Origin of the sequence: Xanthomonas sp. NCPPB 1068 (assembly GCF_041479385.2) — a bacterium.
Taxonomy (GTDB): domain Bacteria; phylum Pseudomonadota; class Gammaproteobacteria; order Xanthomonadales; family Xanthomonadaceae; genus Xanthomonas; species Xanthomonas cannabis.
In genome coordinates, this window is sequence record NZ_CM192986.1 from 454,192 (window position 1) to 511,862 (window position 57,671).

Genomic DNA, 57,671 nt, shown 5'->3' on the forward strand with positions numbered 1-57,671 from the left:
ATCGGCAACGCGCCACCGGCCTGGTCCAGGCCTATTACGAAGCATTCAACCGTGGCGATTGGGACGGCATGTTGGCGTTTTTGGCCGACGATGTCGCGCATGACCTCAACCAGGGCCCACGCGAGATCGGACGTGCGGACTTTGCCGCCTTCCTGCAGCGCATGAACGACAGTTACCGCGAGCAGCTGCGCGATGTCGTGATCACCGCCAGCGACGACGGCACGCGCGTGGGGGCCGAATACGTGGTGCACGGGGTCTACCACACCACCGACGAAGGCCTGCCGGACGCCAACGGGCAGACCTACGTACTGCCGGGCGGGGCCTTTTTCGAGGTGCGCGAGGGCAAGATCACCCGCGTCACCAACTACTACAACCTGCAGGAGTGGATCGCGCAGGTGTCGCGCTGAGTGACGACTAGCGCTGCGTAGGAGCGCGCTTGCGCGCGATGAGGCATTCCCGGTAACGCCTCATCGCGCGCAAGCGCGCTCCTACGCGGTTGGTCCGAGTTACAGCAACACGATCCCGACCACCACCAGGATGAAGATGCCCCACTTGAGCACCTGGTAGAGCGGGTTGTTGCGTTCCTTCAGCGCCTTGGCCTTCAGCCGCGCGGCGTAGAAATACCGGAACACGCGGTTGATGCCGCCGGTCTTGTCGCCTTCCTGATTGGGTGAGGCACCGGCCGAGAGCAGGCTGCGGCCGACGAAGCGGTTCACTGCCGCCGCCCAGCGCCAGCGCATTGGGCGCTCGATGTCGCAGAACAGGATGATGCGGTCCTGGTCTGTGTCGTTGCGCGCGTAGTGGATATAGGTCTCGTCGAACATGGTCCACTCGCCATCGCGCCAGCTGTGGCGCTGGCCGTCGACATCGATGAAGCAACGGTCGTCGTTGGGCGTGGCCAGGCCAAGGTGCAACCGCATGGAACCGGCGAACGGGTCGCGGTGCGGGCGCAGTTCGCTGCCCGGCGGCAGCTCGGCGAACATCGCCGCCTTGACCGTGGGGATGGATTTGAGCAACGCGGTGGTCTGCGGGCACAGCTCGGCTGCAGACGGGTGCGCAGTGCCGTACCACTTCAGATAGAAGCGCTTCCAGCCGCGGCGGAAAAACGAATTGAAGCCGATGTCGGTATAACCGTCGGCGGCGCGGATCTTCTGCATCTGCTGCAGCGCCACCGCTTCATCGCGGATCACCGGCCAGTGGGCGCGCAGCGGCGCCAGCTCGGGAAACTCCTTGCCCGGGTCGATGAACGGCGTGGTCGGCACGCGCGAACACAGATACATCAGCGTGTTGATCGGCGCCATGAAAGTGGAATGGTCCAGCAGCTGCCGGCTGAGCCGGTGCCGCACGCGACCGCGGTAATGGATGTACAGCGCCGATGCGATGAACAGCGCGATGATGAGCCACTTCAACATGGGGAACGCCAATGGGGGCGGGGGGCCGCAACAGAGGGGAAGGCCGCCGGCGGGCAACGCCGGGCAGGGGAAGCCTTTAGCGGATGAATTCTACCGGGTGTGGCGGCTGCGCCCGGCCACTGCACAGCGGCGCCGGCGCAATACTGTGTGTCACCGGAACCGGCGCGCGGGCGCGGCCACTGTGCACCGCCTCAATCGCGGCGGCGGCGGATCGGAATCGAGGCCACCGGCACGCTGGCGACGTCATGCCCCTGTTCGCGGATGGGGGCGCCCGGCGCCGGAGCCCAGGCATGGGCATAGATCACTTCCCAGGAGCTGGGCAGGGTGCCGTCGGGCCGGCGCAGCGGTTCGTAGGCGGCACTGGCGGCGGCAAAGCGGCCGCGTCCGGTGAGCGTGGCGCGGCGATTGCTGAGCGCGTTGGTGGCGCCCATCGCCCGCAGCTCGCGCATCAGGGCGGGCAGGTCGTTGTAGGTGAGCGTGAACAGGTCGCGGTCCAGTACCGGGTCGCGGAAGCCGGACATCAGCAGGGCATCGCCGAACTGCGCGATCGGCGGGAAGCGGCTGACGTGCGGGGCGGGGTCGGCCTGGGCGAATGCATCGCGCAGCTCGATCAGAGTCTCCGGGCCGAAGGTCGAGCACAGCAGCAGGCCGCCCGGCCGCAGGGCGCGGCGGAAGCCGGCAAACACCGCCGGCAGGTCTTCCACCCATTGCAGGCACAGATTGCTGAAGATCACATCCACGCTGCCATCGGCGACGGGGAGTGCGCGCGCATCGGCGCAGACCTGCGCAAACGGCTTCCACCACCCGGCTGCCTTGCGCGCCTGGCGCAGCATCGGCATGGCCTGGTCGAGCGCGATCACCTGCGCCTTGGGCCAGCGTTTCTTGATCGCAGCGCTGGCATGGCCGGGGCCGGCGCCGACATCCAGCACCACCTTGGGCACCTGCTCGCCCAGGTAGTCGAGCGATTCGAGCAGGCGCGTTTCCACTTCGCGCTGCAGCGCGGCGGCGGCGGCATAACTGCTGGCGGCACGCGCAAACGCGCGCCGGACGTGGCGGGGGTCGAAAGTGCTGTTCATTGCGGCGCTATTGTCGCCTCTGGGCGAGGCGGAGGGAATCGATGGATGGGGCCGGGCGCGGCGCTAGAACGTGCCCGGATAACTGCCGCCATCGATGAGCAGGTTCTGCCCGGTGATGTAGCCGGCCTGCGCGGCGCACAGGAATGCGCAGGCCGCGCCGAATTCGTCCGGCTCGCCAAAACGCGCCGCCGGGATACCCGCACGCTTGCGCTCGGCGACTTCTTCGAGCGTGCTGCCCTGCTGCTGCGCGATGGTGGCGAAGTTGCCCCGCAGGCGGTCGGTGGCGAACTGGCCGGGCAGCAGGTTGTTGATGGTGACGTTGTCGGCCACGGTGCTGCGCGCCAGCCCGGCAACGAAGCCGGTGAGGCCGGCACGTGCGCCATTGGACAGGCCCAGGATGTCGATCGGCGCCTTCACCGCACTGGAGGTGATGTTGACGATGCGGCCGAAGCGGCGCGCACGCATGCCATCGACGGTGGCGCGGATCAGTTCGATCGGGGCGAGCATGTTGGCGTCCAGCGCGCGTAGCCAATCTTCGCGTTCCCAGTGGCGGAAATCGCCCGGCGGCGGGCCGCCGGCGTTGTTGATCAGGATGTCCACCTGCGGGCAGGCGGCGAGCGCGGCGCTGCGTCCCTGCGGCGTTGCGATATCGGCGACCACGCTGCGCACCTCGCCAGCGCCGGGAACTGCGCGCAATGCCTCGGCCGCATGCTCCAGCGCGTCGCGGCCGCGCGCGACGATGACCACGTTGACGCCTTCGCCGGCCAGGGCACGTGCACAACCCAGCCCCAGTCCCTTGCTGGCGGCGCAGACCAGGGCCCAGCGGCCAGCGATTCCCAGATCCATGCGGTATGTCCTCGATCAGCGATGCTGCATGATCGGCGATCCGCTCACGGCACGGACGCAACGAAGCGTTGCAGTGCCTCGCTCACTTGATCGGCGTGACCGAGAAAGGGGGCGTGGCCACCGCCGGCAATGGTGAGCGCCTGCGCATGCGGGGTGAGCGCAGCGGCGGCATGCATGCCCGCGGCAGGCACCAGGCGATCGCGCTGGCCGGCGATCCACAGGCTGGGACGTGCGAGCTGCGGCAAGGCGCGGCGCAGGTCGGTGCGTTCGAGCAGGGTGAGCCCCTGCTGCAAGGCCTCGGGCGCCGGTTCGCCGCGTGCGGTGAGCGTTTCGCGCAGGCTGCGCAGTTCGCTGCGTGCATGCGCCGAGCCGAGCGTGTCCAGCGCCAGAAACCGCTCCAATGTGCCGCGGTAATCGCGCGTCAACTCTTTGCCGAATTGCACGAACACGTCGCGCTCGACTGCGTCCGGCCAGTCGCTGCCCCGCACGAAACGCGGCGTGGCCGCGATCATCGCCAGCCCGCGCACCTGCGGTTGGGTGGCGGCGGCATGCAGCGCAAACAGCCCGCCCAGCGACCAGCCCAGCCACACCGCAGGCGGGGTGGCGGCGGCAATGGCCGCAACCACATACGGCAAGGCCAGTGGCGTGCTGTCGTCGCGACTGAAGCCGTGCCCGGGCAGGTCGACCAGATGCAGTTGATAGTGCGGTGACAGGCGCTCGACCAGCGGCGCGAACACTCCGCCGTGCAGTGCCCAGCCGTGCAGGAGAACCAGCGCAGGCCCATGGCCGATGACATCGATATGCATGGGCGCATTGTCGCCGATTGTTGGGTGCCGATACGCGTTGATCGCGGCGCGTTGGTGCTGCGACAGGGCTCAGAAATACCGGATGGTGGCGGCCTTGTCGCCGATTGCAGTTTGCCGATCGGCGCTTGGGTGTTCAGGTACGGCGCTGCTGCTGCGCGTCGGCGTCAGTGCGAGACGGCTGCACGCAGTGCGCCGATCTTCGGGGCCAGCAACGCCCACTGCGCGCGCGCGTAGCCGCGCCAGCACCAACGCGCCGGCCAGCGCCAGCGCCGTGCACGCCGCGCCTGGATCGTGGCCGCCAACCACTCGGGATCGAATCGGTTCCACACGCCGGCCACGCTGCGCAGATTGCCGATCAGGACCGGATGCACCTCGTGCAACAGCATCGTGCGCAACTGCATCAGGGTGAACGGCGAGGCGGCCAGCACGTACGCGATGCCATCGTCGTCGCGACTGTCAGTATCCAGATACAGCAGCGACAAGGCTTCCCATACGCGGCGCTGCGCCGCCGAGGCTGTATGGGGTGTCGCCGGCGGCATGTCAGTGAAAAGAGGCCATCAATGGCGAACACGCAAACGCTGCATCACCGGTGCGATGCATGCTGGGCCGGTTGCAACGGAGAATCGGCGCGCGCTTGCCGCCCGCCGCGCGCGCCTAGTGCGGGCGATGCATTGGTCGGGTAACCGCTGCTGCTTTCAGCACAGGCCATGCAGGAACTGCGGCTCGCCTCAGGCAGAGGCACGCAGCGGTTGCCGGCTGACCACGTCGCGCGCCTGCACGATCGCCTCGATCAGCGCCTGCACCTGCTGCGGGGTATGCAGGGCCGACAGGGTCACCCGCAGGCGTGCCTTGCCCTCGGGCACCGTGGGTGGGCGGATTGCGCCGACCATGAACCCGGCCTGCTCGAGTGCGGCCGACATCGCCATCACCGTGGCTTCTTCGCCGCACAGCAGTGGCTGGATCGGGGTATCGGAGGCCATCAGTTCGAACCCATGCCGGCGCGCGCCATCGCGGAAGCTGCCGATCAGTTCGACCAGGCGCGCACGACGCCAGTCGTCGCGACGCGCCAGGCGCACTGCGGCCAGGGTCGCGGCGACCTGCGCCGGCGGCAGGGCCGTGGTGTAGATGTAGGGGCGCGCGGTTTCGGCCAGGTGACGAATGAGTGCCTCATCGCCGACCACCACGGCGCCATAGCCGCCCAGCGCCTTGCCCAGCGTCACCAGCTGCAGCGGCACTTCGGCCACGCCCAGACCCGCATCGGCCACGCAGCCGCGCCCCTGCGGGCCCAGCACGCCAACTCCGTGCGCGTCGTCGACGTAGAACAGGGCCTCCTGCATGCGTGCCACCAGGCTCAACGCGCGCAGCGGCGCCACATCGCCATCCATGCTGAAGACGCCGTCGCTGGCCAGCATCGCCGCGCCCTCGGGGGCGCCCTTGAGCTGGCGCATCGCGCCTTCCACATCCAGATGCGGATAGCGCCGCAGCCGGCAGCCGGCCAGGCGCGTGGCATCGAGTAGGCTGGCGTGATTGAGCCGGTCCTGCACGCAGACATCGTCTTCTTCGCTGAGCAAGGCCTGCTGCACGGCCAGGTTGGCGATGAAGCCGCTGCCGAACAGCAGCGCCGACGGATACCCCAGCCACTGCGCGATTTCGCGCTCCAGCGTCTCGTGTGCGGTGTGGTGGCCGCAGATCAGATGCGAGGCGGTGGCGCCGGCACCATCGCGCGCGGCCGCGTCCTGCAAGGCGGCCACCACTTCGAACTGCTGCGCCAGGCCCAGATAGTCGTTGGAGCAAAACCCGGTCAGCCAGCGGCCATCGATCTCCAGGCGCACACCATCGCGGCGACCGACCTGGCGGCGTACCCGTACCCGTTCCTGGGCGAGGCGCAACTTGCGCAGCGACGAAATCCGTTCGTGCAGATCGGGGCGAGCCATGGGGAGTCGACATCGAAAAAGGTCCGCTAGCGTAGCGTGCCGCGGTCACCTCGCCCAGCCGACACCGACAGCCGGTGCAGTGTGATGGCCCGTGGCGTCGGGGTGCTGGAAAGCGCGTGCAAGCCCGGCGGCGGTTGCCGGAGGCCTCGCGCGTCAAGGCGGTCTGTGACCGCTCAAGGTCCACGACAGCGGCAACGGCGAACCGGCAGGGCGCAGTGCGATGGGGTGATCGAGTGCGTCGCGCTGTCCGCGGCGCGCTTTTGCCACGGTGCGGATGATCGGGTGATGGTGCTTGTACCCGGCTCCACGCATCCGCTGGTTTGAGGGCCGGTCCTGCGTCCGGCGTCAGTGCGGGATGGCGATGGGCCGATCAGGCGCTGCCGCAGGATCGGCTGCAGGTAGGCGCTGTCTCAGACGCAACGCCTGCCGCAGGCCCCGCCCATCGCCGCGGGACGGCCCAGGCGCGGTGCGGGCTCATCCGACAATGCGCTGCGCGGTCATGCCGCGCGTTCGCAGGCCTGGCCGCAGGTGATGTCCGCATGCACGGTGCCCGGGTGGTCGTGGTCGGCGGCATCGACAGTGATCTGCATCGGGCGCAGGCCCAGGCGCTGGAACAGCGCCTGGTCGCGTTCGGTGTCCGGGTTGCCGGTGGTGAGCAGTTTTTCGCCGTAGAAGATCGAGTTGGCGCCGGCCAGGAAACACAGTGCCTGCAGCTCGTCGCTCATCGCTTCGCGGCCGGCGGACAGGCGCACCATCGATTTAGGCATGGTGATGCGGGCCACGGCGATCATCCGCACGAACTCGAACGGATCCAGTTGCTGGGTGCCATGCAGCGGCGTGCCGGCGACCTGCACCAGCTGGTTGATCGGCACCGAATCCGGGTGCGCCGGCAGCGTGGCCAGTGCCAGCAGCAGGCCGATGCGCTGGTCGCGGGTTTCGCCCATGCCGACGATGCCGCCGCAGCAGGTCTTCAAGCCCACGTCGCGCACATGCTCCAGGGTGTTGAGCCGGTCCTGGTATTGGCGGGTGTGGATGATCGAGTCGTAGTAATCCGGCGCGGTGTCCAGATTGTGGTTGTAGTAGTCCAGCCCGGCGTCTTTCAGCGCGCGCGCCTGGCCGGCGTCGAGCATGCCCAGCGTCGCGCAGGTCTCCAGGCCCATGGCCTTGACCTCGCGGATCATCGCGGCCACCTTGGGGATGTCGCGCTCCTTGGGCGAGCGCCAGGCAGCGCCCATGCAGAAGCGCGAGGCGCCGGCCGCCTTGGCCTGGCGCGCCTTGGCCACGACCTCTTCGGTCTCCATCAGCTTCTGTGCGGTCACGCCGGTGTCGTAGCGCTGCGCCTGCGGGCAGTACGCGCAATCTTCCGGGCAGCCGCCGGTCTTGACCGACAACAGCGTGGAGACCTGCACCTGCGCCGGATCGAAATGCGCGCGGTGCACGCTGGCTGCGTGGTGCAGCAACTCGGGGAACGGCAGATCGAACAGCGCCTGCAGCTCTTTGCGATCCCAGTCATGGCGGACGACAACAGACATCGGAGTTTCCTGACAGTCAGCGGCTTGGAAGCCAGGCAGTCTGGTGAGCATGGAAGAGGCTGTCAACTTCGATGGGGTGGGGTCGGTTTACAGGTGGCCGCAGCGGGTGTTGCGGTTTCTGCTGCCGAGCCTGTGCCTGGTCTGTGCCGAGGCGGGCATGGCCGACTGCGATCTATGCCCGTCCTGCCGCGCCGCGCTGCCCGAGCACGGCCACGCCTGCCTGTGCTGCGCCAGCCCGCTGTTCGCGTCCGATGGTGTGGCGTTGTGCGGGCAGTGCCTGCAGCAACCCCAGCCGCTGCAGCGCGTGCATGCCTGCTTTACCTACCGCTGGCCGGTGGATGGCCTGCTGCGGCGCTTCAAGTTTCACCAGGACCTGGCGGCGGGGCGTCTGCTCAGCGAGCTGATGGCCAGGCGCTGCGCCGGCCTGCCGCGGCCGCAGGCGTTGGTGCCGGTGAGCCTGCACCGCCAGCGCTTGCGTCAACGCGGTTACGACCAGGCGCTTGAGTTGGCCAGGCCGCTGGGCCGCGCGCTGCGCCTGCCGTGTCTGCCGTTGCTGCGGCGGGTGCGTGCAACCGCGCCCCAATCCGAGCTGGACGCAATCGAGCGGCAGCGCAATGTGCGCGACGCATTCGTGGCGCGTGGCGCGCTACCGGCGCACGTGGCGCTGGTGGACGACGTGATGACCACCGGCGCCACGCTGCATGCGGCGGCCAGTGCCTTGCGGCGCGCGGGCGTGCAGCGGGTGGATGCATGGGTGTGCGCGCGGGTGCCGTGATGGGTGTGGAGGCGGTTTCCGTTTGACGTGGCTTTGGAAGGCGCAAAGACACGTCAGTGGGGTGCTGCAGGCGTTGCGTGGTCCCGTACCCTCACCCCAACCCCTCTCCCGCAGGAGAGGGGCTTGCTGCCTGCGGAATGGTGCTCTGCGGCGCAGGCTTCACGTTGGATCGGCCAACGCTTGTCTTGAGCGAAGCACATCATTCAAAGGGCCCTTGTCTGTCGAACGCTGCCGCCTGCCAATCCCAGATTCCAGATTCCAGATTCCAGATTCCAGATTCCAGATTCCAGATTCCAGATCCCCGGACCCCGATTCCCGATTCCCAATTCCCAATTCCCAATTCCCAATTCCCGCTGCTAACGTGCTGCCACCGCGATCGCGATCCCGAGGAAAATCGCCAGGCCCACCCAGTTGTTGTGCAGGAAGGCGCGGAAGCACGGGCCGCGCTCGCGGTGGCGGGCAATGCGGAATTCGTAGACCACCAGCAGCGCCGCCATGCCCAGGCCTGCCCAGTAGGCAGCGCCGAGCGCAGCACGCAGGCCAACCGCCGCCAGGGTGGCGAACATCAGCGCATACAGCACGCCTTGCGCCAGCAGATCGTATTTTCCGAACAGGATGGCGGTGGACTTGCTGCCCATGCGGAGGTCGTCGTCGCGGTCGACCATGGCGTACCACGTGTCGTAGGCGGTGGCCCACAGGATATTGGCCGCATAGAGCAGCCAGCCCAGCAACGGCACGCTGCCCTGGACGGCCGCAAAGCCCATCGGAATGCCCCAGCCGAACGCTATGCCCAGGTAGACCTGCGGCAGGTGGGTATGGCGTTTGAGATAGGGATAGCTCGCAGCCAGAAACACGCCCGGCACGCTCAGCGCCACGGTCAGCCAGTTGAGGCTGAGCACCAGTGCGAACGCCACCAGCATCAGCGCCACGAACACCCACAACGCCTCACGTCCAGACACCGCACCGGTGGCCAGTGGGCGGGTCTTGGTGCGCTCGACATGCGGGTCCAGCCAACGGTCTGCGTAGTCGTTGATGACGCAGCCGGCCGAGCGGGTCAGCCAGACCCCGGCGGTGAACACGAGCAACGTCCACCACGGCGGCAGGCCGTCCGCAGCCAGCCACAGTGCCCACCAGGTGGGCCACAGCAGCAGCAGGCTGCCGATCGGGCGGTCGCCACGCACCAGCTTCCAGTACTGCCCCAACCGTTCGGACCACGTCAGCGCGGGCGCTGCCGCTGCCTGTTCAAACCCATGCTTGCTCATGCCGCAAAGGGTAGCAGCGCACCCCGGCCCCGGCCATGCGGAGATTGGCGCGCCGCGCATTGCGCATGGCAGCGGGCATCAGGTGGGCAGGTGCGTAGGGGGACAGGGGAAATTGGGGAACAGCAGGAATAGCAGGAGCAGCAGGAGCAGCAGGAGCAGCAGGAGCAGGGAAACAGGAGGAGCAGGGAAACAGGAGGAGCAGGGAACCGGACGGGCTTGGGTTGGGTGTGCATGACCTCGGACAAGCACGACAGACGACAGCGTGGCGTGCGGCGCCCAGCGCTGGCGGGTGGAGGCCATCGCGTGGCTGGCCTGGAGCGAGCTGCATCCGCTGCCGAGGCCGGTTCACGTGGTCGCCGGCGTCGGCTCACCCAAGCGCCTTGCCGGGAACTGCCGGACATCGCGCGGCTGGCGCCGGTCTGGCATAATGCCGGGCCAGGCGCTCGTAGCTCAGCCGGATAGAGTAGTGGCTTCCGAAGCCATTGGTCGGGGGTTCGAATCCCTCCGGGCGCACCAGATGAACCCTCCGGGGACATCCAAGAAGGTCCAAAACCCCTGAGAAATCGGGGGTTTTTGTTTCCTGCACGTCCACCCGGCCCACCCGGCCACCCTGATCGCTGACCTCCAGCCTGATCGGGCACGGAGGAGCGTCGGCCCTGCTGCGTAAAGATGCCGTGCGGTCCGGGCCTGCCTAGCGGTGCGGGCGGGCGCTTGCGTTGGCGTAGCGTCGTCGCCCTGATCGGGGTCTGATGCGGTCAGAGCAGGCCGGCCCTTGAGCCGCCGCGTCAGATCCGTCGATGCTCAAGCGAACCGCGTGTTCAAGGTTGCTGCGGATGAACGGCATGGCTGCGCCGCTTCGTGAGATTTCCTTGGCATTGAAGTCGCGCGGGTCTTCAGCGTGCAATCCGATGGAGCAAACATGCACCAGCACCTGTCTCGCTGATCTGGCCAGACCAGTCTGTCGTGCTCAACGCGTCGGTACAGCAGCAGCGCGACGCACAGCGGCAGCACATTAGCGAGCACGTGTCAGCACGATGTCTTTATCGGGTCTGATCAAGAAGGTGTCGACCCGGCCTGGATCAATCAGCTTGAACTGGCCGCGAACTGCTCACGCTATTGCACAGCCACGTGGGACATGTCCTTCGCTTGGTACCCAGGCACGCTGACGCATGACAGAGCGACTGAGCCTGAAACGATCACTTGGCACATGAGTAACGATTTTCTCGCGTCGCAACGCGTTCACATCTTCACGCTGCGCCTGCGGAGCGCGCTGCCGTTGCAATAGGTGTTATCTCTCGGTTCGATTGATGGGAGCACCACCAGACACGGCCCGCACGCCTGCCCGCGAATTGCTTGAGCATCGAATACTGAATCGGTTTCGGGTCGCCGCAGCGGAGCTATGCCTTTTTACCAGGCAAGGTATTCAGCCGCTCAATAGCGAGTCGATATAGACGGAGCACAGGCATTGCGCACGTGGTGCATGCCTGCCTCTTTCCATATTTCTGGTCGAACCTACTGATGAACACGTTCTTGCAGCGCTACAACGTTGGCCGCCGACTGGGGATGGCCTTCGGTATTCTCATTCTGTTGTCGGGCTTGCTGGTGGCCACGGGCCTGAGCACCATGGCCAGCGCCCGTACCGAGATGGACACCATCGTCAAGGTCAACGTGGCCAAGATGCAGCTGAGCAACGCCATGCGCGATGCCAACTCCAATATCTTCATTGCGCTTGGAACGCTGGCGATGGTGACGTCTGACGAGTTGAATGAGCAGGCTGCTCAAACCGTCAAGGAACAACGTCAGCGCTACGCAGACGAGCGAAAGGCGTTGGAGACATATCCTGCGACCGATGCCGGCCTCAAGCTCCGCGCCGAAATCGATGCCGCTCGCGAGGTTTCGCGTGTTTTGAATGATCAGGTCATCGTGCTCGCGTCGGCGAACAAGAACGATGAGGCGCAGCTGTTTCTGAGCGAGAAGGCGCGCCCGGCGATGCTCGTCTGGCAGGCCAAGATCGCCGAGAACGTCAAGCTGCAGGAAAAGCAGACTGCGCAATCCTACGACGATGCAGTTGCCGCGATGAACCGGGGCAAGACCCTGCTCATCATCGGTGGCGTGGCCGTGGTGCTCATCAGCAGCCTGCTCGCCTTCGCCATCACCCGCAGCTTGACGCTGCCCCTGGGCCGGGCCACGCGTGCCGCCGAGGCGATTGCAGGCGGCAATCTGGACAACGATGTGGACACGCAGGCCAGGGACGAAAGCGGACGCCTGCTCAACGCGATGAGCAAGATGCAACTGCAGCTGCAGAACCTGCTTGCTGCGCAGGCCGACATGGCAAAACGTCACGACGACGGGCAGACCAGTTTCCGCATCGACGCCTCGGCGTTTCCGGGCAATTACGGGCGTATGGCGCACGACACCAATGACCTGGTGGCCTCGCACATTGCGGTCACGGCGAAGCTTGCGCAGATCATGGGGCGCTATGCGATCGGCGACCTCAGCCAGGACATGGACAAGCTGCCCGGCGAGAAGGCCGTGCTCACCGAGACCATGGTGCAGGTCAAGCAGAACCTTGGCGCGATGAATACCGAGATCAAGCATCTCGCGCTGGCCGCTGCCGATGGCGATTTCACTGCCCGCGGCGATGCGGACCGTTTTCAATATGACTTCCGCGTCATGGTGGAGAGCCTCAACACCTTGATGTCCACCGCCGACGGCAACCTGCAGTCGCTGTCCGGTCTGTTGCAGTCCATTGCCGCAGGCGACCTCACCGCGCGCATGAGCGGCGAGTTCCGTGGTGTTTTCGCGCAGATGCGCGACGATGCCAACGCCACTGCCACGCAGCTTGCCGAGATCGTCACCGGCATCAAGACCTCTGCCATTTCGATCAAGGGCGCGGCCAGCGAAATCGCTGCGGGCAACCAGGATCTGTCCCAGCGCACCGAGCAGCAGGCGGCCAACCTGGAAGAAACCGCCGCCTCGATGGAAGAGCTCACCTCGACGGTCAGGCAGAATGCCGAGGGCGCGCGCCAGGCCAATCAGCTCGCCATCGGCGCGGCCAGCGTCGCCGCACAGGGTGGGCAGGTGGTGAGCAAGGTGGTCGAGACCATGGCAGGAATCGAGGCTTCGTCCAAGAAGATCGCCGACATCATTTCCGTCATCGATGGCATCGCGTTCCAGACCAATATCCTGGCCTTGAACGCGGCAGTGGAAGCCGCACGTGCAGGCGACCAGGGGCGCGGTTTTGCGGTGGTGGCAAGCGAGGTGCGCACGCTCGCGCAGCGCTCCTCCGGCGCTGCCAAGGAAATCAAGAGTTTGATCGATGACTCGGTACAGCGCGTCGCCGAGGGTTCGGCGCTGGTGCATAGCGCCGGCACGACGATGACCGAAGTGGTTGCCAGCGTGCAGCGCGTCACCGACATCATGGGCGAGATCTCCGCTGCGTCGCAGGAACAGTCGGCAGGGATCGAGCAGGTCAATCAGACGGTCACCCAGATGGACGAAACCACGCAGCAGAACGCCGCGTTGGTGGAGGAGGCAACGGCAGCGGCGCGCTCGCTGGAAGAGCAGGCCGTCCATCTCACCGACGCTGTCGCGGTGTTCAAGACCGATGCAGCCGGTGGTGCGGCCGTCACCGCGCTGCTGTCCAGCCTTTCGGTTGCAAAGACGGCAAAGCCGAAGCCAGCCGTCGTTGGCCGTAGTACCCCTGCGACGCCGCGGCCGGCACTGGCTGCGGTCAGCAACGACACCAGTTGGCAGGAGTTCTGAGACTCACCCGCCCGCGTGCGGCGCCCACCCGGCGCCGCGGCGCAATGCGCGTGGTTGACCGGGCGGGCGATATCGCCAATACGGCAGTCGTCGTCGCCTACCATCGCACTGTGCGTCGTCGGGATGCGTGGGTGCGTCATCACTGCGCGCCCACCATCGCAACCAGGCAGGTTTGCAAACGTTATGGCCATGCCGGCCGGCGCCCACGCAGCGATCGCCATCTTCAACCATGACCTCTGCCATTCCACGCGCTGCCGGTGCCTGGAGATCCATCTCTTCAAAAGAACGTGCCCGATAGCTGAAGCACAACCTGTGACCGCATTGTCACGGGTTGTGCGCCGCAGGCAGCCCACACTGCCCCGCGTCCGCGGCGCATGACCGCGCGACGCCGCTCGGTCATCGCTTTGCACACGTCGCGACGTTGTGGCGTGAGCCCCATTAACCCGCAAGAACCTGCGTCGGGCCGCTGACATCCGGGATGCAGTCGCGCAGACCCGCGCGGTGCACCTTGCGAACTCATCTGCACGGCGCGTGGACGAGCGCCTCGTCACCATGGAGCTCTTGTGACCGAGGTGGTGCATGGCAAAGCCGACGCTGTTTTTTCTGCACGCCCTCGGGGGCAGCCGCCAGGAATGGAATGCTGTCATCCAGCACCTGGGGGAGCGTTTTGAGTGCGTGGCATTGGACATACCCGGCTTCGGCGATGCGGAACCGCTGGACGATGCACGTGTGGGCGCACAGGTGGCCTGGTTCGTGGACCAGGTCATCGAGCGCCAGCCCACGCGCTGGTGTGTCATCGGGCACAGCATGGGCGGGAAGATCGCCACGCTGGCCGCGGCGCAGGCGCGCGACGGCGTTGCCGGTCTTGCCGGACTCGCCGGTGTCGTGCTCGTCGCCGCATCGCCTCCCGCGCCGGAGCCCATGGATGAAGTGCGGCGACAGACCATGCTTGGCTGGTTCGAGAACGGGCGCCCTACGCAGGGCGAGGCGGAGCAGTTCGTCGATGACAACTGCGCGCTGCCGCTTCCGCCAGCACTCAGACAATGCGCGGTCGACGACGTGCTGCGTACCAGCGCCAACGCCTGGTTGGCCTGGCTGACCCATGGCAGCCGGGAAGACTGCCGTGAGCCGGCCGGTTGCATTAACGTTCCGGCGTTGATCGTGGCCGGTGGCGAAGACGGCGACCTCGGCGAACCCGCGCAAAGACGGCTGAACCTGTCGCACTATGCGCATGCCCGTTGTGTGGTTGTCGACGGCGCAGCCCATCAGATCCCGTATGAGCGTCCGCAGGAGCTGGCGCAGCACATCGCTGCCCATGTGGAGCACTGCGTGCAGCAGTGCCTGCCTGAAGAATTTGTGGCCTTGCTCAATGCCAGCCGGGTGGCACCGCGGATGCGCAAGGTGCTGCTCGCGCGCCATGCGGGCCCGCCGGCGGCGGCCACAGGCATCCTGCGCCCGAATCAGCTTGAGATCCTGACCGCGGTGGTCGCGCGCGTGCTGGATGGCGCGCGCGACTCACGGCAGATCGCACGGCGCATCGATGTGCAGCTTGCCCAGGGCCCAGGTGACGGGTGGCGGCACGCCGACCTGCCGGCCGATGCCGCAGCGCTGCCACTGGGCCTGGAGGCGCTCGATGCCCTGGCGAACGGCTTTGTCGGGTTGGCCGCCGAGGACCAGGACCGCTGGCTGCACAGCATTACCGCTTGCGCAGCGGGCGACACGTCGGCCTATGGCCTGGATGCCGCCCAGCTCGCCCACTGGTTCGAGGATGTGCGTGCCGAGGCGATCCGCACCTGGACCAGCCTTCCCGCCACGCTGGCGCTGCTGGGCTACGATGGATTTGCCGTGGGTGGTGCGGGCCTGGACAGCCCGGGCTATGAACTCACCACCGCCAACCGGCACGAGCAGTGGCAGCTTTGCGCACCGGGTGCCCGGTGAGGCTCGACTGCAGCACCGACATCGTCGATGCGGTGGTGATCGGCAGCGGTGCCGGAGGCGGCCCGGTGGCGGCAAGGCTGGCGCAGGCCGGGGTCTCGGTGGTGGTGCTGGAGGCGGGCGCCGCGTTCACCCCTGACGCGCATCTTCCCGACGAGCTCACCACCGGCATCTACTGGATGGACGAGCGGTTGAGCGGCGGGCAGACCCCCACCGCGTTCGGGCCGAACAACTCGGGGTCCGGCCTGGGCGGCTCGACGCTGCACTGGGGCGCGTTCTGTCCGCGGCCGGACGCACGCGATCTCGCGCTGCGCACGCAGACCGGTGAGGGCGCCGATTGGCCGATCGCGTCTCCGGAGCTGCTGTCGTATGTCCGCCGGGTCGAGGAGTTCATCGGCGTTTCCGGGCCCGCGCATTACCCGTGGGACCCGGAGCGCAGCTATCGCTATCAGCCGGCACAACGCAATGCGTCGGCCGAGGCGATGGAGCGCGGCTGCCGCGCGCTGGGTGTGACGGCGACCGATGCGCCTGCGGCGTTGGTGACCACGCCACATCATCAGCCGCACTGGGGCCGGCGAGCGGCCTGCAACAACTGCGGCGCGTGTCACCAGGGGTGCAGCAACGGCGCCAAGGTGAGCGTCGATACCACCTGGCTCCCGTTGGCCGCTGCCCACGGCGCCCAGCTGCGTGCCGACAGTCGGGTGATCGACATCGAGCGCGATGCGCGTGGAACGATCAGTGGGGTGGTCTATCAGCAACATGGGCGGAACCTGCGCCAACGCTGCCGTGCCGTGTTTCTGTGCGCCGGCGGCGTGGAGACGCCCCGCCTGCTGCTGAATCTGGAGCTGGCCAACTCCAGCGGGCAGGTCGGGCGTAATTTCATGGCGCACGTGGCCACGCAGGTGTGGGGGGAGTTCGATGCGCAGATGCGCATGAACCGCGGCTACCCGTCGTCGCTGATCACCGAAGACATGCTGCGTCCGCCCGGTGCCGATTTCATCGGCGGCTACCTGGTGCAGAGCCTGGGCGTCCAGCCGGTGACGCTGGCCAACACGCTGGCGCGCGGCGCAGGAATGTGGGGCAACACCTTGATGACCACCCTGCAGCGCTACAACCACCTGGCCGGCATCGGTATCAACGGCGAGTGCCTGCCGTACGACCGCAACCGGCTGACCTTGTCCGACGAGCGCGATGCCTTCGGCCATCGCAAGGCGCGGATCGACTTCAGCTATGGCCCCAACGAGCAGGCACTGGATGCGCATGCGCGGCGCTTCCTGCAGGCGGTGTGGGAGGCTGCGGGAGCCCGCAGCATCTTCGCCGCAGCCCGCTCCGCGCACACCCTGGGCACCTGCAGGATGGGCCGCGACCGGCAAACGGCCGTGGTCGACCCGGACGGCCGCTCGTTCGACATCCCCAATCTCTACCTCTGTGACAACTCGGTGTTTCCCAGCGCCTTGGCGGCCAACCCGGCCCTGACCCAGATGGCACTGGGCCTGCGCACGGCCGAACGGTTTCTTGCGCGCGAGTGACGCGTAAACCACACCCTCTTTCAACTACCAGGAGCTCACCATGGATCTCGGAATAGCCGGTCGCGTCGCCCTCGTCAGTGGCGGCGATTCGGGAATGGGCAAGGAGACTGCACGCCAACTCCTCGCCGCCGGCGCACGCGTGGCCATCACCGATCTGCCGGGCGGCACGCTGGCGCAGGCGAAGGCGGAGCTGTCGGACCTGGGGCAGATCATCGCCATCGAGGGAGACGTCACCCGCGAGCACGACGTCACCGCGCTCTGGGCACAGGTGCGGGAACAACTGGGCGACCCGGACATCTACGTCAACGCCGCCGGTGTCACCGGTGCAACCGGCGACTTCCTGGAGGTCGACGATGCGGGCTGGCTCGAGACGCTGGACATCAACCTGATGGGCGCGGTGCGCATGTGTCGCCAGGCCATCCCCGCCATGCGGCGCAAGCAGTGGGGGCGGATCGTGTTGTTCGCGTCCGAGGACGCCGTGCAGCCCTATGTGGACGAGCTGCCGTACTGCGCCTCGAAGGCGGCCATTCTCAGCCTGTCCAAGGGGCTGTCCAAGGCCTATGGCGGCGACAATGTGCTGGTCAATACGGTGTCGCCGGCCTTCATCGCAACGCCGATGACCGACAAGATGATGGAAAAACGCGCGAGCGAGAACGGCACCACGTTCGAGCAGGCGGTTGCGTCGTTCCTGGACGAAGAGCGGCCCGGAATGGTGCTCAAGCGCCGCGGCCGCCCCGAAGAAGTGGCATCGGTGGTCGCGTTCCTGTGTTCGGAGCGCGCCAGTTTCATCAACGGCGCCGGCGTGCGCGTGGATTCGGGTTCGGTCTTCACGATTGCCGGGTGAGGTGACCGGCAGCGCGGTGGTGCGTGCAGTTGTGTGGACGTGGGGCATCACGCACTGCCTGCGTGAGCGCAACGGACGGATGTCTCACCGACGCATGCCTGCGTCACGTTGCGGTGCATGTGGATCGATCCGATGGCCGGCACTGGGAGCAGACGAAGATGCATGCAGGCTCACACACGGTTGACTGATGAGCTTCTAGATTCGGCCGATGCTTCCTTCAGTCACCGCGCTTGATCACGCACGTCATGAGAGCCGAAGGCAGCACCGCGGCAGTCTTTCGTCGCGCGTGCTGGACCATGTGCGCGCGGTTCCCGATCTGCCCTGGCCGGGCGCCGGGCAGACCCGTGCGCGCTGGCGCGCATTGAGCACACTGGGAGCCGAGAGCCTGCCATTGGCAAAAGTGCTGGAAGCGCATTACGACGCGCTTGCCATCCTGTCCGAGGCGGGCGAGCCGGCGCCACCGGTCGGCACCCTCTGGGCGGTGTGGGCAGCGGGCGGCCCGGACGATACCGTGACCTACGACCACCGTTTGGGTGCGTTGTCCGGCACCAAGCCGTGGTGCAGTGCGGACGATGTGGTGACTCACGCCCTGGTGACCGTCACGGATGGTGACAAGCGCCCCCTTGCCGCCGTGGATTTGGGTGCGGGCAGTTTCGAGCTGGATGCCGGCCAGTGGCACGGCCCGGGCATGGTGGGTATTCCTACCGGGATCGGCCATTTCGCCAGTGCGCCTGCCCGCCTGGTGGCCGATGCCGACTTCTATCTGCAGCGGCCAGGGTTCTGGCACGGCGGTGCCGGCATCGCGGCTTGCTGGTATGGCGCGGCGACGGCCATCGCCGAGCAGGTGCGGCGTTCTTCCCGGATCGTGGGTAACCCGTTTGCTGCAGTGCATGTGGCGGTCATCGATGAGCAGCTCCATGTCGCCAGGCTTGCGCTGTGCGAGCTGGCCGCGCAGATCGACGATGCGCCGGGCACCGACCATCGTTACGCGGTGACGCGCCTGCGCTGCCTGATGGACCGCGTGTGCCGCGATGTGCTGGAACGCGCGGCCCTGACGCTTGGCCCGGTGTCGCTGTGCTGCGACGCCGAGCATGCACAGCGCTGCGCAGACCTGGCCGCGTTCATCCGCCAGTGTCACGCAGAGAAGGACGAGCAATGGCTGGGAGAACGGCTGCATGCCTGCGAGCACACCCCATGGGCTCTCTGAGGGGCGGGCACATCGAAGGGCAGGGCATCAGCGAAGCACGCTGGCTTGCCTCGCGCACACTGGCGGCATTGCCGCGCATCCGTCTGGACCAACTCATTGGCAGCGCTGCCAGGCTGGTCGTGGTTTCCCCGCATCCCGACGACGAGGTGCTGGGATGCGGCGGGCTGCTGGCCATGGCCGCAGCCGACGGGATGGACATCGTGATCGTTTCGGTGACCGACGGAGAGGCGGCCTATCCTGGCGAGGTGGCGTGGCCGCCGCCACGGCTTGCAGCGGCGCGCCGCCAGGAGCTGCATGAGGCGCTGGCCTGTCTCGGCATCGATCCGGCAAACGTGGTGCGCATCGAGGTTGGCGATGGACAGGTGCGGGCGCATGGCGACGTGCTGGCTGCCCGACTCGCTGCGTTGATCCGGCCAACGGATGCGGTCTTTGTGACCTATGCCGGTGATGGGCATCCGGATCACGAAGCCTGCGCCGATGCGGCGATCAGCGTGGCGGCCGCGTGCGGCGCACGGCTCGTTCAATACCCGGTGTGGGCATGGCACTGGGACGACCCGGAGAACAGCACGATGCTGGCATCGGCCACGCGCCTTGCGCTGACCGACACCGTGCGTGCAGCCAAGGCGCGGGCGCTTGCCGCGTTCAAGACACAGACCGGCGAGGTCGTTCCCCGGTTAGCCGATCCCATCCTCCCGGAGTGGGCACTGGTCCGTTTCCGGCGAGATTTCGAGGTCTATATCGCATGAACGCCCAGACAAACGCGGATTACTTCGACGGCATCTATCAGCGCCCGGACCCATTCGGCTACGGCACGCGCTGGTACGAATCGCGAAAGCGCGACATCCTGCTGTCCACCCTGCCGAGGGCGCAGTTCGCACGCGGCTGGGAGCTGGGCTGCTCCAATGGCGAGGCCACGCGCGGACTTGCGGCGCGCTGCGACAGCCTGCTGGCAACAGACATGTCTGCGGGCGCGGTGGCGCAAGCCAGGCAGCGCGTGGGCGAACGCAGCAACGTGGAGATCCTGCAGGCATGCCACCCGCAGCAGTGGCCCGTGGGCAGTTTCGATCTGATCGTGCTGAGCGAGATCGGCTACTACCTGGAGCCACAGGAACTCGATGACCTGATCACGCGGGCCCAGCGCTCGCTGACTGCGGAAGGGCTGTTCGTTGCCTGCCATTGGAAGCATCCGTTCGATCAGGCCCGCCAGGATGGTGTGTCGGTGCATGCCTGCATCGCGCGTCTGCTCACGCTCCCGCTGGCCTACCGCTACGAGGACAGCGACTTCCTGCTCGAAGCGTGGGCGGTGCAGCCGGTATCGGTTGCCCAGCAGGAAGGCCTGCGATGATCGCCGTGCTCATTCCCGCCCATAACGAGGCCGACGATATCGTTGGATGCCTGACCGCGGTCTTTGTCGCCGCTTCGCATCCGGATCTGCGCGAACCTGTGGATGTCATCGTGGCGGTGGACCGATGCACCGATGCGACCGCGAAGATCGCATCGCTGATGGGGGCCAGGGTGGTCGATGTGGCCAGCCCGTGGGGCGTGGGCGTGGCGCGCGCCGCGGCCGCTGCTGCGGCGATCGACCTTGGTGCCGATTGGCTCGCCATGACCGATGCCGACTCGCGCGTTCCCGCTGACTGGCTGATCGAACAGCGCCGCATAGGTGCCGGGGTCTTCTGCGGGATCGTGGAAGTGGCCGACTGGTCGGGCTATGCGGACGAGGTCCGCAGCGCCTTCGAACAGACCCAGCCCAGGGGCGAAGGCCACGGGCGGATCCATGGCGCCAATCTGGGCGTCAGCGCCGAGCTGTATCGACGCTGTGGTGGCTTCCCCTCGCTGGCTTGCAGTGAGGACGTGGCACTGGTGCGCGCGCTGCAGCGCATCGGTGCCCCAATCCGCTGGTCCCCGCGTGCTGTGGTCATCACCAGCGCGCGTCGGCAGGCGCGTGCGACCGGTGGGTTTTCGGACTTCCTGAAACAGCTGGAGGCGTGCCCGCCAGTGGAAGCGCACGCGGTGGCCGTCCCTACGGTGTGACCAGGTTTGCGTCTCGTCCACTCGCAAGCGCATCGATAGCAGGATTCCTGGCGCAGGTCGCGGCGCTACGGCAAGCGACTAGCGTCCACCCTGAAATCGAAAGCTGAAGCGGGCCGTCGATGCGGACTCTCCAACGATGGGCGCAGGCGTGGCAGTCACCAGGGTCAGCATGCCGTCGGCCACGGGGACCGGGATGCCCAGCGTGAGATCAAGCTGCTTCGACCAGCCGCCGCCCATCACCGTGGCCCTGACGATCAGCCGCCCGGCGTGGATGCACTGAACATCGGCCGGGCAGCGGCTGTCTTCGATCACCCGGTCGGGACGTACCTTGGGTCCATCGACCGCCGCAATGTCGCCCAGACGCACGGGGCCTTCGATCGGCGCATCGGCGGGGGCACCCGTCGCTGCACACCCGGCAAGCGAGACGGCCCAGAGCATGATGGGTACCAGAGTGCGCAGGAGCGGGCCAGTTGTGTGGCGTTGACGCATGATCATCCGGTTCCAGATTCGATCCTGCCGGGTACCGGCCAATTGCCCGGTTGGTGCGATGGCATCTGTTTCGGAACGGGCCACGTGGCTTCCGGGCGTGCGTTGCGAGTTGCTCGGCATCACAACGCAGCTGCGGGCCATGGGCTGCGAAGGGTTGCCCGATCAATTCAGACGCGCGACGCCAGTACAGTGCTCCAGCTGTGCTACAGCGGGCTGTTACCGAAAGGCATCCGTGCCGGCGCGACGTTGCAGCGACGACCAGACACAGCCCCTTCATGCAATCGGTGTGCGTGGGCGACCCTGCCGAGTGGCTCCTGCATCCGTGAAGCGCCCCGACGCCATGCATTCAACGTAGGCGCCGGGGCGGCCAGGCCCTGGACCAAGGCGGCGCGGTGAAGCGCCCGCCGTTACAGCAACTTAGAGTGGCTAACAAAACGTAGCGAGCGGTCGTCAGGTGGGCGTGGACGGCGCACAGGAACCGGAGTGTACGAGGGGTACATGAGGATTCCGAGCACCGGCCGCGCCCGCCTGGCGGCTGCGCAGTAGTTTTGTTAGCCGCTCTTAGAGGCCATCCGGCGCCGGTGCGGTGGCCTTGGCGTGCTGCTTGCCGCGTGCATGCTCGATCGCCGTGCGCAGCTTGCGGGCAGCGCCGGTCACGGCCGAAGCCGTGGTCTCGGCGCTGTTGGTGGCCGCAATCGGCGGCAGGCCGGCGACGTGGGCTTCGATGCTGCAGGTTCGATCCGCTGCGCCGCCGCGCTGGCCGTTCTCGTCGCGCAAATGCACGTCGACGCGGGTGATGTCGTTGGCAAAATGCGCCAGCTGGGCGGTGCAGGTCTTCTCGACATGCTGCACGACAGAGGGGTCATGCGGCACGTGCTTGTCGGTCTGGATCTGAATCTGCATAGATGTCTCCTTCGCGGTCATCCGCTGCGTTCGCCGTAGCGGTAGCTTGATTCTGCGGCAGCGCGGTGTTGCCGCAAGGTGACAAACCGCCGCATGTTCATGCACGGGTTGGCCGTGGCTTGCGGCTGAGGCCGGCTGGTGCAGTGCATGAGGTTCGGAGGCATGGCCAGGTGCACGCGCACGACCCGCTGGCAGGTGAGCCGCTGTTGCGAAGCAGCAGCCCTGTGCTGAAGCACTTGCGTCTGGGTCGTTATGTAGTCGGCAGCCGAGCGGTGCGTTGCATGAATCGTCCCCGCGGTGACGCTCGGCGCGACCGAGGTGGTGGCTTAAGATGCCCGCACCGCGCGGTGCTGCGCCTGTCCGATACCTGCCTGTGTCCGAGCTTCGATCCGCCCTGAGTGCCCGTTCGCGCGTGTTGCGGCATGTGTTGGTGTGCTGTGCGCTGTGGCTGGTCTGCGCCGGCGCGGTGCTCGCGCAGGACGAAGACGCGCTGCTGGAGACGGCACAGAAACAGTTGGACGGCACGCAGAAGGTGCTGGATCAAGCGGATGTCGGATTGGAAAAGGCAGACGACGAACAGCTGCGCACGCTGATCGACCAGGTGACGGCGGCGCAACGACAGGTACAGGATCTGGCGCGTCAGCTGGATCCGCCGCTCAAGCAGGTGAGCTCTCAGCTTGCGGGGCTGGGTGAGGCGCAGAACGGCGAAGCCACCGATCTCAAGAAACAGCGCGCATCATTGAAGAAAGAACAGAGCGCGCTGGATGCGGAATTCAAGCGGGCCAATCTGCTGGAGTCAAAAGCCCGCGACCTCGCTGATCGCCTCGAGCAGAAGCGCGCTCAACTGTTCAGCGTGCAGATGACCACCCGCGTTGCCTCGCCCTTGTCGCCGGCGCTCTGGAACGACATTGCGCAACACTGGCCGGACGACCGCACGCGGCTGCAGCGCCTCTACGACGAGGCCGCCCAGCTGCTGCGTACCGGCATCGCCGCCAACGGCGTCGGCGGCCTGGTGACCGGTGGACTGATTGCACTGCTGCTGGCGTTTCCGCTGCGGATGTTTCTGCGACACCTGGGGCGGCGCTATGCAGCCTCGCGTGCGCCCGGCGGTCGCTTGCGGCGCTCCGGGCTGGCGTTGTGGTTTCTGTTGGTCGGCATGCTGAGCCTGGGCATGGCGGCATGGGTGCTGGCCGAAACCGTGCGTTCGATGGCCCAGGTGCCGGCCGACCTGGACGAGCTGCTCGGTGCATTCGTCATCATCAGCTTCGTTGCGGCCTTCGTGGGGTCGCTCAGCGCCAGCTTGTTGATGAAACATCAGCCGACCTGGCGGCTGTTCCCGCTGGATGACGCCACCGTCGATCGCCTGCGCGTGCATTGCCTGGCCACCGCTGCGGTGATCTGGTTCAGCGGCATGGCGATCAAGCTCAACGAGGTGGTGCAAACCAGCAGCGCGGCCACCACCGCCACCGACGCGGTGGCGGCATTGGTGTACGCCGGGCTGATCCTGTCTGCGCTGGCCGGGCTGAGCCTGTCGCTGCGCGCGCGTGCGGCCAGCGCCGGGGCGGCCAGTGCCGACAGCACCGAGCCACCACCGGTGGTCTCGCGGGGGGGCGGGGTCATCGTGCTGATCCGTCTGCTCGGGCATGTGGCGGTCATCGTGGCCCTGCTGTCAGCGCTGTTCGGCTATCTCAACCTCGGCTTGTTCATCGCGCGACAGATCATCTGGATCACCTTGATCTGCAGCTTGCTGGGGTTGCTGGTGGTCTTTGCCGACGACCTGTTGAGCTGGGTCTTCAAGCCGGACGGGCGCTTCAATCGTGCGCTGTCGCATGCCTCCGGCGTCGGCAGCGGGCGGCTGGTGCAACTGGGCCTGTTGCTGTCGGCCCTGGTGCGCGTGGTGCTGATCCTGCTGGGCATCGCCGCACTGGTGACGCCGTACGGCGCCAATCTCTCTGCCGTGACCGGCTGGGCCGAGAACGTGTCGCACGGTATCCAGATCGGCAAGGAACTCACCATCACGCCGGCGGCAGTGGTGCGCGCGCTGCTGGTGTTTGTGCTGGGGCTGGGCGTGGTGCATGTAGTGCAGCAGTGGTTGCTCAACACCTACCTGCCCAAGACCGAACTGGATGCCGGGGCGCGCAATTCGATCAGCACCGTGGCGCGTTATCTGGGTTGGCTGGTGGTCGTGGTGTGGGGCCTGACCGCGTTGGGCCTGGATCTGAAGCGGCTGGCGCTGGTGTTGAGCGCGTTGTCAGTGGGTATCGGTTTCGGTCTGCAGGCGATCACGCAGAACTTCGTGTCGGGCCTGATCCTGCTCGCCGAGCGGCCGGTCAAGATCGGCGACTGGGTGCGCATCGGCGATCAGGAAGGGGACGTGCGACGGATCAGCGTGCGTGCGACCGAGATCCAGGTGGGCGACCGCTCCACGTTGATCGTGCCCAACTCGGAGCTGATCACCAAGAGTGTGCGCAACATGACGTTGTCCAACCCGATGGGACGGGTGCAGCTGCAGTTCTCGGTGCCGTTGGAAACCGACGTGGCGAAGGTGCGCGAGATGTTGCTGGCGCTGTTCGCCGAGCATGCCAAGGTGCTGGCCGAGCCCGCGCCATCGGTGTTCATCGATTCGCTGGCGGGCGGTCACGTCAACTTCAATTCGTTCGCCTACGTCAGTAGTCCGCGCGACTCGTATGGGGTGCGCAGCGAGTTGTTCTTCGCCCTGTTGCAGCGGATGGAGGCGGTGGGTATCGCACTGCAGTCGCCGCAGGAAATCCGCTTCAGTCGCGCAGGTGCAGCGGCGGCGCGTGTTGCAGGGGATGGCACGCCTGTCTCGGAAAACTGAGCCGTGCGCCCCGCGTGGCCACGTTGCAGTCACTCGTTGCTGCAATGCTGTGCCGAGGCGGCCGTACCTGGCCTTCGCCGCCGCTGAATCCACGCTCAAGTCGAAGACGTGCAGCGGCTCGACTCAGGACCGGTCCGCCACCGGGGTGTCCTTGACCAAGGCCAGATCGTCCACGCTGACGTCTTCGGTGTAGTCCAGCCAGGCGCGAATTTCCAGGTCTTCCACCGCATGTTCCAGACCGACCGGCATGCGGATGCGTCCGGCGGCGTCGGGTACCACCCACTGCTGGGCCAGCACCACCTTGCGTTCGGACGACACCGCTTCGACCCAGAACGCGCGGGTAGGGCGACGCTTGGCATAGAGCTCCAGCATGTAACTGCCGGCATCGGTCTTGCGTGCGGCCTGGGTGAGCATGATGGGCTGACGCACACGGGGGCGCGGGCCTTGCTGCGTTGCCTCCAACGGCGCATCGACGGCGATGCCGCGGGTCAGGTCCGGGTCGCGGTACAACTTCATGTTCTGCTGGCGATCGACCACCAGCGCGCACCAGTCGCCGTCGGCCGAGCCGTCTTCGAACGCAGTGCAGCGGTCCACGTAGGCCAGCGTGCCATCGGAGTGGCTGCGGTCGAACTGGCGCGAGGTGTTTTCCAGATACACCGTTTTCAGCTCGGTGTCCTGGTCGTATTCCAGCAGCACCGGCGGGCGCACCTGCTGCACGCCCACCACCACATCGCCATTGCCGTTGACGCGCAGCATGCGCGTGCTGCGCCCCGTCCAGAGCGTGCGGGCGTAGGCAAGATAACGGGGATACTCCTTGCCGCTGTCGCGACTGGCGGCCACGCTGGCGCTGGGCGGCGCATCGCTGGCGAGCAGCGAGCGGCCGAACCCCAGCGTGCGCATGCCCGGTTCCAGCAACTGCAGCAGCGTGGCGCCCGAATCGAGCGTGCTGCCCGCACGCGTGACCACCTGCTGCGGCGCGATGCCCTTGCCGAGGAACAACAGCAGGTTCTCGCGCTTCTGGTGTGCAAGCACGTCGCTGAGATCGTTCGGCATGGCCAGGTGATCGGAGGCGATCACGATGATGGTGTTGTTGGCATAGCGGCTGTTGCGGATGCGCGCGACCAGCTCGCCGATCAGGCGGTCGCTGCATTTGATGGCGTGCAGCAGGCCGATGTCGCCCAGCGCGCTGTCGTAGTGCTGGCCCCTGCAGGCCAGCGGCAGGTGGCCGGCCGGGTGATGGGTGTCCATGGTCAGGGTGGTCAGCATGAATGGCTGGCCTGCGCGCGACAGCGTCTGAAAGCTTTCCCAGGCATCGTCCAGCAGCACGTCGTCGTGCACGCCCCAGGCCGAAAAGTGCTGGGGCGCCACGCCCTTGTCGCGGAAATGGTGAACGTCGTGCACCACGTCGAAGCCATGGCTGGACAGAAAACTGCCCTTGCCGGCGAAGCTGGCATCGGCACCGCCCACGTAATGGTTGCGGTAGCCCTGGTCCTTGAGATAGTCGCCCAGGCAGCGTGCTTCGGGCAGGAACAGGCCCATGCGGTCCATGCTGTTTTCATCGCCGGGCGCGGTGGTGAGTGGCACCCCGCACATCGAGGCCACCATGCCGGCGATGGTCCAGCCGCTGCCTTCGGCGGAGGTGAGGTTGCGCACATCCACCGCCTCGCTGGCGAGCGCGCGCAGGTTGGGCGTCAGGCCGGGAAACACCGATTCGTCGAAGTAGGTGCGCTCCAGGCTTTCGCCATAGATCCAGACGATGTTCTTGCGCTTTTGCAGCGGTTGCTGCGGGACCTGGTATTCCGGCACCACGGTGGCGTAATCGACCGGGCGCCACTGGTAGTACAGGCGCTTGCCGTCGCGATACAACGGGCTGACCACGATGCTGACCAGCAGCATCGCCACGAACCCGCCGAATACCGCCGCGCCACCGCGGGGGCGCCGGAAGCGGCGCACCCTGACCAGCAGCAATGGGCTGAGCGAGAGCAGCAGCATGCCGACGAAGACGGCGATATAGCCGGAAAAATCGCTGACGCCGGCGCCATCCATGTCTGCACGCAAGTGATAGAGCGTTGCGGCGTTGATGCCATCGCCGCTGAGCCGGTCGATCAGTCCCCAGGCGCTGAGCAGCAGCAGAAACAGCGATAGCAGGCCAGCCTTGAGCCACGCCAGACGCGGCGAGGCGACCAACAACCACAGCAACAGCAACAACGAGAACAACAACATCCAGTGCATGCGCAGCGTCCGTGGGGGAATGATGCGAGCGCGTACCGGACGCCTTGCTCGCCATGTCCGATGTCATCTGCAATGTGACACCTGGATGACGGACTATGCCGCGCTGAAGCTGACTGAAATGTTTGCTGAAGCCCAGCGGCTGCCGCAACGCGGCACTGTGCGCGCGCCGACGATCATGTGGTCGCCGTCGCGCTCGCTGGCGGGTGGCAGTCTTTGTATTCCGCACCCGGCGTGCTTCCCGCGCCTAGGTGACATATGGATGCCGCCACATCGCCCGGCCCACGTTGCGCGGCGGTCTTGGCAGGCGAAGCGGGGTGAAGCCCTTGTCGCGCCCAGGTGCGCTCCTACGCGGGGGTGTGGGTTGCGTGTGGCGCTAGCGGTGCCCGCGTTCTTCGCGTGCACGCACGCGGCGGTCGAACAGCAGTGCACTGAGCACGATGCCAAGGCCCAGCACCACGCCGAGCAGGAACAGCACCATCGCAATGGCCGGATAGCCCCACAGCTTGAAGCCGGTCTCGATGCGCATCATCTGGGCCGAGGCCATGATCAGCGCGGCGGTGACGATGCCGGCCGCCACGCGGTTGGCGATCTTCTGCAGGCTTTCCATCAGATGCGATTCTTCCAGCCCGGTCACGCGCATCTGCAGCCGATTCTCCGCGGCCAGCGACAGGATCTCGGACATGCGGCGCGGCCCTTCGCGCACCAGATGCTGCAACTCCATTGCCTCGCTGGCCAGGTTGGCCGCAGACAAGGATTTCTTCAGGCGCGCGCGCATCACGTGCTGCAGGTGGCGCTCGACGATGCGGCGGGTGTCCAGCGTGGGCGACAGCGCGCGGCACACGCCTTCCAGGTTCAACAAGGTCTTGCCGAGCAGGCTCAGCTCCGGCGGCGTACGCAGGCCGGTGGAGGTGGCGATCCGCACCAGATCCAGCACCACGCGGCCCTCGGAGGTGGTGTCGTGCGCAGCGTAGCGCGCGATCATCTGCCCGGTTTCGCGCTGGTAACGGTCTTCGTCGTAGTCCTCCAGGCGCGTGCTCAGCGCAATGGTCTCTTCGGCGACTTCTTCGCCACGCCCGTCGACGGCGGCAAACAACAGCTTGAGCAGGCGCTCGCGCAGGCGGGGCGGCACGTGCGCCACCATGCCCAGGTCGAAGATGGCCAGGCGCCCGTCCTGCAGCACGCGCAGGTTGCCCGGGTGCGGGTCGGCATGGATTTCGCCATGCACGAACATCTGGTCCAGATACCCCTTCACCAGCTCGGCGGCCAGGTTGTCCATCGGCTGCTCGGTGCGGCGCAGGCCGGAGATCTTGTCCACGCGCACGCCTTCGGCCAGCTGCATGGTCAGCACCTTGCGGCTGCTCAGGTCCCAGATCGGCCGCGGCACCCACAACAACGGGAACGGCTCCAGGTGCTTGCCAAAGCGCACCAGGGTCTCGGCTTCGTCCTCGTAATTGAGCTCGGCGCGCAGGGTCTTGCCGAATTCGCCCAGCCAGTCGGCAAAGCGCACGCGCCGGCCGATGCCGGTCAGCCGGTCGGCGGCGGTGGCAAAGCTCTTGAGCACGTCCAGGTCCGAGCGCACCTGCGCGGCCACTTCAGGCTTCTGCACCTTGACCGCCACCGGCGTGCCGTCGCGCAATGCGGCGCGGTGCACCTGTGCCAGCGACGCGCAGCCCAGCGGCACCGGGTCGAAGTGCGAGAAGGCCTTGTTGACCGACACGCCGAGTTCTTCCTCGATGATCTGGCGGATGCGCTCCACCGGCACCGAGCTGGTGTTCTCCTGCATGCGTTCCAGCGCGGTGGCGAACTCCGGTGGCACGATGTCCGGGCGCGTGGACAGCATCTGGCCCAGTTTGACGAAGGTGGGGCCGAGCGATTCCAGGTCCGAGACGAACTGGTCCGGGGTGCCTTCGGCAGGCACTTCGTACTCGTTGATGGCACCCGGGTCCAGGTTCATGCCGGCAAACACACCCGACCCGCGATAGCGCAGCAACAGACGCAGGATCTGCGTGCGCCGGCTCATGCCGCCCACCACGGCGTGTTCGGCCGGGGTCGCGGCAGAGGCCGGTGTGCGGTGCGGGTCGTTGGGACTCAAGGCCATCTCCGGTGCGTCATGCAAGCGGCGAGTGTGGCCAGCGCCGGGTCGTCAGGTGGTGAATCCGGGCGCGCCCGCAGCCGTGGTGCGAGCGCTGCCGGCGGCCGCCGCAGGATGCGCCTGCGATGCAGACCGACGCCGGCATCGGCCGCGCAACGGCGCGCAACGATCGCGCAATGGTCTGCCATCACCCCACGCGCGGGCGGGATCGGCGAGAATTCACGCCCACCCACGCACGACCACCCCCAAGGACCTCCGCATGGCCGGTGCCAGCCTGTTCACCCTGCTCGACGACATCGCCACGTTGCTGGACGACGTTTCCATCCTGACCAAGGTCGCGGCCAAGAAGACCGCCGGCGTGCTGGGCGACGATCTGGCGCTCAACGCGCAGCAGGTGACCGGAGTCACCGCCGACCGCGAGCTGCCGGTGGTGTGGGCGGTGGCCAAGGGCTCGCTGGTCAACAAGGTGATCCTGGTGCCGGCGGCGCTGGCGATCAGCGCGCTGGAGGCCTGGCTGCGCGGGCGCGGCTACAACATTCCGCTGGTGATGCCGCTGATGATGATCGGCGGTGCCTATCTGTGCTTCGAAGGCGTGGAAAAGCTGGCGCACAAGTTCCTGCACGACGAAGAGGAAGAAGCGCAGCGGCATGCCGAGCGCACCCGCGCCCTGGCCGATGAGCAGGTCGATGTGGTGGCGCTGGAAAAGGACAAGGTCAAGGGCGCGATCCGCACCGACTTCATCCTGTCGGCCGAGATCATCGTGCTGTCGCTGGGGGTGGTGGCGGGTGTGTCGTTCGGGCAGCAGGTAGCGGTGCTGGTGGCGATCGCGCTGGCGATGACCATCGGTGTGTACGGCCTGGTGGCGGCGATCGTGAAGCTGGACGACCTCGGCCTGTACCTGACCGGCAAGGGCGCCGCACTGGCCGCGTTCGGTCGCGGCATCCTGGTGGCCGCACCGTGGCTGATGAAGTTCCTGTCGGTGGCCGGCACGCTGGCGATGTTCCTGGTCGGCGGCGGCATCCTGGTGCACAACATCCCGGTACTGCATCACCTGGTCGTGGACCTGGCCACGTCGGCCGGTGGCCTGGGCTGGCTGGTCGAAGCGCTGGGCAACATGCTGGTCGGCGTGGTCGCCGGCGCGGTGGTGCTGGCGGCAGTCACCGGGTTCCAGAAGCTGCGCGGGACCAAGGCGGCCCATTGATGCCTGGCGCCGGCGTCGGCCGGGCGCCGCAGCGGCGTCCTGACCAATGCCGTATCGCCCGGGCCGGCTCGGTCACCGTGCCGGGGATTCGCGCTTGAACGCGCCCGGCCTGCCTCGCCAGCGATGCACACGCCGGGCGCTGAGCATCAGTCGGCGCTGATCACCCGGTTCTTGCCCGCGGCCTTGGCGTCGTACATGGCGCGGTCCGCGCGGCGGACCAGGTCGTCCTGGGTTTCGTCGGTATGCCGCAGCGCCACGCCGGCGCTGAAGCTGACAAAGATCCGCACGTCCTCGTGCAGCAACGAGCGTTGGGCCAGGGCGCGCTGGAGGCGGATGACCGCCGCGCTGGCTTCGAAGATGGTGGAGTCCGGCAACAGCAGCACGAACTCCTCGCCCCCGAACCGGGCGATGGCGTCGGTCGTGCGCAACACCGCCTTGGCCACGTCCACGGTGTGGCGTAGCGCGGCATCGCCGCCGGCGTGGCCGTGGGCCTCGTTGAGCCGGCGGAAGTCGTCCAGGTCCAGCAGCGCAACGCACAGCGGCTGCCCGCCACGTTGGGTGCGGGCGGCCTCGCGCTGGAACAGTTCTTCGAAACCGCGCCGGTTGAGCGCCCCGGTGAGCTGGTCCTCGCGCACCAGCCCGGCGACGGCATTGAGCTCCTGTTCGAGCGAGGCGATGCGTTGTTCGGCGTCTTCCACCTGGCGGCGTGCCGACAGCAGTTCGTCGCGTGCGGCCAGCGCCTGCGCCTGGACGCCGGCGGTGTCCTGCAGCACGTCCTGCAACAGGCGATTGAGGTCCGGAATGCTGCGAGCGTCGCCGATCGCCTGCGAATAGCCGGCAACGCGGTCGTGATATTCGCCGGTGCTGGTGGCCATGCCGTCGAGCCGGTCGACGAAGGACACCATCATCTCGCGCATGGCGGTCTTGGAATCGGCGATGCCCTGCTTGAGCAGGCCCTGCTTGTAGATCACCTCGCGCAGGGTGCCGCGCGCCTGCTCGATCGACTCCCCGTCCAGCGGGCCGGCCAGCAGCTGCCGTACCACCGAGATCTGGCCCTGCAACCAGCTGCGATCGTCCAGGAGTTCGCCGACGTTCTCCAGCAAGAGGTCGAATAACCCGAGCAACAGGTTCTGTTGTTCGCTGGCATCCTCGGCGCGCAGGCCGATCTGGTGGCTGAGCTCGCGCAGGCGCTGCTCCAGCGTGATCAGCTCGTGTCCGGGGCGCCAATGGCGTAGCGCCGAGGCCAGCGTCTGCGCTTCCTCGGCCAGCTCCGGGCTGCGTTGCAGCAGGGTGGCCAGGGCATTGCCCAATGCGTGCCGGAGCAGGTCGCGCAGCTGTTCGGCTTCGGTGCGGCCTTCGGCCAGCGAATCGCCGATGTCGATGGTACGGATGTACTTGTCGATCAACTGCCGCAGCGTGCGGCCGTAGCCCAGCCAGTCGCCGGCCGCATAGGCCGCACTCAGGCGCACGCCCATGTCGCCGAGCTCGCCGTGCAGGCTGGCAATGCCTTCGGCAAACGCCAGCAGCAGGGCCTCGGGATGCGCGGCATGCGAGAACAGCCGGATCAGCATGGCGGTGGCGGCTGCCGGGTCGGGGGCGCCCGACTTGGCCTTGGCCGGCACCAACTGATGGGCTGCCAGCCCATGCCCGCCATGCGTGCTGCCGCGCACGCTGGGAAGCGCGGCGGCCGCGCGCGCGCTGTCCGTGCCGCCCCACGGCAACAGACGGCGCAGCCCGCCACGCGGGCGGCTTGGAAGTTCAGGCTGGTCAGCCATGCCAGGTCTCGAAGGTCGACGTGCTATGGCGGGTTATCGGCCCGCGCGCGGGTCGCTTGAGCGGGCTCAGGCCCTGTCGCGGCTCGATTGATCACCCGTTCGGTCAGGAATCGCGAGCGCATCACGGCTTTGGCTGCGCATGGGTTGGCGCGCATGAACCGGTTACGCGGATGACGGCGAACGCGGCCATGCGCTCCCGCATTCGGTGCGTTGCAGTGCAGATGCACCGATGCGGGGATGTCATCGCCCTGCAATGCATCGCTTATGCCGGCAGACATGCGCAACCGTGCGTAACGGAATGTGGGCTGTCGCAGAAAAGTCAGCACATGTTCACGCATATTTTATTTGGACGGGGTGTAGATTCGTCACCAAGGACGACGTGGAGTACGCGCGTCGGCCCCGCTCCTCATTCGCAGCAGGTCGTCTGGCCGGATCGGCAGACGATGGTTTTCGCTTCGCCGTTTTCCGTCTCCACCCACTTTACGACGGACGTTTAGATGGTTGCCATGATGCCGCTTCACGCCACTACTGCACGCTTGGATCGCAGCACGTTGCTCCCCACGCTGAAGAAGAGCGGGCGGCCGCGTGATGCGCGCGGGCGTTTCATCCGTCATCACGAGCGTCTGCCGGTGTCCCTGGCCGATACCCGTGGGGCGCTGTTCGTGGTGTCGGAGATGGCGGACTTCATCAAGGCCGGTGGCTTGGGCGATGTGGCGGCCGCGCTGCCGCGCGCGCTGCGTCACCGCTATGACGTGCGCGTGCTGATCCCCGGCTACCGCGCGGTGCTCGAGCGCGCCGGCAAGGTCGAGATCGTGGGCCGCGTGCTGGCGCATGCCGCGCTGCCGGCCTGCGACATCGGACGCATCGTGCAGTCCGACGGGCTGCCCATCTACATCCTGCTGTCCAAGGAACTGTTCGAACGCGATGGCTCGCCGTATGTGAGCACCAGCGGCTCGGAGTTCGAAGACAACGCCATCCGCTTCGCCACCCTGTCGCATGCCGCCGCGCAGATCGCTGCCGGCCATGCCGGGCTGGGCTGGAAGCCGCGCCTGCTGCATCTGAACGACTGGCCGTGCGCGTTGGCGGCCGGCTATGTGCGCTGGTCCGGCGGCACCACGCCCTGCCTGCTGACCATCCACAACCTGGCCTACCAGGGCCTGGTGCCGTATTCGATGGCTGCCGCGCTGGGCATCCCGGCCGAGCGTGTGGCCGAGCTGGAGTTCTATGGGCAGATGTCGTTCCTGCGCGGTGGCATCGTCAATGCCGACCACGTCAATACGGTCAGCGTCAGCTATGCCAAGCAGATCACCGGCCCGGCCCAGGGCTGCGGGCTGGACCGGCTGCTGGCCGGCCGCGCGGCCAAAGGCGCGCTGACCGGCATCGTCAACGGGATCGACGCCAGCTGGGACCCGCGGACCGACGCTCACCTGGATTCGCATTTCAGCGTGAACCAGTGGCAGGGCCGTCAGGCCAATGCGGCCCAGGTGCGCAAGGCGTTCGGCCTACGCGAGAGCACCGGCCCGCTGTTTGCGGTGGTCTCGCGGCTGGTGCACCAGAAGGGCCTGGACCTGATCTGCGAGGTGGCCCCGCAGATCGTGGCGGCCGGCGGCCAGATCGCGGTGATCGGTGGTGGCGAGCCGGAGATCGAACACCAGGTGGCCGAGCTGACCCGCCGGTATCCCGGCCAGGTCGGTGCCTTCATCGGTTTTGAAGAAGGCTTGGCGCGGCGCATGTTTGCCGGTGCCGACTTCCTGCTGATGCCGTCGCGCTTCGAGCCGTGCGGCCTGAGCCAGATGTACGCGCAGCGCTTCGGCTGCCTGCCGATCGCCCATGCCACCGGCGGGCTGATCGACACCGTGGACGATGGCGTGACCGGCTTCCTGTTCCAGCACGCCAGCGTGGAGGCCCTGCGCCGCTGCCTGGAGCGCGCGTTCCGTACCTTCCGCCTGCCCAGCCTGCTGTCGGCGATGCGCCGCGCGGCGATGCTGCGGCCCAGCGGCTGGGATGTGGCCGGCAAGAAATATCTCTCCCTCTACGAACACACCGCTGCAACCGCGCCTGCGCTTGCGACGGTGTCATGAGCGAACGGCAGGGCGTGCAGGGGCAACAGACGGAAGACGGTGTGACCACGGAAGGAATGTCTGACGTCATGCACGCCTTGCAGGCCCTGGCCGACGGTGCGCCGGCCGATGCATTTGCCGTGCTGGGCCCGCACCTGCAGGCCGATGGCCGCCGCCGGGTTCGTGTGCTGGCACCGGGCGCCGAGGCGATGGGCCTGATCGATCCGCGTGGCAAATTGCTCGCACGCATGCAGCCGGGCGCGTTCGACGGCGTGTTCGAAGGCGAGCTGGCAGTCGAGGGGCCGTACCGGCTGCGCATCGTCTGGCCGGAGGCGGTGCAGGAGATCGAAGACCCGTACGCGTTTGGCCCGACCCTGGACGAATCGATGCTGCTGCAGATCGCCGCCGGCGACGGGCAGGCGCTGCGCGGCGCATTGGGCGCCCGGCACCTGCAGTGCGGCGATGTGCCCGGAGTGCGCTTTGCGGTATGGGCGCCGCATGCACAGCGCGTGGCCGTGGTGGGCGACTTCAACGGCTGGGACGCGCGGCGGCATCCCATGCGGCAGCGGATCGGCGGCTTCTGGGAAGTGTTCCTGCCGCGCGTGGAAGCCGGTGCCCGCTACAAATACGCGATTACCGCTGCCGATGGCCGTGTCCTGCTCAAGGCCGATCCGGTCGCGCGCCAGAGCGAGCTGCCGCCGGCCACCGCCTCGGTGGTGCCGGGTACCGCCGCGTTTGCGTGGACCGATGCCGACTGGATGGGCAAGCGCCATGCGCAGGCGCTGCCGGCGCCGCTGTCCATCTACGAGGTGCACGCTGCGTCGTGGCGCCGCGATGGGCACAACCAGCCGCTGGACTGGCCCACCCTGGCCTCGCAGCTTATCCCGTACGTGCAGGAGCTGGGCTTCACCCATATCGAGCTGCTGCCGATCACCGAACACCCGTTCGGGGGCTCCTGGGGCTATCAACCGCTGGGGCTGTATGCACCCACTGCGCGTCATGGCAGCCCGGACGGCTTTGCGCAGTTCGTCGATGCCTGCCACCGCGCCGGCATCGGCGTGATCCTGGACTGGGTCAGCGCGCACTTTCCCGATGACGCCCACGGCCTGGTGCAGTTCGATGGCGCCGCGCTGTACGAGCATGCCGACCCGCGCGAAGGCGTGCACCGCGACTGGAACACGCTGATCTACAACTACGGCCGGCCCGAAGTGACCGCCTATTTGCTGGGCAGCGCGCTGGAGTGGGTCGACCACTACCATCTGGACGGCCTGCGCGTGGATGCGGTGGCCTCGATGCTGTATCGCGACTACGGCCGTGCCGAAGGCGAATGGGTGCCCAACGCCCATGGCGGCCGCGAGAACCTGGAGGCGGTGACGTTCCTGCGCCAGCTCAACCGCGAGATCGCCGCGCGCCATCCCGGCGTGCTGACCATCGCCGAAGAATCCACCGCCTGGCCCGGTGTGACCGCGCCGACCAGCGACGGCGGGCTGGGGTTCACCCACAAGTGGAACATGGGCTGGATGCACGACACGCTGAGCTACATGCAGCGCGATCCGGCCGAACGTGCGCAGCACCACAGCCAGCTCACCTTCGGCCTGGTGTACGCCTTCGACGAACGCTTCGTCCTGCCGTTGTCGCACGACGAAGTGGTGCATGGCAGCGGCGGCCTGCTCGGGCAGATGCCCGGCGACGACTGGCGCCGCTTCGCCAACCTGCGCGCCTACCTGGCGCTGATGTGGGCGCACCCCGGCGACAAACTGGTGTTCATGGGCGCCGAATTCGGCCAGTGGGCGGACTGGAACCACGATCAGTCGCTGGACTGGCATCTGCTCGACGGTGCGCCACATCGCGGCGTGCAGCGATTGGTGGGCGACCTCAACGCCGCCTTGCGCCGGGTGCCTGCGCTGTACCGCGGCACCCATCGCACCGATGGCTTCGACTGGAGCGTGGCCGATGACGCACGCAACAGCGTGCTCGCCTTCATCCGTCACGACCCCGACGGCGGTGCGCCGCCCCTGCTGGCAGTGAGCAACCTCACTCCGCAGCCGCTTCACGACTATCGCGTGGGGGTGCCGCGTGCCGGCCTCTGGCGCGAGATCCTCAACACCGACAGTGCCCATTACGGCGGCAGCAACCTCGGCAACAGCGGTCGTCTGGCGACCGAGCCGATGGGCATGCATGGGCATGCGCAATCCCTGCGCCTGACCCTGCCGCCGCTGGCCACGCTCTATCTGCAAGCGGAGAAATAACGATGAACCAGCGCAACGACACCACCCCGGCCTGGGGCGCATGGCCAGCGGGTGAGGGACAGGTGCGCTTCGCGCTCTGGGCACCGGACGCCACGCGCGTGGAGGTGGTCTTCGACGATGGCACCCGCCACGCGTTGCAGGCCGGAGCGGACGGCTTTTTCACCGCCACGTTCGCCTGCGCGGCGGATGCGCGGTATCGCTACAGCGTGGACGGCGGCGAGCCGGTGCCGGACCCGGCCTCGCGCTGGCAGCCCGAAGGCGTGCACGGCCCCAGCGCGGTCCAGCCCACCGACGGCTACGCCTGGCAGAACACCCAGTGGCAGGGACGGCCATGGGACGAGGCGGTGATCTACGAGCTGCACGTGGGTACCTGTGGCGGTTATGCCGGAGTGCAGGCGCAGTTGCCGCACCTGGCGGCGATGGGCATCACCGCCATCGAGCTGATGCCATTGAGCGCGTTTCCAGGTGCGCATAACTGGGGCTACGACGGCGTGCTGCCGTATGCGCCGGCCGATGCCTACGGCACCCCGGACGCGCTCAAGGCGCTGATCGATGCCGCGCACGGACACGGCCTGATGGTGTTGCTGGATGTGGTCTACAACCACTTTGGCCCGGACGGCAATTACCTGCACAGTTATGCCGGCCCGTTCTTCAACGAAGACAAGCCCACCCCGTGGGGTGCCGCGATCGACTTCCGCAAGCCGCCGGTGCAGCGCTACTTCCTCGACAACGCACTGATGTGGCTGCACGAATACCGCTTCGACGGGCTACGCCTGGATGCGGTGCATGCGATCACCCCGAATGCGTTCCTGGACACCTTGCGCGAGACCGTGGAGACCAGCCTGCCGGCCGGGCGTCACGTGCACCTGGTGCTGGAAAACGAGGCCAACCAGGCCTCGCAGCTGCAACGCGGCTACACCGCGCAGTGGGACGACGACTTCCACAACGCCCTGCATGTGCTGCTGACCGACGAAGAGGAAGGCTATTACGCCGCATTCGCCGACAAGCCGACCGAGCATCTGGCGCGTGTGCTGGGCGAAGGCTTTGCCTACCAGGGTGAGACCGACCCGCGTGGGCATGTGCGCGGCGAGCCCAGCGGTGCGCTGCCGCCGCATAAATTTGTGGTGTTTGCGCAGAACCACGACCAGATCGGCAACCGTGCCCGCGGCGAACGGCTGAGCGTGCTGGTGTCGCCACAACGGTTGCGTGCCGCATTGGCGCTGACCGCGTTGACGCCGATGATCCCGCTGTTCTTCATGGGCGAGCCGTGGGGCGCTACGCAGCCGTTCCTGTTCTTCACCGACTTCGGCCCGCCGCTGGACGATGCGGTGCGCGAAGGCCGCCGCAAGGAGTTTGCGCACTTTGCCGCGTTTGCCGACGAGGCGCAGCGCGCCACCATTCCCGACCCCAACAGCCATGCCACCTTCGAAGCGTCGCGATCGCCGATCGCCGATGCCGCGCACGGCGATGGCGCGCGCTGGACGGCGTGGTTCACCGCGTTGCTGGGCGTGCGGCGTCAGTGGCTGGCACCGGGACTGGCCGAAGCGCGCGCGCTGCGCGCCAGCGTGCTGGCCGAGGGCGCGCTGACCGCGACCTGGGAGTTGCCGGATGGGCTGTGGCATATCGCCTTCAACGTCGGTACCGCCGCAGTGCCGCTGCCGCCACTGCGCGGGCGCGTGGCGTATGCCGAGAATGTCGATGCCGATGCGCAGCAGTTGCCGGTCGACGGCTTCATCGCCTGGCACGAGGACCGCACATGAGCACGAACCCCTTGCACACCCTGGCCGCCGCGGCCGGGGTGATGGTGGATTGGGTGGATGCCAGCGACCAGCCGCGGCAGGTGTCCGAGGCATCGGTACAGGCGGTGCTCACCGCGCTGGACCTGCCTGCCGCCACCGCCAGTCAGCGCGAAGACAGTCTGCGCCGCTGCAAGGCGCAGGCCGACGAAGTGGCGCCGCTGCTCACCGTGCAGGTGGGCGAACCGCTGGCGTTACGGGTGGCCGCCAACGCCAGCGGCCGCTGGACCGATGAGTCAGGTGCCAGCGAAGACGCGCGTGCCGACGCACAAGGGCAGCTGCGCGCACCGAAGCGCTTCGGTTACTGGACGCTGCAGATCGGCGGGTTGACCCAGCAGGTGGCCGTCGCCCCGCAACGCTGCTTCAGCGTGGCCGATGCCTGCGGCCAGCCCGCGCCGCGTGCCTGGGGCATGGCGTTGCAGGTCTACTCGGCCTGCAGTCTCGATGACGGCGGCATCGGCGATGCTGCCGGCACCGTGGAATGGTTGCGGCATGCCGCACTGGCCGGCGCCGATGCGCTGGCGCTGAGTCCGGTGCATGCCTCGCGCCCGGTCACCGGCGGCTACAGCCCGTATTCGCCCAGCGACCGGCGCTTTTTCGACCCGCTGCATGCCGCGCCCGTACGCGTGCTGGGCGAACTGGCGCTGCAGGCGATCGACGCGGTCGACGGCCTGCGCCAGCGTTTCGATACGCTGCACGCCAATGGCTTGATCGACTGGCCGGCCTCGGCCCAGGCCAAGTGGGAACTGCTGCGCCACCTGCATACGCGGGTGGCGGCGGACCACCCCGATCTGCTCGCGTTCCGCAACGCGGGCGGGCAGGCACTGGAGGGTTTCGCACGCTTCGCCGCGCAGGACTTTGGCGACAACGACCCACAGCTGCATGTGTTCACCCAGTGGCTGGCCGCGCGCAGTTGGTCCGATGCGCAACGCGAAGCGCACGAGCGCGGCATGAAGATCGGCCTGATCGCCGATTTGGCCGTGGGCTTCGACCCCAACGGTGCCGAAGCCGCGGCCGCTGCAGACACCGTGTTGCGTGGCCTGGTGCTGGGCGCGCCGCCGGATGCCTTCAATGCCGATGGCCAGCATTGGGGCATCGGTGCGTATTCGCCCACCGCACTGCGGCGCAGTGGTTTTGCGCCGTATATCGCGCTGTTGCGCGCGGTGTTGCGCGACCGCGGCGGGATTCGCATCGATCATATTCTTGGCCTGATGCGGCTGTGGGTGGTGCCCGATGGTGCCGGCTCCAACGAGGGCGCGTATCTGGCCTACCCGCTGCACGATCTGCTCAATCTGCTGGCGCTGGAGTCGTGGCGGCATCGCGCCATCGTGATCGGCGAGGACCTGGGCGTGGTGCCGCCGGGCATCCGCGAGGAACTCTCGCAGCGTGGGGTGATGGGCATCGATGTATTGATGTTCACCCGCGACAAGGACGGCGCATTCGTCGCGCCGGCGTTGTGGCGGCCCGACGCCATCGCCACCACCACCACGCACGATCTGCCCACGCTCACCGGCTGGCGTGCGGGCCGCGACATCGAATGGCGCCGCACGCTGGAATTGATCGCGCCTGCGCAGGCAGACGGCGACAGCAAGGACCGCGGCAAGGACGTCGCGCGGCTGGACGCGGCGGTCGAACACGCCGGCTTGGCTGCTGCGGGCGACCCGCTGCTGGGCGCGCTGCGTTTTACCGCCACCAGCGTGTCGCCCCTGGCCTTGCTGCCGGTGGAAGACGCGCTGGAGCTGGAAGAACAACCCAATCTGCCGGGTACCGTCGAGGTCCATCCCAACTGGCGTCGACGCCTGCCCGATCCCTTGCCGCATGCGCGCCTGAGCACGGCGCTGCAGGGCTTTGCCGAGGCGCGTCGCGTCGCGGCCGTTACGGAACCGCACCCATGATCGACCTTCGCGCCACCGCCCGCCTGCAGCTGCATGCCGGTTTCACTTTGCACGACGCGCTCGCGCAGGTGCCGTACTACGCCGGCCTTGGCATCAGCCATCTGTATCTGTCGCCGATCGGCACCGCGGTGCCGGGCTCCACGCATGGCTACGACAACATCGACCCGACCGTGGTCAATCCCGAGCTCGGCGGCGAAGCGGCACTGGTCGCCCTGTCGCAGGCCGCACGCGAACACGGCATGGGCCTGATCGCCGACATCGTGCCCAACCACATGGCCACCCACGCGCAAAACGCCTGGTGGTGGGATGTGTTGCGCAACGGCCGCAGCGCCAAGCATGCCGACTGGTTCGACATCGACTGGCGCGCTCCGGGCCGCGACGGCAAGTTGTGGCTGGCGGTGCTGGATCGCCCGTATGCCACCGCGCTGGCCGAAGGTCTGATCACCCTGGTGATCGAAGACGATGGCAGCCCCGCGCTGGCGCATTACGACCAGCGCTATCCGATCCGGGCGCAGACGCTGGAGGTGCCGGACAAAGCGGCACGCGCGCAGTGGCTGCGCGACTACAACGATGGCGCCAAGCGCGGCGATGGCCGCCTGCACAAGTTGATCGAACGCCAACCGTATCGCCTGAACTGGTGGCGCGTGGGCAACGACATGCTCAACTACCGCCGCTTCTTCGACATCACCTCGCTGGTGGCGTTGCGGGTGGAACTGCCGGCCGTGTTCGACGCGGTGCATGCGCTGCCGCTGCGACTGGTGGCCGAAGGCCATCTGGATGGCCTGCGCATCGATCACGTGGACGGGCTCACCGATCCCACCGGGTATGTGCGTAAGCTGCGCAGCCGGCTGGATGCGGCCGGGCGTACGCGCGGGCTCAAGCCCGGCACGCTGGGGCTGTATCTGGAAAAGATCCTCGCCCCCGGCGAGCACCTGCCGGCCGACTGGCCCTGCGATGGCACCACCGGCTACGACTTCATGGACCAGGTCGGCGGCGTGCTGCACGACCCAGCCGGCTTCAAGCCGCTGGCGCGTGCCTGGCAGCGGGTGAGCGGACGCAGCGGCGATTTCGCGCAGGAAGAGCGCGCTGCACGCGACGAGATGCTGCGCGGCCCGCTGCAGACAGAATTCAATCGCGCGGTCGGTGCGCTGTCGGCCCTGGCGCGGCTGGACCCGCCCACGCGCGAGTTCAGCCCGCAGATGCTGGCGCGCGGTTTATGCGTGCTGCTGCGCTGGTTCCCGGTGTACCGCACCTACGCCGGTGCCAAGGGCATCGTCGGCAGCGAGGCAGAGCGGCTGCGTGCCACCGCTGCGCAGGCGCGCGAGGGCATGCCCGAATCGATCGTGGCGGCCGTGGATGCGATCGAGCGCTGGCTGCTCGACGATAACGGTGCCGACCGTGCGCAGATCGCGCTGCGACGCATCCTGCGCCGGCGCGTGGAGCAGCTGTCTGCGCCGCTCAATGCCAAGGCGGTGGAAGACACCGCGTTCTACCGGCATGGCGTGCTGCTCTCGCGTAACGAGGTGGGCAGCCATCCGACCCATTTCGCCAACGAGGCCGCCGAGTTCCACGCGCAGAATGCCGAGCGTGCCAAGCATTACCCGCGCGCGCTGCTGGCCACCGCCACGCACGATCACAAGCGTGGCGAAGACCTGCGCATGCGGCTGGCGGTGCTGTCCGAACAGCCGCGGTGGTGGGTCGAGCAGAGCGCCCAGTTCGATGCCCTGGCCGAAGCGCTGGAATCGCCCGCGCTGGCCGGCGGCGACCAGCAGATGCTGTGGCAGACCCTGGTGGCCGCATGGCCGATCGGGTTGGGCGCCGACCAGGCCGAGCCGCTGGCCGAGTATGCCGAGCGCGTGGCGCAGTGGCTGCTCAAGGCGGTGCGCGAAGCCAAACTGCATACCAGCTGGACCGACGGTTCGGCCGCCTACGAACAGGCCGTGCAGGCCACCGTGGAGCAGGTGCTGACCAGCCGCGCCGGGTTGCCGCTGCGCCGCGCCTTGCTGCGCGCCAGCAACCACATCGCCGCGGCCGGCGCGCGCAATGGGCTGGTGCAAACCACGCTGCGTCTGACCGTGCCTGGCGTGCCCGATCTGTACCAGGGCACCGAAGGCTGGGATCTGTCGCTGGTGGACCCGGACAACCGTCGCCCGGTCGATTACGTGCAGCGCCAGCAGTGGCTGGAGCAGGCGCGCGACTTCAATAGCCTGTTGCGCGGCTGGCGCGATGGCGCGGTCAAGGCGCGGCTCACCGCGCTGCTGTTGCAGCTGCGTGGCGAACATCCGGCGCTGTTTGCGAAGGGCGACTATCAGCCGTTGAACGTGGCGGTCAGTGGCGATGCGCAGGTGCTGGCATTCCGTCGTCAGTACCGCGGGCAGGCGCTGGTGGTCGCGGTGACCCGGTTGGGCGCCGGTGATCAACACGAGGGCGATCTGCCGTTGCTGGTGCCGCCGGCTACCTGGGGTCAGGCGTCGTTGGCATTGGCCGAGGGCACATACCGTAATGTGCTCGATGGCAGCACGCTGCAGCCGCAACGCGGCCGCGCGGCACTGTCCACGCTGTTTGCACGCTCGCCAGTGGCAGTGTTGTTGACCCCCCAGTAATCGACATCGAGAGAAACGTACGCAATGAACGACATGGAACGGCAGGCGCGGCTTCGCCAGTTGGCACAGGAGATCTGGGAGGCCGAAGGCCGTCCCGATGGGCATGCGGACCGCCACTGGGCCATGGCCGAGCGGCTGGTGGATGCCGAAGAACGCGCCGCCGAGCAGGCCGCCGAGTCTGCGGCCACGCCCATTGCTGCACGCCAGTAACGTGGTCCCGGGCACCTTGCACGGGCGCCGTATGGCGCGCCGTGCGGGTGGACCCGCCAGCACCCGCAATCGCACACCGTCTTGAGTTCACCGTTCTAAGGAGTCACCGATGGCCACTCGCAAGTTCACCCAGCGCTCGCGCATCCGCGAAGGCCGTCCCAACCCGCTCGGCGCCACCTGGGATGGCCTGGGTGTCAATTTCGCGCTGTATTCGCGCAATGCCACCCGCGTGGAGCTGTGCCTGTTCGACGAGCGTGGCCGCGAGCAGGAGCGCATCGCACTGCCCGAATACACCGACGAGGTCTGGCACGGCTACCTGCCCGACGCCCGCCCCGGGCAGTTGTATGGTTACCGTGTGCACGGCCCTTATGCCCCCGACGCGGGGCATCGCTTCAACCACAACAAATTGCTGCTGGACCCCTACGCCAAGCAGATTGTCGGCGAACTCAAATGGGCGCCGCATCTGTTCGGTTACACCATCGGCCACCGCGACAAGGACCTGAGCTTCGATCGCCGTGACAGCGCGGCATTCATGCCCAAATCCGCGGTGATCGACCCGGCGTTCACCTGGGGCCAGGACCGCCCGCCGCAGACGCCCTGGAACCGCACGGTAATCTATGAAGCGCACGTGCGCGGCCTGAGCATGCTGCATCCCGCGGTGCCGCTGGACGAACGCGGTACCTTCTCGGCCTTGAAGACCGATGAGCTCATCGACCACATCAGCTCACTCGGTGTGACCGCGGTGGAACTGCTGCCGGTGCACGCCTTCGTCGACGATCAATACCTGCTGGAAAAAGGCCTGCGCAACTACTGGGGCTACAACACGCTGGGCTTCTTTGCGCCGCAGGCGCGTTACATGTCCACGCGCACCGTGGCCGAGTTCAAGCAGATGGTGGCACGCCTGCATCACGCCGGGCTGGAGGTGCTGCTGGACGTGGTCTACAACCACACCGCCGAAGGCAACGAGCTCGGGCCCACGCTCTCGTTCAAGGGCATCGACAACGCCAGCTATTACCGCCTGGCCGACGATCGCCGCTTCTATATCAACGACACCGGCACCGGTAACACCTTCGACCTGACCAATGTCGGCGCGCTGCGCATGGTGATGGATTCGCTGCGGTACTGGGTGCAGGAAATGCACGTGGACGGCTTCCGCTTCGACCTGGCCAGCATCCTCGGCCGCGAACGCTATGGTTTCGATCCCTCCGGCAGCTTCCTGGACGCGGTGCGCCAGGACCCGGTGCTGAGCCAGACCAAGTTGATCGCCGAGCCGTGGGATATCGGCCCGGGCGGATATCAGGTGGGCAATTTTCCGCCCGGCTGGGTGGAATGGAACGACAAATTCCGCGACAACGTGCGTGCGTTCTGGCGCGGCGACGGCGGCCAGCTGGCCGAGCTGGCCACGCGCCTTACCGGCTCTGCAGACCTGTTCAACCACAGCGGCCGCCGCCCGACCGCCTCGGTCAACTTCGTCACCGCGCACGACGGCTTCACCCTGCGCGATCTGGTCAGCTACGAAGGCAAGCACAACATGGCCAACGGCGAGGACGGCCGTGACGGGAGCGACCACAACATCTCCGCCAACTACGGCGTCGAAGGCGACACCAACGACCCGGCGATCAAGCAGCTGCGCCGGCAGCAGATGCGCAACCTGCTGGCCACCCTGCTGCTGTCGCAAGGCACGCCGATGCTGCTGGCCGGCGATGAGTTCGGGCACAGCCAGAACGGCAACAACAATGCGTATTGCCAGGACAACGAGCTGACCTGGATCGACTGGACCGCCGCCACCAAGGCCGCAGCGGCCGATCAGGCCGCCTTCGTGCGCCGCCTGATCCGCATCCGTCAGCGTTACCCGCTGCTGCATCGCGCACGCTTTTTCGACGGAAAATTCGATGAAGCGCTGGGTCTGAAGGATCTCACCTGGCTGGCGCCCAACGGTACCGAGATGGACGAAGCCGCCTGGCACGATCCCGAGGCACGCGCCCTGATGCTGCGCCTGGACGGCCGCTCGCCGACCACCGGCCTGCGCGAGATCGCCGCCAACGTCACCTTGCTGATGCTGATCAATGCCGCCTCCACCAGCGTGTCGTTCACCCTGCCGGCCATGCACGACGAACACTGGCGCGTGCTGGTCGATACCGCGCGTCACGGCGGCCGCGTGGTGGCCGGTGGCAGCGAATGGAAGGCGCCCGCCCATTCGCTCACCCTGCTGGCGGTGGAGCGCGATCGCGTGGTCAGCAGTGCACGCATCGTTTCCGAAGGTGCGCGCTGATGGATGTGTTATTGGCGGGGGCAACCGGCCTGGTCGGCAAGCAGGTCCTGCAGCAATTGCTCGCCGATACGCGCTGCACTGGCGTGGTGGCGCTGACGCGGCGGCCGCTGACGCAGATCCATCCCAAGCTGCGCAACCAGGTGATCGACTTCGAACGCCTGGAGCACTGGACCGCCCCGCGCATGGAAGCGGCGATCTGCGCGCTGGGCAGCACCATGAAACAGGCCGGCTCGCGCGAGGCGTTCTACCGCATCGATCACGATTACCCGATGGCGCTGGCACGCGCGGCGTGCGCGCAGGGCACCTCGGTGTTCGTGCTGAATTCGGCGGCCGGTGCCGATGCGCACTCGCGCATCTTCTACAACCGCGTCAAGGGCGAACTGGAACGCGATCTGCGGACGATTGGCTTCCCGTCGCTGACCTTCGTCCGCCCGGGACTGATCGGCGGCGAGCGCGAAGAACGCCGCACCGGCGAACACCTTGGCGGCCTCGTGCTGGGTGCACTCGGCCCGCTCCTGCCACGCCGCTTCCGCATCAACCCGGCCGAGCGGATTGCTGCCGCGATGGTAGCTGCCGCGTTATCGCCAGCACGCGGCGAGCATCGTGTTGAGGCGGCGGAGTTGGTGTAGCAGCTGTGTTGATTGCTTGGCTTGTGTAGGAGCGCGCTTGCGCGCGATGGGGCGTCATCGGGAACGCTTCATCGCGCGCAAGCGCGCTCCTACAGACCTGTCGCGCTACCCGCTCACACCCCCAACGACTGCCCACCATCCACCGCCAGCACCTGCCCGGTGATCCAGCGCGCCTGCGGCGAGGCAAGGAATAGCGCGGCGTCGGCGATGTGCTGCACCTGCCCGAATCCACCGAACGGGATGCTGTCGCGGATGCGTGCATAGAGCTCCGGCTCCTCGCGACTGCGCTTGTCCCACAGGCCATCCGGAAATTCGATCGAGCCCGGTGCGATGGCATTGACGCGGATGCGCTCGCGCGCCAGCTCTGCGGCCAGCGTGGTGGTGTAGTAATTGAGCGCGGCCTTGGCGGTGGAATAGGCGATGGCACGTGGGGTGGGGCGTTGTGCGTTGATCGAGCTGATGTTGAGGATCACTGCTGCATCGCTGCTGCGCAAATACGGCAACGCGGCGCGATTGCAGCGCACCGCGGCCATCAGGTCGACATCCAGTCCGGCCTGCCAACTCGCATCGTCGTTGCCATGCCCGTAGCCGGAGGCGTTGTTGATCACCACGTCCAGGCCGCCCAGCGCCTGCGCGGCGGCCTGCACATAGGCATCGATCTGGGTGGCGTCTGCCAGGTCGCAAGGCCGTGTGTGCACCGGCGCGCCATGCGCCGCCAGTGCGCTCGCAGCCTGTGCAAGGCCAGTGGCGGTGCGTGCGCAGATCGAGACCTGCGCACCGTGACGCACGAACGCCTCGGCGATCGCCAGGCCGATGCCACGGCTGCCGCCAGCGATCAGCACACGTTGCGGGCGGACAGCGGGAGTGGACATGACGGGCGCTCGGATCGGAAAGCTGCATTATCAGGCAGCCGGGCGACACGGTCGCCTTATGCACGGTCAGCCTGGCACGCTCAACCAACCACGCTCAACGACGCCCGTTCGTCCTTGAACTGCACCAGCACGTTCGCCACGACAGACGCGGCTGCCGTTGCGCAGCGCCGCAGCAAACAGCCGCCTGCAGCCGCTGCCGACACCACCGCGTGCAGTGGCGGCCGCTGTCATATCGCTGCCATGTCCGACAGCCGTTGCCTGCACCACAAGCCTCATCACCGCTGGCGATGTGCTCATGCCGTTTCGGCCGCGCGCCGCTAACCAAACGTTTACACACTGGCGCCGCGCTGCGGGCACAACGTGCGGGTCATTCAGTGGGAGTTGCACATGGAAACCCATATCACCGTCATCGGGGCCGGCTTCTGCGGCACCGCGCTGGTCCGTGCACTGGCGCAGACGGCCGATGCGCAGGTACGCATCACCCTGGTGGGCGTGGCCGAGACCTTCGGCAGCGGCATTGCCTATGGCGCGGCGCGGCCGGAGCATCTGCTCAACGTGCGCGCCAAGGATCTGGGCATCGATGCACAGGCGCCCGGCGCCTTTGCCGACACCTTGCATCTGGGTGAGAGCGGGCGGCTGGAGTTCCTGCCGCGCCTGGCCTACGGCGACTACCTGCGCAGCGAGCTGGATGCGGCGGTGAGCGGCGCGCAGGCCTCGGTCATGCGGCTGTCGCACGAGGCGGTGGCGGTGGAGCGCGTGCGCAAGGGCTTTCGCGTCTTCCTTGCCAATGGCGATGCGTTCCAGAGCGACCGCGTGGTGCTGGCGGTGGGTGCGTTGCAGCCGCAGGCGTTGGCGGGTATCGGCCCGCGCCTGAGCGTGCACCCGCGCTACATCGGCTGGCCGTGGCAGGGCGATGCGTTGTCGCGGCTGGCGCCCGACGACGACGTGCTGATCGTGGGTACCGGGCTGACCATGGTGGATGTGGCCCTGACCCTGCATACGCGCGGACACCGCGGGCGCATGTTGGCGATTTCGCGGCGTGGGCTGGCACCGCAGGCGCATCTGCGCCAGCCCGGCGCAGCGCTGGAGTTGCCGCCGCATCTGCAACGTGCGCTCAAGGATGCCGACCTGCGTGGCCTGCTGCGCGGGGTGCGCCAGCTGAGTGCGGTGGTCGACGACTGGCGTCGCGTGGTGGATGCCTTGCGCCCGCATCTGCAACCGCTGTGGCAGCGGCTGGACCTTGCCCAGCGTGCGCGCTTCCTGCGGCATCTGCGCCCGTATTGGGAAGTGGCGCGGCATCGGGTGGCGCCGGGCGCGGCCGAACAGTTGGCGCAGCTGCAGGCATCCGGACAGCTGCAGGTGGTGGCAGCGCGGCTGCTGCGCGCACGCTGGGTGCCGGACGGGGTGGAAGCGGTGATCCGCCCGCGCGGCGCTGCAGATGCACAGACGGGCCATTACGACGCGGTGATTCGCGCCACGGGTCTGGATACCGATATCGACCGCACCAGCGACCCGTTGATCGCCGGCATGCGCGAAGCCGGTCTGTTACGTGCCGATCCGTTGGGTCTTGGGGTGGACACCGATGCGCAGCTGCGGGTGCGCGATGGCGCCGGGCAGATCGTGCCGGGGCTGTATTGCGTGGGGCCGCTGCTGCGTGGGCGTTACTGGGAAATCACCGCCGTCCCCGAATTGCGTGTGGCCACGCGCGCGCTCGCCGAGCGCTTGTTGCTGGGGGCAACACCGGCGTTACAGCCGGAACCGGAACAGGTGCCGCGCGAGGTCAATGCGCGGTTGTAGGGGCATGCCGGGCCTTCTCCCCTTGGCTCAGCAGCCATGACAAACCATGGTGAGTACGCGTCGGGTGGTGCGGACGGCGCGCCGACGCCCGGCAGCGCTGCGCCTGGCAGGGCAGCGCGCCCGCAAGCCTTGCGTGGGGTGTATCCGCGGCCCGTGTCGATCCGGGGATGCAGCGGTGATCACCCGCGTGTCCGGCATGTTCTTGCCGATCCGCCGGGGCGCAACGCCGTCAGTGACGCCGCGCCGCGGCATGCTCGCGTGGCGAGAAGTCAGAACAGCCTCTGCGCAGGAAGACATAGCCAAACTGTGCGCCGTGCCCGCGCGTTGTCGCGCAGCGCAAACATGCCGCGCAATGCGTAGCGCGGCGGGCGGCGGCGGGCGCGCCTGGCGCATGGTGTCCGCCCTGGGCTGACCAACGTCCAGGGCGCTTGATTCCCTCCTCTGCCTGGAGTTCGCCATGTCCCGCCTTATCCCCGCTGTGGTTGCCGCTGTACTGTGCGCCAGTGCATTACCTGCATTGGCCAGCGAATCGCTGAAGACGCGAGCCGACGTCATTGCCGCATTGGAATCCGGTTACGACGTCAGCCTGACCACCGATCTCGGTCGCTGCATACCCGAGCAAGGCACGCCGATCAGCAAGACCCGCGGTGGCCGCCATATCGATGCCTATCGCATCACCGACGATGGCACCGCGGCATTTTCGGGGTCGCATTTCACCGTGGCCAACGACGGCAAGCCGATCCAGCAGTTCATGCGCTATCAACTGCGCCCGGATGGGAGCGTGCGCTTCACCACCTATATGTACGACTTGCCGGCGCTGCAGCAGCGCGGACCGATGCTGGCGTATCAATGCGCGATCAATGAGGGCATTCGGTTTCATGCCGATTGATTGCGGTCAACGCGTAACGCGCTACCTGCGTTGGAAGCTCGAAGTTGCACGCGTCGATGTTGTACGTTCGGAATTGCGATGTTGTAGCGAGACGTGGCGTGGCGACGCTCGTGGGGTAATGAAAAGGTGCGCAAGCAATCAAGGCTTCGCACGTACCCTCATCCACCCCTGCGGGGCCCCTTCTCCTCCATGAAGGAGGAGAAGGTGCCGGCGGGAGAAGGGATGTCTTTTCACTGCGCCGCGCAGTGCGCGCAGCCGGAGCCCCTCTCCTGCGGGAGAGGGGTTGGGGTGAGGGTACGGGTACGGGGCGAAGCCACACGCGCTCTGCCGCTATTGCTCCTGCCGCTGCACCGCAACCGCCTCATTGCCTCCAGCCTGCCAGCCACCACCCAATGCCCTGAACGTCGCCACCGCACTGCGCGCAGCCTCGGTGCGCGCCTGCACCTGCGCATCGGACGCGCGCAGCAGGCTGTCGTCGGCGTTGAGCACTTCGATCAGGCTGACGGTGCCTTTTTCGTAGGCCAGCGCCGAGGCGCCACGCGCCTTGCCCAACGCCTCCACGCCCTGCGTTAGCACGTTGGCCTGCTGCTCGCGTTTGACCAGCGCGGTGAAGGCGTTTTCCACATCTTCGGTGGCGCGCAGGACAGCCAGGCGGTACGCAGCCAGTTGCTCGGCTTCCTGGCCCTTGGCCTGCGCGATCTGCGCGTTGATGCGGCCGAAATCGAACAGCCGCCAACGCAGCCCCAGCACGCCGGACGACTGTGCGGCGTCGCCGGTGAACAGATTGCCGCCGGAGATGGCGGTGGCACTGCCGAGCAGGCCGCTCAGCGAGAACTTGGGGTAGTACTCGGCCATCGCCACGCCGATGCGCGCATTGGCCGCGGCCAGCCGGCGCTCGGCCACGATCAGGTCGGGACGGCGACGCAGCAGATCGGCCGGCGTGCCGCTGTCGGCGATCTGCGGCGCAGCCGGGATGGGTTTGCTGGCCGCCAGCTCCGCGCGGTGGGTGCCGGGCGCCACCCCCAGCATCACATCCAGCGCGTTCATGGCCGCCACCAGCCCGGCCTCCAGCCCGGGCACCGTGGCCTGGGCCTGGGCCAGTGCACCCTGGGCCTGCTGCAGTTGCAGTTCGGCCGCCAGGCCCTTGCCGTGCAGCAGCGTCACCATCGACACCAGGCCCTGCTGGGTGGCGACCTGGCGTTGGGCCACGTCCAGCCGCGCCTGCAGGCCGCGGATGCCGATGTAGATGTCGGCGGTCTGCGCGGCGACCGCCAGGCGCGTGGCTGCCGCGCCGGCGTCGGTGGCCTGGTAGTCGGCCAGCGCGGCCTGGCGCCCGCGACGCAGGCCGCCGAACAGATCCAGCTCCCAGCTGGCGCCCAGATTGGCCTCGTAGATACTCGCGTAGCGATCGAAGTTGGGAAGGCTGTTCAGCACCTGGCCCTGCGGCGTCTCCAGCGACTGGTAGGCGCGCGTCGCGCTGCCGTTGATGTTGCCGGAAGGCAGCAGCGCGGCGGTGGCGGCGGTCAGCCCGGCACGGGCCTGGGTCACCCGCGCGGTGGCCTGCGCCAGGTCCAGGTTCTGCGCCAGTGCGGCGGTGACGTAGCGGCTCAGGTCCGGGTCGTTGAAGCCGACCCACCAGCTGTCCAGATCGGCCTGTGCGCTGGCCTGGCGTTCAGCCACGGCGGCCTGACCGAGATAGTGCTCGGGCAGGGGAGCATCCGGACGAGCATAGTTGGGGCCCACCGCACAGCCTGCGGCGAGGCTGGCGGCGATAAGCGCTGCAAGGGTGCGGAGTGACGGCATGACGGGACCAGAGTGGCGGGACGGTGAGTGACTGTAATACTAAATGGTCACTTTTGTAAGTCGGGGGCGACAGCGCTAAGCTGTCGAAATGAGCAAAGCATCCAGTTACCCAGTTTCCGGCCGTGGCCCGGTCGATCACGACGTGCGCGACCAGATCGTCGTCGCCGCCACCGACCACTTCAGCCGCTATGGCTATGAAAAGACCTCTGTCTCGGACCTGGCCAAGGCGATCGGGTTCTCCAAGGCCTACATCTACAAGTTCTTCGAGTCCAAGCAGGCCATCGGCGAGTCGATCTGCACCAACTGCATGCGCCAGATCGAGACCGAGGTCTGCGCCGCAATGGACGAAACCGACCAGGCGCCGGAGAAAATCCGTCGACTTTTCAAGACGATTACCGAGGCCAGCCTGCGGCTGTGCTTCCAGGACCGCAAGCTGTATGAGATTGCGGCGTCGGCCGCCACCGAGCGTTGGCAGTCGGTCGTGGCCTACGAGGTCCGCATGCAGAAGCTGGTGCACGACGTGCTGCAGCAGGGCCGCCTGAATGGCGATTTCGAGCGCAAGACGCCGCTGGACGAGGCCGCCCAGGCCGTCTACGCGGTGCTGCGCCCGTACATGAATCCGGCGATGCTCCAGTACAACTTGGAGCAGGTCGAAGACATGCCGGTGCTGCTGTCGGGTCTGGTGCTACGCAGCCTGTCGCCGTAAATTGCGTTGTGACTATTGACTGATTTGGTCACAAGTCCCAGGATGCGAGCCTTCATCAGATCGCTTCGGGATTCCCATGCTTCGGCGCCGCCTCGTTACCTCCACCGTCCTGTGTGTCCTGCCGCTGGCACTGAGTGCCTGCGGCGGAAAGGCACAGCCTGATCCACGCACTGCCAGCCCGCTGGTCCGGGTAGCCACGGTGGGCGATGCCAGCAGTGCAGCGCGCAGCTTTTCCGGCACCGTCGCGGCGCGGGTCCAGAGCGACCTGGGCTTCCGGGTGGCCGGCAAGGTGTCCGAACGGCTGGTCGATGCCGGCCAAAGCGTCAAGCGCGGGCAGCCGTTGATGCGCATCGACCCGGTGGATCTGCAGCTGGCTGCCCGTGCGCAGCAGGACGCGGTCGCCGCCGCGCGTGCCCGCGCCCAGCAGGCCACCGACGACGAGGCCCGCTACCGCGACCTGCGCGGCACCGGTGCCATCTCGGCCTCGGCCTACGACCAGATCAAGGCGGCCGCCGATGCGGCCAAGGCGCAGCTGAGCGCCGCCCAGGCCCAGGCCGACGTGGCGCGCAACGCCAACCGTTACTCCGACCTGCTGGCCGATGCCGATGGCGTGGTGATGGAGACCCTGGTCGAGCCGGGCCAGGTGGTCGCGGCCGGGCAGCCGGTGGTGCGGCTGGCGCATGCCGGTCCGCGCGAGGCGGTGATCCAGCTGCCGGAAACCCTGCGCCCGCAGGTCGGCTCGGTGGCCCAGGCCACGCTGTTCGGCAATGCCGCCGTCAGCGTGCCGGCCACCTTGCGCCAGCTGTCCGAGAGTGCCGACCGGCTCACGCGCACCTTCGAGGCACGCTACGTGCTCGACGGCGCGCTGGCGCAGGCGCCGCTTGGCACCACGGTCAGCGTGCGCGTTTCCGGCACCACCACAGCCGGCACCCAGTCTGGCCTGCAGGTGCCGCTGGCCGCGCTGTTCGATGCCGGCAAGGGGCCGGGGGTGTGGGTGATTGCCGGCAACCCGACCAAGGTGAGCTGGCGGCCGGTGACGGTGCTGGGGCTGGATGATGACCATGCCAATGTCGCCGGCACGCTGGCGCGCGGCGAGCGCATCGTGGCGTTGGGTGCACACCTGCTGCGCGACGGTGCGCAGGTACGCATCGCCGGTGCCGGTGCTGCCGGCAGCACTGCCGCCACCGCTGGCAACACCGCCAAGGCGGCAGGAGCGCAGCCGTGAGCGAGGGCCGGTTCAATCTCTCGGCGCTCGCCGTGCGCGAGCGCTCCATCACGCTGTTTCTGATCTTCCTGATTTCGCTGGCCGGCCTGGTGGCGTTTCTCAAGCTCGGGCGTGCCGAAGACCCGGCATTCACCATCAAGGTGATGACGATCGTGACCGCCTGGCCGGGCGCCACGCCGCAGGAAATGCAGGACCAGGTGGCCGAAAAACTCGAAAAGCGCATGCAGGAATTGCGCTGGTACGACCGCACCGAAACCTATACGCGCCCCGGTCTTGCGTTCACGACGCTGACCTTGATGGACAGCACCCCGCCCGGTGAAGTGCAGGAGCAGTTCTACCAGGCGCGCAAGAAAGCCGGCGATGAAGTGGCAAACCTGCCGGCCGGGGTGATCGGGCCGCTGATCAACGACGAATATGCCGACGTCACCTTTGCGCTGTTCGCGCTGAAGGCCAAGGGTGAGCCACAGCGGTTGCTGGCACGCGATGCCGAGACCCTGCGCCAGCGCATCCTGCACGTGCCGGGCGTCAAGAAGGTCAACATCATCGGCGAGCAGCCCGAGCGCATCTTTGTCGAGTTCTCGCATGAGCGTCTGGCTACGCTGGGCGTCAGTCCGCAGGACGTGTTTGCCGCACTCAACGCACAGAACGCCTTGAATGCCGCCGGGTCGGTGGAAACGCGCGGGCCGCAGGTGTTCATTCGCCTGGATGGCGCGCTCGACAGCCTGCAGAAGATCCGCGATACCCCGTTGGTGGTGCAGGGCCGCACGCTGAAACTGTCCGATATCGCCACCGTCAAACGCGGCTACGAAGATCCGTCGACCTTCATGATCCGCAGTGGCGGCGAACCGGCGTTGCTGCTGGGCATCATCATGCGCGATGGCTGGAACGGCCTGGATCTGGGCAAATCGCTGGACAGCGAAGTCAGCGCAATCAATGCCGAGCTGCCGCTGGGCATGAGCCTGAGCAAGGTCACCGACCAGGCGGTCAACATCGACGCGTCGGTCGGCGAGTTCATGACCAAGTTCTTCGTCGCGCTGCTGGTGGTGATGCTGGTGTGCTTCGTCAGCATGGGCTGGCGGGTGGGCATCGTGGTGGCGGCAGCCGTGCCGCTGACGCTGGCAGCGGTGTTCGTGGTGATGCTGGCCACCGGCAAGAATTTCGACCGCATCACGCTGGGCTCGCTGATCCTGGCGCTGGGCTTGCTGGTGGACGACGCCATCATCGCGATCGAGATGATGGTGGTGAAGATGGAAGAAGGCTATGGCCGCGTCGCCGCATCGGCGTACGCGTGGAGCCACACCGCTGCGCCGATGTTGTCCGGCACCCTGGTCACGGCAGTCGGCTTCATGCCGAACGGGTTTGCTGCCTCCACGGCCGGCGAATACACCAGCAACATGTTCTGGATCGTGGGTATCGCGTTGATCGTGTCGTGGGTGGTAGCTGTAGTGTTCACGCCTTATCTGGGCGTGAAGATGCTGCCCGACCTGAAGAAGGTCGAAGGCGGCCACGCGGCGATGTACGACACGCCGCGCTACAACCGCTTTCGCGATGCGCTGGGCCGTGTGATTGCCCGCAAGTGGCTGGTGGCCGGTTCGGTGGTGGGACTGTTCGTGCTGGCGATCGTCGGCATGGGCATCGTCAAGAAGCAGTTCTTCCCGATCTCCGACCGCCCCGAAGTGCTGGTGGAAGTGCAGCTGCCGTACGGCACCTCGATCACCCAGACCAGTGCGGCGGCCGCCAAGGTGGAAGCCTGGCTGGCCAAGCAGAAGGAAGCGAAGATCGTGACCGCGTACATCGGTCAGGGTGCGCCGCGCTTCTTCCTGGCGATGGGCCCGGAACTGCCGGACCCCTCGTTCGCCAAGATCGTGGTGCGTACCGACGACCAGCACGAGCGCGATGCGCTGAAGCTGCGCTTGCGTGAGGCGATCGCGCAAGGCCTGGCACCGGAAGCGCGCGTGCGCGTGACGCAACTGACCTTCGGCCCGTACTCGCAGTTTCCGGTGGCCTACCGGGTGAGCGGTCCCGACCCGCAGGTGCTGCGTGGCATCGCTGCACAGGTCAAGCAGGTCATGCAGGACAGCCCGATGCTGCGCACCGTCAATACCGACTGGGGCGTGCGCACACCGACGCTGCATTTCAGCCTGGACCAGGACCGCCTGCAGGCAGTGGGCTTGACCTCGACCGCGGTTGCCCAGCAGTTGCAGTTCCTGCTGACCGGCGTGCCGATCACGCTGGTGCGCGAGGATATCCGCAGCGTGCAGGTAGTGGCGCGGTCGGCCGGCGACACGCGCTTCGATCCGGCACGCATCGCCGACTTCACCCTGGCCGGTGGCAATGGCCAACGCGTGCCGCTGTCGCAGGTGGGCAAGGTGGATGTGCGCATGGAAGAGCCGGTCATGCGTCGCCGTGATCGGGTGCCAACGATCACCGTGGGTGGCGATGTCGACGACCAGTTGCAGCCGCCGGATGTCTCGGCAGCGATCACTAAGCAGCTGCAGCCGATCATCGACAAGCTACCCGGTGGATATCAGATCAAGGAGGCTGGCTCCATCGAGGAATCCGGCAAGGCAACCACCGCCATGCTGCCGTTGTTCCCGATCATGCTGGCGGCCACCTTGCTCATTATCATCCTGCAGGTGCGCTCGATCTCGGCGATGGTGATGGTGTTCCTGACCAGCCCGCTCGGCCTGATCGGCGTGGTGCCGACCTTGATCCTGTTCCAGCAGCCGTTCGGCATCAACGCACTTGTGGGGTTGATTGCGCTGTCGGGCATCCTGATGCGCAATACGCTGATCCTGATCGGGCAGATCCATCACAACGAAGCCGAAGGACTGGACCCGTTCCATGCCTTGGTGGAAGCCACCGTGCAGCGTGCGCGGCCGGTGATCCTGACCGCGCTGGCCGCGATCCTGGCGTTCATCCCGCTCACCCATTCGGTGTTCTGGGGCACGCTGGCGTACACGCTGATCGGCGGCACCCTGGCCGGCACCATCCTGACCTTGGTGTTCCTGCCGGCGATGTATTCGATCTGGTTCAAGATCCGGCCCGACACCACCGGGAGTAAGCCTGCGGTGGCACAGCACGCGTAAGGCGCCGGGCGGCGGTAGCGGTGCTGCCGTCGCCCAGGTGTGTGGTCCTTGCATCTCTTTCGAACCGCGGCGCCCGCGTCGGCCTTGCTGCGCGAGCGCACGCTGTTCTCCTTTCATTCGAGGAACCTGCAATGCAACAACAGACTGTGGTGCTGATCACCGGCGTCTCGTCCGGGATCGGGCGCGTGGCCGCCGCGCGTTTTGCCGCGCGTGGCTGCATCGTCTACGGCACGGTGCGCAACCGCGCTGGTGCAACACCGCTGCCGAACGTGGAGCTGGTCGAGATGGATATCCGCGATGCAGCGTCCATCAAACGGGTCGTCGATGGCATCGTTGGGCACAGCGGCCGCATCGATGTGCTGGTCAACAATGCCGGCGCCAACCTGGTCGGCGCGGTGGAGGAAACCAGTGTCGAAGAGGCTGCCGCACTGCTGGACACCAATGTGCTGGGCATCTTGCGCACCCTCCAGGCGGTGCTGCCGCACATGCGTGCACAACGCGCGGGACGCATCGTCAATGTCAGCTCGGTACTGGGGTTTCTGCCGGCGCCGTACATGGGTGTGTACGCCGCCTCCAAGCACGCGGTGGAAGGGCTGTCCGAATCGCTGGACCATGAGCTGCGCCAGTTCGGTATCCGGGTGACATTGGTGGAGCCGGCGTATACCAAGACCAGCCTGGGCAGCAATTCGCCGGTGGCGCACACCCCGATTGCCGAGTACGACCGCGAACGTGGCGTGGTCAGCCGTGCGGTCACCGGCCATATCGACAACGCACCGGAACCGCAGGACGTGGCCAGCACCGTGGTGGACGCCGCGCTGGGTGCATGGCGCATGCGTCGCACGCCCCCCGGGCAGGCATCGCTGCTGCGCAAGCTGCGCCGCTTCATGCCCGCCGGTGCGGTGGATGGCAGCCTGCGCAAGCAGCTGGGTCTGCGCTGACGCGTGGCGGCCGCGTTGTGCCAGCCACTGCATGCATCGTGACGCCCGCCGAGTGCAGCGCCGGCGCGGAGGCGGTCTACAACCAACCGCTGGATCTGGCCGCGGCACGCCGCTACTGGCGCACGCTGTCCGAGGCGCTGCGGCGCCAGT

The 57,671-nt window shown here is 67.3% G+C and carries 42 protein-coding genes, 1 tRNA gene and 1 other RNA gene (2 of these 44 only partly in view); 28 read left to right on the forward strand and 16 right to left on the reverse strand.

Going from position 1 to position 57,671, the window contains the following annotated elements; translation table 11 throughout:
* On the forward strand, positions 1 to 407 hold the 3' portion of the coding sequence (locus tag ACCQ12_RS02005; protein ID WP_166749741.1) for a nuclear transport factor 2 family protein. The gene continues 13 nt to the left of window position 1, outside the view; 407 of the gene's 420 nt are visible here — the last part of the coding sequence; its start codon lies beyond the left edge, outside the window; the stop codon is at positions 405 to 407.
* A 99-nt stretch (positions 408 to 506) separates the two neighbouring features.
* Here the strand turns inward: ACCQ12_RS02005 and lpxO are convergent, their stop codons facing one another.
* The 7 genes from lpxO to bioB form a co-directional block, all read right to left on the reverse strand.
* Positions 507 to 1,412 carry a lipid A hydroxylase LpxO gene (lpxO, locus tag ACCQ12_RS02010; RefSeq protein ID WP_372382815.1) on the reverse strand — a complete coding sequence of 302 codons (906 nt, stop codon included), beginning with the start codon at positions 1,410 to 1,412 and terminating at the stop codon, positions 507 to 509.
* A 191-nt stretch (positions 1,413 to 1,603) separates the two neighbouring features.
* Complete coding sequence (gene bioC / locus ACCQ12_RS02015; RefSeq protein WP_039415232.1) at positions 1,604 to 2,488, reverse strand: malonyl-ACP O-methyltransferase BioC; 885 nt, start codon at positions 2,486 to 2,488, stop codon at positions 1,604 to 1,606.
* A 63-nt stretch (positions 2,489 to 2,551) separates the two neighbouring features.
* Positions 2,552 to 3,334 (reverse strand): SDR family oxidoreductase, encoded by a 783-nt coding sequence (locus ACCQ12_RS02020; RefSeq protein WP_047695494.1) that lies wholly within the window; start codon positions 3,332 to 3,334, stop codon positions 2,552 to 2,554.
* Positions 3,335 to 3,378: 44 nt separating this feature from the next.
* Positions 3,379 to 4,140, reverse strand: a complete 762-nt coding sequence (gene bioH / locus ACCQ12_RS02025; RefSeq protein ID WP_104579348.1) for a pimeloyl-ACP methyl ester esterase BioH — start codon at positions 4,138 to 4,140, stop codon at positions 3,379 to 3,381.
* Positions 4,141 to 4,304: 164 nt separating this feature from the next.
* Positions 4,305 to 4,679, reverse strand: coding sequence for a DUF7079 family protein (locus ACCQ12_RS02030; protein WP_372382816.1), 375 nt, complete (start codon positions 4,677 to 4,679; stop codon positions 4,305 to 4,307).
* Positions 4,680 to 4,868: 189 nt separating this feature from the next.
* The gene (gene bioF / locus ACCQ12_RS02035) at positions 4,869 to 6,074 is read right to left on the reverse strand and encodes an 8-amino-7-oxononanoate synthase (protein WP_047695491.1); all 1,206 of its coding nucleotides are present in this window, start codon (positions 6,072 to 6,074) and stop codon (positions 4,869 to 4,871) included.
* Between the two features lie 497 nt (positions 6,075 to 6,571).
* Positions 6,572 to 7,606, reverse strand: coding sequence for a biotin synthase BioB (gene bioB, locus ACCQ12_RS02040; protein ID WP_104579345.1), 1,035 nt, complete (start codon positions 7,604 to 7,606; stop codon positions 6,572 to 6,574).
* A gap of 49 nt (positions 7,607 to 7,655) precedes the next feature.
* Between bioB and ACCQ12_RS02045 the strand changes: the two genes are divergently transcribed.
* Positions 7,656 to 8,381 carry a ComF family protein gene (locus ACCQ12_RS02045; RefSeq protein WP_372382817.1) on the forward strand — a complete coding sequence of 242 codons (726 nt, stop codon included), beginning with the start codon at positions 7,656 to 7,658 and terminating at the stop codon, positions 8,379 to 8,381.
* 356 nt (positions 8,382 to 8,737) lie between these two features.
* Here the strand turns inward: ACCQ12_RS02045 and ubiA are convergent, their stop codons facing one another.
* On the reverse strand, positions 8,738 to 9,643 hold the full coding sequence (gene ubiA / locus ACCQ12_RS02050; RefSeq protein ID WP_372382818.1) for a 4-hydroxybenzoate octaprenyltransferase: 906 nt from the start codon (positions 9,641 to 9,643) through the stop codon (positions 8,738 to 8,740).
* A gap of 439 nt (positions 9,644 to 10,082) precedes the next feature.
* Here ubiA and ACCQ12_RS02055 point away from each other — a divergent pair.
* From ACCQ12_RS02055 to ACCQ12_RS02095, 9 genes are all read left to right on the forward strand, one after another.
* Positions 10,083 to 10,159 (forward strand) — tRNA-Arg (locus ACCQ12_RS02055).
* A 1,002-nt stretch (positions 10,160 to 11,161) separates the two neighbouring features.
* Entirely contained in the window at positions 11,162 to 13,408 is a 2,247-nt protein-coding gene (locus ACCQ12_RS02060; protein ID WP_372382819.1) for a methyl-accepting chemotaxis protein, read from the forward strand.
* Between the two features lie 579 nt (positions 13,409 to 13,987).
* The gene (locus ACCQ12_RS02065; RefSeq protein WP_372382820.1) at positions 13,988 to 15,346 is read left to right on the forward strand and encodes an alpha/beta hydrolase; all 1,359 of its coding nucleotides are present in this window, start codon (positions 13,988 to 13,990) and stop codon (positions 15,344 to 15,346) included.
* A 38-nt stretch (positions 15,347 to 15,384) separates the two neighbouring features.
* Positions 15,385 to 16,872 (forward strand): GMC family oxidoreductase, encoded by a 1,488-nt coding sequence (locus ACCQ12_RS02070; protein WP_372383532.1) that lies wholly within the window; start codon positions 15,385 to 15,387, stop codon positions 16,870 to 16,872.
* 40 nt (positions 16,873 to 16,912) lie between these two features.
* Positions 16,913 to 17,716: an SDR family NAD(P)-dependent oxidoreductase gene (locus ACCQ12_RS02075; RefSeq protein ID WP_372382821.1), complete on the forward strand. Its 804-nt coding sequence runs from the start codon at positions 16,913 to 16,915 to the stop codon at positions 17,714 to 17,716.
* Positions 17,717 to 18,404: 688 nt separating this feature from the next.
* On the forward strand, positions 18,405 to 18,923 hold the full coding sequence (locus ACCQ12_RS02080; RefSeq protein WP_184441229.1) for a dehydrogenase: 519 nt from the start codon (positions 18,405 to 18,407) through the stop codon (positions 18,921 to 18,923).
* Entirely contained in the window at positions 18,911 to 19,669 is a 759-nt protein-coding gene (locus ACCQ12_RS02085) for a PIG-L deacetylase family protein (RefSeq protein ID WP_372382822.1), read from the forward strand. The genes ACCQ12_RS02080 and ACCQ12_RS02085 overlap by 13 nt, the downstream gene beginning before the upstream one ends.
* Positions 19,666 to 20,268, forward strand: coding sequence for a class I SAM-dependent DNA methyltransferase (locus ACCQ12_RS02090; RefSeq protein WP_372382823.1), 603 nt, complete (start codon positions 19,666 to 19,668; stop codon positions 20,266 to 20,268). The genes ACCQ12_RS02085 and ACCQ12_RS02090 overlap by 4 nt, the downstream gene beginning before the upstream one ends.
* Entirely contained in the window at positions 20,265 to 20,957 is a 693-nt protein-coding gene (locus tag ACCQ12_RS02095; RefSeq protein WP_184369051.1) for a glycosyltransferase family 2 protein, read from the forward strand. Before ACCQ12_RS02090 ends, ACCQ12_RS02095 begins: the two co-directional genes overlap by 4 nt.
* 78 nt (positions 20,958 to 21,035) lie before the next feature.
* On the opposite strand, the gene ACCQ12_RS02100 is transcribed toward ACCQ12_RS02095, so the two are convergent.
* From ACCQ12_RS02100 to ACCQ12_RS02110, 3 genes are all read right to left on the reverse strand, one after another.
* The gene (locus ACCQ12_RS02100; protein WP_184374718.1) at positions 21,036 to 21,446 is read right to left on the reverse strand and encodes a hypothetical protein; all 411 of its coding nucleotides are present in this window, start codon (positions 21,444 to 21,446) and stop codon (positions 21,036 to 21,038) included.
* Between the two features lie 424 nt (positions 21,447 to 21,870).
* A non-coding RNA gene (locus tag ACCQ12_RS02105) (sX9 sRNA) lies at positions 21,871 to 21,946 on the reverse strand.
* A 61-nt stretch (positions 21,947 to 22,007) separates the two neighbouring features.
* Entirely contained in the window at positions 22,008 to 22,349 is a 342-nt protein-coding gene (locus ACCQ12_RS02110; protein WP_372383533.1) for an HPF/RaiA family ribosome-associated protein, read from the reverse strand.
* 448 nt (positions 22,350 to 22,797) lie between these two features.
* Between ACCQ12_RS02110 and ACCQ12_RS02115 the strand changes: the two genes are divergently transcribed.
* Positions 22,798 to 25,188, forward strand: a complete 2,391-nt coding sequence (locus tag ACCQ12_RS02115; RefSeq protein ID WP_372383534.1) for a DUF3772 domain-containing protein — start codon at positions 22,798 to 22,800, stop codon at positions 25,186 to 25,188.
* A 123-nt stretch (positions 25,189 to 25,311) separates the two neighbouring features.
* Here the strand turns inward: ACCQ12_RS02115 and ACCQ12_RS02120 are convergent, their stop codons facing one another.
* The gene (locus ACCQ12_RS02120; protein ID WP_372382824.1) at positions 25,312 to 27,420 is read right to left on the reverse strand and encodes a phosphoglycerol transferase I; all 2,109 of its coding nucleotides are present in this window, start codon (positions 27,418 to 27,420) and stop codon (positions 25,312 to 25,314) included.
* Positions 27,421 to 27,793: 373 nt separating this feature from the next.
* Positions 27,794 to 29,518, reverse strand: a complete 1,725-nt coding sequence (locus tag ACCQ12_RS02125; protein WP_039406028.1) for an ABC1 kinase family protein — start codon at positions 29,516 to 29,518, stop codon at positions 27,794 to 27,796.
* Positions 29,519 to 29,771: 253 nt separating this feature from the next.
* Here ACCQ12_RS02125 and ACCQ12_RS02130 point away from each other — a divergent pair, with 253 nt between their 5' ends.
* Entirely contained in the window at positions 29,772 to 30,713 is a 942-nt protein-coding gene (locus ACCQ12_RS02130; protein WP_104579333.1) for a DUF808 domain-containing protein, read from the forward strand.
* 146 nt (positions 30,714 to 30,859) lie between these two features.
* Here the strand turns inward: ACCQ12_RS02130 and ACCQ12_RS02135 are convergent, their stop codons facing one another.
* The gene (locus ACCQ12_RS02135; RefSeq protein WP_372382825.1) at positions 30,860 to 32,488 is read right to left on the reverse strand and encodes a GGDEF domain-containing protein; all 1,629 of its coding nucleotides are present in this window, start codon (positions 32,486 to 32,488) and stop codon (positions 30,860 to 30,862) included.
* 497 nt (positions 32,489 to 32,985) lie between these two features.
* Here ACCQ12_RS02135 and glgA point away from each other — a divergent pair, with 497 nt between their 5' ends.
* The 8 genes from glgA (at position 32,986) to ACCQ12_RS02175 (ending at position 46,202) form a co-directional block, all read left to right on the forward strand.
* Positions 32,986 to 34,569: a glycogen synthase GlgA gene (gene glgA, locus ACCQ12_RS02140; RefSeq protein ID WP_047695476.1), complete on the forward strand. Its 1,584-nt coding sequence runs from the start codon at positions 32,986 to 32,988 to the stop codon at positions 34,567 to 34,569.
* On the forward strand, positions 34,566 to 36,797 hold the full coding sequence (locus tag ACCQ12_RS02145) for a 1,4-alpha-glucan branching enzyme (RefSeq protein ID WP_372382826.1): 2,232 nt from the start codon (positions 34,566 to 34,568) through the stop codon (positions 36,795 to 36,797). The genes glgA and ACCQ12_RS02145 overlap by 4 nt, the downstream gene beginning before the upstream one ends.
* A gap of 2 nt (positions 36,798 to 36,799) precedes the next feature.
* Positions 36,800 to 38,557 (forward strand): malto-oligosyltrehalose trehalohydrolase, encoded by a 1,758-nt coding sequence (gene treZ, locus ACCQ12_RS02150; protein WP_372382827.1) that lies wholly within the window; start codon positions 36,800 to 36,802, stop codon positions 38,555 to 38,557.
* The gene (malQ, locus tag ACCQ12_RS02155; protein WP_372382828.1) at positions 38,554 to 40,488 is read left to right on the forward strand and encodes a 4-alpha-glucanotransferase; all 1,935 of its coding nucleotides are present in this window, start codon (positions 38,554 to 38,556) and stop codon (positions 40,486 to 40,488) included. Before treZ ends, malQ begins: the two co-directional genes overlap by 4 nt.
* The gene (treY, locus tag ACCQ12_RS02160) at positions 40,485 to 43,091 is read left to right on the forward strand and encodes a malto-oligosyltrehalose synthase (protein WP_372382829.1); all 2,607 of its coding nucleotides are present in this window, start codon (positions 40,485 to 40,487) and stop codon (positions 43,089 to 43,091) included. The genes malQ and treY overlap by 4 nt, the downstream gene beginning before the upstream one ends.
* A gap of 24 nt (positions 43,092 to 43,115) precedes the next feature.
* Positions 43,116 to 43,301 (forward strand): DUF2934 domain-containing protein, encoded by a 186-nt coding sequence (locus ACCQ12_RS02165; protein WP_047695471.1) that lies wholly within the window; start codon positions 43,116 to 43,118, stop codon positions 43,299 to 43,301.
* 109 nt (positions 43,302 to 43,410) lie between these two features.
* Entirely contained in the window at positions 43,411 to 45,573 is a 2,163-nt protein-coding gene (gene glgX / locus ACCQ12_RS02170; RefSeq protein ID WP_104579327.1) for a glycogen debranching protein GlgX, read from the forward strand.
* On the forward strand, positions 45,573 to 46,202 hold the full coding sequence (locus tag ACCQ12_RS02175; protein WP_123137530.1) for an NAD(P)H-binding protein: 630 nt from the start codon (positions 45,573 to 45,575) through the stop codon (positions 46,200 to 46,202). Before glgX ends, ACCQ12_RS02175 begins: the two co-directional genes overlap by 1 nt.
* A gap of 113 nt (positions 46,203 to 46,315) precedes the next feature.
* On the opposite strand, the gene ACCQ12_RS02180 is transcribed toward ACCQ12_RS02175, so the two are convergent.
* On the reverse strand, positions 46,316 to 47,074 hold the full coding sequence (locus tag ACCQ12_RS02180) for an SDR family NAD(P)-dependent oxidoreductase (RefSeq protein ID WP_184388811.1): 759 nt from the start codon (positions 47,072 to 47,074) through the stop codon (positions 46,316 to 46,318).
* 387 nt (positions 47,075 to 47,461) lie between these two features.
* Between ACCQ12_RS02180 and ACCQ12_RS02185 the strand changes: the two genes are divergently transcribed.
* Positions 47,462 to 48,871 (forward strand): FAD/NAD(P)-binding protein, encoded by a 1,410-nt coding sequence (locus ACCQ12_RS02185; RefSeq protein ID WP_372382830.1) that lies wholly within the window; start codon positions 47,462 to 47,464, stop codon positions 48,869 to 48,871.
* Between the two features lie 457 nt (positions 48,872 to 49,328).
* Positions 49,329 to 49,760: a VirK family protein gene (locus ACCQ12_RS02190; RefSeq protein WP_372382831.1), complete on the forward strand. Its 432-nt coding sequence runs from the start codon at positions 49,329 to 49,331 to the stop codon at positions 49,758 to 49,760.
* Positions 49,761 to 50,090: 330 nt separating this feature from the next.
* Here the strand turns inward: ACCQ12_RS02190 and ACCQ12_RS02195 are convergent, their stop codons facing one another.
* Positions 50,091 to 51,563: an efflux transporter outer membrane subunit gene (locus ACCQ12_RS02195; RefSeq protein WP_372382832.1), complete on the reverse strand. Its 1,473-nt coding sequence runs from the start codon at positions 51,561 to 51,563 to the stop codon at positions 50,091 to 50,093.
* Between the two features lie 88 nt (positions 51,564 to 51,651).
* Here ACCQ12_RS02195 and ACCQ12_RS02200 point away from each other — a divergent pair, with 88 nt between their 5' ends.
* The 5 genes from ACCQ12_RS02200 to ACCQ12_RS02220 all read left to right on the forward strand — a co-directional run.
* On the forward strand, positions 51,652 to 52,269 hold the full coding sequence (locus ACCQ12_RS02200; RefSeq protein WP_372382833.1) for a TetR/AcrR family transcriptional regulator: 618 nt from the start codon (positions 51,652 to 51,654) through the stop codon (positions 52,267 to 52,269).
* Positions 52,270 to 52,345: 76 nt separating this feature from the next.
* Entirely contained in the window at positions 52,346 to 53,494 is a 1,149-nt protein-coding gene (locus ACCQ12_RS02205) for an efflux RND transporter periplasmic adaptor subunit (protein ID WP_372382834.1), read from the forward strand.
* Complete coding sequence (locus ACCQ12_RS02210) at positions 53,491 to 56,583, forward strand: efflux RND transporter permease subunit (RefSeq protein ID WP_047693935.1); 3,093 nt, start codon at positions 53,491 to 53,493, stop codon at positions 56,581 to 56,583. The genes ACCQ12_RS02205 and ACCQ12_RS02210 overlap by 4 nt, the downstream gene beginning before the upstream one ends.
* A gap of 131 nt (positions 56,584 to 56,714) precedes the next feature.
* Positions 56,715 to 57,521, forward strand: a complete 807-nt coding sequence (locus ACCQ12_RS02215) for an oxidoreductase (protein WP_184374608.1) — start codon at positions 56,715 to 56,717, stop codon at positions 57,519 to 57,521.
* 38 nt (positions 57,522 to 57,559) lie between these two features.
* Positions 57,560 to 57,671, forward strand: the 5' portion of a protein-coding gene (locus ACCQ12_RS02220) for an LLM class oxidoreductase (protein WP_372382835.1). Its footprint extends 545 nt past the window's final position; only the first 112 of its 657 coding nucleotides appear in the window; the start codon lies at positions 57,560 to 57,562; the stop codon falls past the right edge of the window.

Excerpts from the sequence above, each read along its gene's own strand:
- ACCQ12_RS02130 (WP_104579333.1), top strand. The coding sequence starts at position 29,772 with ATGGCCGGTGCCAGCCTGTTCACCCTGCTCGACGACATCGCCACGTTG.
- malQ (WP_372382828.1), top strand. The coding sequence starts at position 38,554 with ATGAGCACGAACCCCTTGCACACCCTGGCCGCCGCGGCCGGGGTGATG.
- ACCQ12_RS02215 (WP_184374608.1), top strand. The coding sequence starts at position 56,715 with ATGCAACAACAGACTGTGGTGCTGATCACCGGCGTCTCGTCCGGGATC.
- ACCQ12_RS02085 (WP_372382822.1), top strand. The coding sequence starts at position 18,911 with ATGGGCTCTCTGAGGGGCGGGCACATCGAAGGGCAGGGCATCAGCGAA.
- ACCQ12_RS02030 (WP_372382816.1), bottom strand. The coding sequence starts at position 4,679 with ATGCCGCCGGCGACACCCCATACAGCCTCGGCGGCGCAGCGCCGCGTA.
- ACCQ12_RS02165 (WP_047695471.1), top strand. The coding sequence starts at position 43,116 with ATGAACGACATGGAACGGCAGGCGCGGCTTCGCCAGTTGGCACAGGAG.
- ACCQ12_RS02125 (WP_039406028.1), bottom strand. The coding sequence starts at position 29,518 with ATGGCCTTGAGTCCCAACGACCCGCACCGCACACCGGCCTCTGCCGCG.
- ACCQ12_RS02120 (WP_372382824.1), bottom strand. The coding sequence starts at position 27,420 with ATGCACTGGATGTTGTTGTTCTCGTTGTTGCTGTTGCTGTGGTTGTTG.
- ACCQ12_RS02135 (WP_372382825.1), bottom strand. The coding sequence starts at position 32,488 with ATGGCTGACCAGCCTGAACTTCCAAGCCGCCCGCGTGGCGGGCTGCGC.
- lpxO (WP_372382815.1), bottom strand. The coding sequence starts at position 1,412 with ATGTTGAAGTGGCTCATCATCGCGCTGTTCATCGCATCGGCGCTGTAC.
- bioB (WP_104579345.1), bottom strand. The coding sequence starts at position 7,606 with ATGTCTGTTGTCGTCCGCCATGACTGGGATCGCAAAGAGCTGCAGGCG.
- treY (WP_372382829.1), top strand. The coding sequence starts at position 40,485 with ATGATCGACCTTCGCGCCACCGCCCGCCTGCAGCTGCATGCCGGTTTC.
- ACCQ12_RS02045 (WP_372382817.1), top strand. The coding sequence starts at position 7,656 with ATGGAAGAGGCTGTCAACTTCGATGGGGTGGGGTCGGTTTACAGGTGG.
- ACCQ12_RS02020 (WP_047695494.1), bottom strand. The coding sequence starts at position 3,334 with ATGGATCTGGGAATCGCTGGCCGCTGGGCCCTGGTCTGCGCCGCCAGC.
- ACCQ12_RS02200 (WP_372382833.1), top strand. The coding sequence starts at position 51,652 with ATGAGCAAAGCATCCAGTTACCCAGTTTCCGGCCGTGGCCCGGTCGAT.
- glgX (WP_104579327.1), top strand. The coding sequence starts at position 43,411 with ATGGCCACTCGCAAGTTCACCCAGCGCTCGCGCATCCGCGAAGGCCGT.
- ACCQ12_RS02095 (WP_184369051.1), top strand. The coding sequence starts at position 20,265 with ATGATCGCCGTGCTCATTCCCGCCCATAACGAGGCCGACGATATCGTT.
- ACCQ12_RS02110 (WP_372383533.1), bottom strand. The coding sequence starts at position 22,349 with ATGCAGATTCAGATCCAGACCGACAAGCACGTGCCGCATGACCCCTCT.
- bioC (WP_039415232.1), bottom strand. The coding sequence starts at position 2,488 with ATGAACAGCACTTTCGACCCCCGCCACGTCCGGCGCGCGTTTGCGCGT.
- bioF (WP_047695491.1), bottom strand. The coding sequence starts at position 6,074 with ATGGCTCGCCCCGATCTGCACGAACGGATTTCGTCGCTGCGCAAGTTG.
- ACCQ12_RS02205 (WP_372382834.1), top strand. The coding sequence starts at position 52,346 with ATGCTTCGGCGCCGCCTCGTTACCTCCACCGTCCTGTGTGTCCTGCCG.
- ACCQ12_RS02145 (WP_372382826.1), top strand. The coding sequence starts at position 34,566 with ATGAGCGAACGGCAGGGCGTGCAGGGGCAACAGACGGAAGACGGTGTG.
- ACCQ12_RS02060 (WP_372382819.1), top strand. The coding sequence starts at position 11,162 with ATGAACACGTTCTTGCAGCGCTACAACGTTGGCCGCCGACTGGGGATG.
- ACCQ12_RS02065 (WP_372382820.1), top strand. The coding sequence starts at position 13,988 with ATGGCAAAGCCGACGCTGTTTTTTCTGCACGCCCTCGGGGGCAGCCGC.
- bioH (WP_104579348.1), bottom strand. The coding sequence starts at position 4,140 with ATGCATATCGATGTCATCGGCCATGGGCCTGCGCTGGTTCTCCTGCAC.
- ubiA (WP_372382818.1), bottom strand. The coding sequence starts at position 9,643 with ATGAGCAAGCATGGGTTTGAACAGGCAGCGGCAGCGCCCGCGCTGACG.
- ACCQ12_RS02080 (WP_184441229.1), top strand. The coding sequence starts at position 18,405 with ATGGTGGGTATTCCTACCGGGATCGGCCATTTCGCCAGTGCGCCTGCC.
- ACCQ12_RS02175 (WP_123137530.1), top strand. The coding sequence starts at position 45,573 with ATGGATGTGTTATTGGCGGGGGCAACCGGCCTGGTCGGCAAGCAGGTC.
- glgA (WP_047695476.1), top strand. The coding sequence starts at position 32,986 with ATGGTTGCCATGATGCCGCTTCACGCCACTACTGCACGCTTGGATCGC.
- ACCQ12_RS02190 (WP_372382831.1), top strand. The coding sequence starts at position 49,329 with ATGTCCCGCCTTATCCCCGCTGTGGTTGCCGCTGTACTGTGCGCCAGT.
- ACCQ12_RS02195 (WP_372382832.1), bottom strand. The coding sequence starts at position 51,563 with ATGCCGTCACTCCGCACCCTTGCAGCGCTTATCGCCGCCAGCCTCGCC.
- ACCQ12_RS02100 (WP_184374718.1), bottom strand. The coding sequence starts at position 21,446 with ATGCGTCAACGCCACACAACTGGCCCGCTCCTGCGCACTCTGGTACCC.
- ACCQ12_RS02185 (WP_372382830.1), top strand. The coding sequence starts at position 47,462 with ATGGAAACCCATATCACCGTCATCGGGGCCGGCTTCTGCGGCACCGCG.
- ACCQ12_RS02180 (WP_184388811.1), bottom strand. The coding sequence starts at position 47,074 with ATGTCCACTCCCGCTGTCCGCCCGCAACGTGTGCTGATCGCTGGCGGC.
- ACCQ12_RS02075 (WP_372382821.1), top strand. The coding sequence starts at position 16,913 with ATGGATCTCGGAATAGCCGGTCGCGTCGCCCTCGTCAGTGGCGGCGAT.
- ACCQ12_RS02090 (WP_372382823.1), top strand. The coding sequence starts at position 19,666 with ATGAACGCCCAGACAAACGCGGATTACTTCGACGGCATCTATCAGCGC.
- treZ (WP_372382827.1), top strand. The coding sequence starts at position 36,800 with ATGAACCAGCGCAACGACACCACCCCGGCCTGGGGCGCATGGCCAGCG.